Below are 45,304 nucleotides of genomic sequence, written 5' to 3'. Positions count from 1 at the left end.
AAAATGACATTGCCCAATCCATTACTCGCTTTGAACAGTACGTTCTACAACACCCGGATGAGGTGTTACGCCGCATGGGGTGTGCTGTGTGAATCAGAGGTTAAAATGCCAATTTGGATGTATATAGAACAAACGATCGATCGTTTGTGTGTTCAGTTGTAAATCTTTAATTCAACTTACTATATTTGAAATAAATAAGTGAGGGTGAACATATGTTACGGTTAGAACATATCACTATAAAATACAATGAAAGAGTGATCTTTCGTGACTTAAGCTATCAATTTCAAGAGAATAAAATATATGGTTTAATCGGGAGAAACGGAGCGGGAAAGACAACATTGTTGAAAACGATCGTACGTTTGAAAAAAGAAGAATACGGAGATATTCTTTGGGGGGATGTTTCCATTAAAAACAAAGATTATTTTGATTTGGATGCTACGTTCATTGGTGATGATCACTCTTTTTTTCAAGATTTGACGATGTACGAACAAATGTTATTTTTATGTAAAATTAAGGGGATTCAAAAAACAAAAGCACAAAAGAAAATAGAAGAAATTGTCGACTTGTTTAAGTTGGGAGACCACATTGATTATTTTCCTCATGCGCTTTCGCGGGGGACGCTTCAAAGGTTTAGTATAGCTTTTGGGTATTTAAGAGGGAGTAAGTTGCTGTTACTGGATGAACCTTTTATTACCCTTGATCCAATCCAAGTGAATACATTGGAAAAATTATTAATATCTCAAAAAAGTCCGAACAGAATTATTGTTGTTTCTAGCCATGATTTGGATAGTTTAGAAGACATTTGTGATGAATATTTAATCATTAGAGATAAGAACGTTATTCGTTATCTTCCTAATGAAATTGGACGGTCAACAATTACTCAAATCATTGGTGATAGTTATGAATAGTCATATTGTATATTATTTTATACTTAATCAAATGAGAAAAGGGATGCGGATCGTCAAACAATATCCTTTCTATGTCGTTGGGATGATTGTTGCTGTGTCTTTTCTTGTTCCCGTAGCAATCGATTTGAGTCGTGTTTATGAGAGTATCATTAATAACTATGCTCCTTATTTGATTTTTGTTTATGGGGTAGTAAAGTTGTTTCAAAATAACCCGATCATAAATGTTCCGTTCCAAATTTTTCAGTATCGGCTTTTTAATTTTAAAAAATTTAAGCAATATTTGCTCATGAAAATGAGTTTCCCAAGCATCGTTTTTTTGATCGTCTATATGCTATTCATGCAGCAGGTCAGCACATCGTTGATTATAGCTCTATTAGTTAATATTCTTTTTAATTACCTATGCTTTGTTCGTTATCAATATGAAATATTGTATGTTCAGTTGCTCATGGTGGGTACAGTTGTGGTAGGTTTCATAGCGATTTATGTAAAGGCGATAACAATTGCAGCTTTGATGTTTATAGCGATGATCATACATTTGTTTTCGTTAAAATCGTTAGATTACTCATTATTGCATCGCTACTATCAAATTATGTCTAAAATGGGAGAGGGACTGTTAAATAAAGACATAAGTAAAATATTGGAGATTCAACAGTTACTCACAGCAAAAAAAGTGTCATCAAATACAAAGTTATTGCTGAAGTATTATGATCAAGACTATCCATTTCACCTCATGAGGGAAGCTTTAAAAGTGAGGTATTATCAGAAAGATTTTTTTGTTTACATAACAACGTTGTTGCTATTTAGCATCTCAGGAATTTGGCTAGACCATTTTTATTATCAAGCGGGTCACATGTTTTTAGTCATTGTTTTTACAGATCATATGTTGACGAAATTGAACAAATATGAGTTAGAAACAATGAAAAAAAGCCTAGTTTTTCACATAAACTTGAGACAGTATGTGAAAAGAAAATATATATGCCACCTTATTTTCATGTTAGTGCCAATCATTTTAAGTTTTCCAATTTTGATAAAGTTGCCACTTTCCCTTTTGTTAATTTGGGGATGTTTACCCCTGAAAAATGTGTTATTTAATTATACAGAAAAAAGGTTTTTCAGAGTGATGCTGTATGTTCTGGGGGTTTTACTGTACTCTTTTCCTTATATAGAAATGACATGGCTCCATTAATTCATGAGCATTCAAATCCGTGCCATCTATGAAAGTTCTGTTTTTGTAAATAATAAACTGAGCCGGAATGATCACTTCAAAAGTGAGCCACTTTTATAATCAGAGTTTCTATAAATGGGAGAGGGTAGGGGGACAGCCCCCTGTCTTTATTAGAATGACATATCTTCGGTAATTGAAAATATTTTATAAATCTCTGATCTTCTTCCTTTTTCGATTAATATATAAACAACATCATTTTCGTGTAATCTCACGTTTCCTTTCGGGGTAATAATTTTCTCATTACGAATAATAGCCGTAATTAAGCAATCCTTTGGCAATGGAAGTTGACTAATCGTCATTTTTAGTAAATGTGACTGCTTATTACTAATATGGACTTCAACAATTTCCTTATTTGCTTTCGTCGTTGACGTCAGTTCGAGGGAGTGAGCCACTTCCCTCTTTTCTCCGAGTAGCAGTCCTAAATGCTTGGCTAAAAAAGAAGTTGTTGATCCTTGAATAAGGGCGGAAATGAGCACGATAAAGAAAACAATATTAAAAATGAGCTGACTATTTTCAATGTTCGAGATAAGTGGGTAAGTTGCCAAGACGATCGGAACAGCACCTTTTAACCCAGCCCAAGAAAGGAATAGCTTTTCCTTAATAGAGAAATTCATGTTTATTGTACTTATCATGACGCTAATCGGCCTTGCCACAACAATAAGTAGGATAGCTAGGGCGACGCCTTCCCATGCTACTTTTACTAGTTCATTTGGAAAAACGAGTAGTCCGAGTAAAATGAACATAAATATTTGCATCATCCATGCTAGCCCTTCGTTAAAACGAAAAATAGAATGGCGATAAACGAGTTGTGCATTGCCGACAAAAACGGCCATAGCATATACTGAAAGAAACCCACTACCTTTTAGCAGGGCTGCTATACTATAAGAGAGTATCGCAAACGATAAAGATAGAGTGGGGTATAATCCCGAGGAATCAAGATTTATTTTATTCAAACACCACACAGTTAATTTTCCTACTCCAAGCCCAACAAGAATACCGATAACGATTTGCCAAATAAAGCTGAGAAAGGTGTGGAAAATAGATAGTTCTGGCTGTTGGATAAATGTAATCAAGGAGAGGGTTAAAATAACGGCCATCGGATCGTTCATCCCCGACTCAGCTTCTAGTGTTGCTGAGAGACGGCGATTTACATAGACGCTTCCTAACGTAGCAAATATTGCTGCAGCGTCAGTCGAGGAAACGATAGCGCCTAATAAAAATCCCTCGGCCCATGAAACGTGTAAAATGTATTTGGCAAATATGCCTACACAAATGGCAGTAATTAGCACTCCAAACGTTGCAAGGGAGGCAGCGGGAGCTAAAACTTTTTTTAATGTATTCCACTTTGTGTTCATCCCACCTTCAAACAAAATAACGATTAACGCAAAAATACCAACAATCTGGGTGAGAAAAGCGTTATCATAATATATAAATTTGGATAAAATCATTCCGACGAGTATGTAAAATACAAGTGACGGCACGCCTAGCCAAGAAGAAAATTTCGTTGTGAATACACCAATGATTAGAAGCAATCCTAACAGAAAAATGATGAAATCTGTGAGCAAGTGAGTCACCTCTTTCAATATTTTCTACTTAAAGTTACGACTTAAATTTAAGCTACAGTAAATGGAATGTCAACGAATATGACTTAAATAACGTTTTTTGTAATAAAAATGCAAGCTGAGCGCTATCTCTCAGCTTGCATGATGTTTGTATATTCAACAAATTGTTTTGCCTTTTCTTTCATTGCTTCGCTTTGTAGTGTTTTTTGCAATTCATGAGAAATATTCATTGAACAAAATTTTGGACCGCACATCGAACAAAAATGAGCAAGCTTTGCTCCTTCGGCCGGTAGCGTTTCATCGTGATATTCACGTGCGCGCTCAGGATCTAGTGACAAGTTGAATTGATCTTGCCAACGGAACTCAAATCTCGCCTTTGATAATGCATCATCACGCGTTTGTGCGCCAGGGTGTCCTTTTGCTAAGTCAGCAGCGTGGGCAGCAATTTTGTAGGCGATGACTCCTTGGCGGACGTCTTCTTTATTCGGTAGGCCGAGATGTTCTTTTGGTGTCACATAGCAAAGCATGGCCGTACCGTGCCAGCCGATAAGCGCTGCACCGATAGCTGAGGTGATATGGTCGTAACCTGGTGCAATGTCGGTAGTGATAGGACCTAGCGTATAAAAAGGTGCCCCGTGACAAATTTCAATTTGTTTATCGACATTTTCTTTAATTTTATGCATTGGAATATGCCCTGGACCTTCGATCATCACTTGGACATCATGTTCCCAAGCGATTTTTGTCAACTCCCCAAGTGTTTGTAACTCGGCGAATTGCGCTTCATCGTTTGCGTCTGCAATTGAGCCTGGACGTAATCCATCCCCAAGTGAAATAGCAATATCGTAAGTTTTTAAAATTTCGCAAATTTCTTCGAAGTGGGTGTATAAAAAGTTTTCTTCATGGTGTGCTAAACACCATTGTGCCATAATTGAGCCACCCCGAGAGACAATACCGGTTGTTCGGTTGACTGTTAGTGGGATATAGCGAAGTAAGACACCTGCATGAATAGTAAAGTAGTCTACGCCTTGTTCGGCTTGTTCAATTAATGTTTCACGGTAAATGTCCCATGATAAGTTTTCGACAATGCCGTTCACTTTTTCTAACGCCTGGTAAATAGGTACAGTTCCAATCGGTACAGGGGAGTTGCGAATAATGTATTCTCGTATCTCATGTATATGTTTTCCTGTCGATAAGTCCATGACCGTGTCGGCACCCCAACGAATAGCCCAAAGCATTTTTTCAACTTCTTCATCCATTGAGGATGTAACGGAAGAGTTTCCAATATTCGCATTAATTTTTACATGAAACTTGCTTCCAATGATCATTGGTTCACTCTCAGGGTGATTGATATTAGCTGGGATAATTGCTCTTCCTGCTGCCACTTCCTGTCGAACAAACTCTGGATCCATCTGTTCGCGAATAGCAACAAACTCCATTTCAGGTGTAATGATTCCTCGTTTCGCATAATGCATTTGGGTCACAACTTTCCCTTTTTTCGCACGAAAACGTCTAGGTGAAAAAGGAATGTTTGTTCTCGCTAATGAAGGGCTATATTCTTCTACATCGCCACGCTCCGTTATCCATTTTTCTCTTAATTTTGGCAATCCTTTATGAATATTTGGTTTGAAGAGTGGATCGGTATATGGTCCGCTTGTATCATAAACGCGAATCGCCCCATTTTCTAATATTGTTGTTTCTGTTTTTGTTGGCGACAGTTGAATTTCACGCATCGGAACACAAATATCTTTTCGACTTCCTTGCACATAAACCTTTTTACTTGATGGAAACAGCATGTTGGAAAATAAATCGTTCATTCTTATTCGCTCCTTTTCATTTTTTAATAGGAGCAATGCCAACACGTAAAAAAATCAGGTTCCATAAAAAGAACCTGATTTTGTCCGCAAATAGTACAAGCGAATGACACTCGCACCATCTACTTCCCTACGCTGGCATCACCCAGATCAGGTTCAAAGGGTCAAAGAACTTTTACGCGTTCTTCTCTCAGTCCAAGCTATTGGACTCCCCTAGTAGATGAGAAATTATGAACTTTAAAAATAGTCTAACATATGATAAAAATGTTGTAAAGTTATAAATGAAAAACTTGTTAAAATGGAGGCATAGTGGACGTACGAACCGATGATTTCGGGATGGAGTTCGTATGTTAGAAGTGCAGTGATAGAAGCGTGAAAAAGTGGTGTGTAAGAAAACGGGGAATGTTCTATCGAAACGTGCTGTGTCTATATGGCGCATATATGAAGCTATTCGTTTCATTATTTTTTCCTTTCTGTACGTAATTGTTAGTTTTTTCGTTTCAACATGGGTCGTTTTGATGTTTGTCTGTTTGTCGATTGTAGATGGCATGTTATTCGTTTTCTTCGTTCCACGCTGGAAATGGGAACGTTGGTGGTATATGATACGCGATCAGGAAATCGGGCTTGAGCATGGGGTGTGGATTCGTAAGCGTACGCTTATTCCGCTTCGCCGCGTGCAACATGTTGATGTAAAGCAAGGTCCATTAGCAAGAAAGTATAAACTTGCTTCGCTTTATATTTATACAGCAGCAATGGCACATGAAATTCCATTTCTTGATGAACAAGAAGCAGAGAAGTTGCGTTACACATTTCTTCTTTAGTAAAGGAAGATGAACATGATGAATGAAGCGAGAAACGGTTACATCCGATTGCGATTGTTATTTACATAACTAAGCGGTTAAAGCATCGTATTCAATCGTTAACAATCTCTCAATCTCGTATGCAACAACGACTCGGATTATGTACCGTACACGCAACGGTCATGCCAGGTATATGCAAAAAAGTCGTTGATGTGGGCGAACATGAGGCACAAGCAATATACGAATCGTTTTTGGGAAATAAGGTATGAAAAAGAAATATTTCAAGTGTCCCAAAAGAGCACGCTTTTGGGACACAGTTATTTTTAAAGTAATTCGTCAATTTCCTGCAGCATTTCCCCAATTTTACGGTCATGTATGAGTAAATCTGCCCAATCGTCTAATGGAGTCGGTTCCATATTTACGATCACGAGTTTTGCACCTCCACGTTTAGCGGCGACAGGAAGTTCGTTAGCTGGCGATACTTGTAAAGAAGAGCCGAGTACAATCCACAAATCTGCTCGTTCGGCTGCTGTCCATGCTTGTTCAAACGCATCATGCGGCAATGGTTCGCCAAATAAAACAACGGAAGGGCGCAAAAAACCACCGCACGTGCACTTCAACTGTTCGTCTACATACCGTTTTGCATCATATGTTTGTTTGCAGCGCGAGCAATGAACGGTTCGCAACGTTCCATGTAATTCAATGACATTTGTACTACCTGCTCGTTGATGAAATCCATCGACATTTTGTGTGATAATTTGATGAATAAGCCCTCGTGTTTGCCAATTTGCTAAAATTGTATGTCCGATATGTGGTTGGCATTCAAGAAGCGCGCGAATGCGATATTGGTAAAACGCGATAAATTCCTCGCGGTTATGTTGCAGAGCATACGTACTCGCTAATTGTTGTAGGTTTTTCGTACGCCAAAGTCCTGATTTTGCCGAACGAAAATCGGGAAGTCCGCTCTCTGTAGACATTCCCGCCCCAGTAAATACGACTGTATACGAAGACTTTTTCAACCACTTTTCTAGCATTATCTCCCTCCTCTATAGATCAACAATTACTTCTATGTTCGCCCTGCTCTTCCTTTATTTTCACATATGTTTATGAGAAAAAAGGACTTTCGATTCATGTGTATAAAAAATAAGAGCAGCATACCAACCTTGAAGTGACCCCTGTCTACTTGACAGGGGTCACTTCACCTTGTGGGTGCTCTTTTTTGTATATTTTTAACGTGAAACGTAGATGATAATAATCGTTTGAAGGGAGGGAAACAACATGAACGTAACACGTGCGCAACAAATTGCTCAATCGCCCGATATGAAAAATGTAACGTATAATGGAAAATCGGTATATATCGAACATGTCGATGCGCAAACGGAAACGGCAACAATCCATTTTTTAGACAATCCGGAAAATCAACAGCGTGTTCCAGTGTCACAGCTAGCAGAGCATTAAGACGAAAAGGATGTAACAGAGCGGGATAACCGTACTCGTTACATCTTTTTTCGTTCGAGAAAATCAATAAATAAATGAACAATTTTTTTGCTTTTCATTGTCGGTGCATAAAGATAAGAAAACGTTCGGTAAAAAGGGGGGTGCTTTAAACAGACGATCGATAAGTGACCTTGTTTTAATTCGCGCTCAATGACATGGCGCGAAAGAAAGGCTAATCCATTTCCACGCATTAGCGTTTCTTTAATTCCTTGATTGCTGCTGATGATCATGAGCGATTTAATTTTTAATCCATTTGAACGAATAAAATGGTTAAAGTATTCACGTGTGCCAGAGCCTAATTCGCGCGTAATCCATATTTGATTTTGTAGATCGCTTATACATACTTCTTGTTTGTGAACGAGCGGGTGATCGTTTGAAGCCACGATGACAAGCTCATCTTGCATGAATGGATAAACAGCCAATTCTTTTTCGTTCGTTTGCCCTTCAATTAAGCCAATATCGGTTTCATATGAACGGACAAGCTCGACGATCTCCTTCGTGTTGCCAATCATCACTTCGAAGTGTAGCTCTGGATAATCGTCTTGTAAAGAAAGTAAAAAAGAAGGAAGCACGTATTCCCCGATCGTAAAACTAGCCCCGATTTTCAATGTTCCTTTCACACAATCGTGGTATTCTAAAATATCTTGTTTTGTTTGTTCGTACAAGGCAATCATTTTTTTAGCTCGATCGTAAAGTAATTCGCCAGTCGCTGTCACTTGTAGTTTTTTTGGCGAACGAATAAATAGTTTCGTTTGAAATTCTTTTTCTAAATTTTTAATGTGCAAACTGACGCTCGGTTGGGATAGATGGAGAATTTCCGCAGTTTTTGTGAAGTTTTTCACCTGTACTAAAGTCATAAATGTTTTTAATTCGTCGTACACAGCTATCGCCCCTTAATCATTAAAAAAATAAATAGTTCTGATAATTTATATTTATTTTACTAATTTTATTTTTTGCGGTAAAGTCAAATAAAACATACTTGATTTATAGGAATAGTAGAAAAACGAGAGGTGAAAGATGTTGCCATTTCAAGTGACGAATAGCCCATTTAACGAACAACAAGTTGACTTGCTCAACCGACTTTGGCCGACATTAACGCCAGCGCAAAAGCTTTGGTTAAGCGGATATTTAGCTGCTACCGAATTTGCGAGCACAGCGGTACAGCAAGAAGCCCACGTATCGAAAGAAATAACGATCCTTTACGGCTCACAAACAGGAAATGCACAAAAATTGGCAGAAAAAACTGGAGAAGCACTCAAAAGTCGTGGGTTTCATGTTCATGTTTTATCGATGCTTGATTTCAAACCAAACGACTTAAAAAAAATCGACACGTTGCTTGTTGTCGTTAGCACGTATGGTGAAGGGGAACCGCCAGATAATGCTTTATCATTTTACGAATTTCTCCATAGCAAGCGCGCACCAAAACTTAACCATCTTCGCTTCTCCGTATTGGCGCTTGGTGATACGTCGTATGAACATTTTTGTAAAACGGGGAAAGACTTCGATCAACGGCTAAAAGAACTCGGGGGAGAGCGGTTATACGAGCGCGTCGATTGCGATGTCGATTATGAGGAAGGAGCGGCGAAGTGGCTTGATGGGGTGCTTAGTGAGTTGAATAAGCAAGGTGGGGGTTCCGTCACCGTCCTTCCCCAGCAAAAGCAAGTGAAGCCTGCTTCTAACTACTCGCGCAAGCATCCGTTTCAAGCGGAAGTATTAGAAAATATCAATTTAAATGGACGCGGCTCGAACAAAGAAACACGCCATATTGAATTATCGCTTGAAGGATCAGGCATTGTATTTGAACCGGGGGATGCGCTCGGTATTTTTCCGAAAAATGATCCAGCGCTTGTTGATCTCATCATTCAGGAGATGAAATGGAGCGGTGACACATGCGTCTCTGTTGAAGGAAAAGAGGAAACGTTGCGTGAAGCACTTCTTTCCCGATTGGAAATTACCGTCTTAACTGAGCAATTATTGCAAGCGCTCGTTTCGTTTTCACGCCATCCAGATTTTCATGTGCTCCTTTCTTCTGAACAAGAAGTGAAAAGAAAGGAATATATGAAAGGGCGCGATGTGCTCGATGTTCTTCGCGATTTTGGTCCGTGGGATATGTCGCCAGAGCAGTTTGTTTCTTCTTTACGTAAGTTGCAGCCGCGCTTTTATTCGATTGCCAATAGCTTGCTTGCTTATCCTGATGAAGTGCATATCACCGTTGGTGCAGTGCGTTACGAAGCGCACGGACGTTTACGTAAAGGTGTTTGTTCGACGTTTTGTGCGGAACGTTTACACGTTGGCGATCAACTTCCGGTGTTCGTTCATCAAAATCCGAATTTTAAGCTCCCAAAAGACGCAAATACGCCAATCATCATGGTGGGACCAGGTACGGGTGTTGCGCCGTTTCGCAGTTTCTTGCAAGAGCGTGAGGCAATAGGGGCGAAAGGGAAGTCGTGGCTATTTTTTGGCGATCAACATTTTGTGACTGATTTCCTCTATCAAACAGAGTGGCAAGCGTGGTTAAAAAACGGCATATTGACGAAGATGGATGTTGCCTTTTCACGCGATACGAAAGAAAAAGTATACGTGCAACACCGAATGATTGAACAGAGCAAAGAACTGTTCCGATGGTTAGAAGAAGGAGCAGCCGTTTATGTTTGTGGCGACAAACAACGCATGGCCAGAGACGTTCATGAGACGCTTATCCATATTATTGCGAAAGAAGGAAGTATGACAAGCGAACAAGCAGAAGAATATATAGCCGAAATGCAAAAACAAAAACGTTACCAACGTGACGTATATTAGGGGGGATGATTGTGGAAAAGTTTGCATTAACACCGCCAGATGGACCGCCAAGCGATGTTGAACGCATTAAACGGGAGAGCAACTATTTGCGCGGCACATTGAAAGAAACGATGGAAGACCGTATTACTGCTGGTATTCCAGAAGACGACAATCGACTAATGAAATTTCATGGAAGTTATTTACAAGATGACCGCGACTTACGAGCAGAGCGACAAAAACAGAAGCTAGAACCTGCATACCAATTTATGATTCGCGTCCGCACGCCAGGTGGGGTGGCGACGCCTGAACAGTGGCTTGTGATGGACGAATTGGCGCGGATGTATGCGAACGGGACGTTGAAACTTACGACACGACAAGCATTCCAGTTTCACGGCGTATTGAAATGGAACATGAAAAAAACGCTCCAAGCCATTAACGATGCACTGCTTACGACGTTGGCGGCATGCGGCGATGTCAATCGAAACGTCATGTGCAATCCGAATCCTTACCAATCGGAAGTGCATGCAGAAGTGTATGAATGGGCGAAAAGATTAAGTGATTATTTACTGCCACAAACAAGGGCATATTACGAAATTTGGCTCGATGAAGAAAAAGTCGCTGGAACGCCAGAAGTAGAACAAGAACCGATTTATGGGGCGCTTTACTTGCCACGAAAATTTAAAATTGGTATCGCCGTACCGCCGTCAAACGATGTCGATGTATTTTCGCAAGACCTCGGTTTGATCGCCATCGTGGAAAACAGAAAACTTGTAGGGTTTAATGTAGCGATCGGTGGCGGCATGGGAATGACGCACGGCGACCGTACAACATATCCGCAGCTCGCAAAAGTGATCGGTTTTTGTAAACCAGAACAGGTGATTGATGTGGCAGAAAAAGTCGTTACCATTCAGCGTGATTATGGCAATCGCTCCGTGCGTAAACACGCTCGCTTTAAATATACGATTGACCGTCTCGGCTTAGAAGCGGTGAAGACTGAGCTAGAGCATCGCCTTGGGTGGAAGCTAGAGGAAGCACGTCCGTATTATTTCGAGCATAATGGTGATCGTTACGGTTGGGTAGAAGGTGTAAACGGAACGTGGCATTTTACGTTATTTGTCGAGGGCGGACGGGTGAAAGATACAGATGATTATCCACTGATGACAGGCTTGAGGGAAATTGCAAAAGTGCATACGGGCGATTTCCGTCTCACCGCTAACCAAAACTTAGTCATCGCCAATGTGCCAAGTGAGAAAAAAGAAGAAATTGATGCGCTTATTCAGCAATATAAATTAACAGATGGGAAACATTATAGTGCCCTTCGCCGCAATTCGTTAGCCTGTGTGGCTTTGCCAACGTGCGGACTAGCGATGGCAGAAGCGGAGAGATATTTGCCGACACTCATTGATAAAATTGAGGAAATTGTTGAGGAAAACGGGCTTCGTGACGAGGAAATAACGATTCGCATGACCGGCTGTCCGAATGGCTGTGCCCGTCATGTCCTTGGGGAAATTGCATTTATCGGTAAATCGATCGGCAAATATAATATGTATCTCGGGGCTGCATTTGATGGCAGCCGTCTCGGTAAATTGTATCGGGAAAATATCGGAGAAAAAGAAATTTTATCTGAACTTCGTATGCTCTTTTCTCGGTATGCGAAAGAACGCCTCTCTGGCGAACGTTTTGGCGACTTCGTTATTCGTGCGGGCATTGTGAAAGAAACGACAGATGGAATGAACTTTCATGACTAAACAAATCGGCTTCCCGTTTGGGAGCCGATTTTTAATTTTACTGAAACATAAATTAACAAAATATTTAAATAAATATGATATTCGATTAACAAAAGAGAATTAAAATGAAAAGCAAGAAAAGTGAATACAAAAAAGGTAGAGAAAAGGAGAAGCCATAACAACAGCGTAGAGGTTATTCTGCCGTTGTTTTCGGTTTCTCTTTTGTTTATGTGAGGGGGGAAGAAGCATGTTTCTACAAGAAAAATTTATTGCAACTATTAAGCATCCAAAGCATATGGAATATTTCCTGAAAACGAGATGGAAAACAGCATTTTTACAAACAGGAACGATTAGCGTCATAAAACGATATGTTGATTTGTTGAAAGAGCACGATCGTTATGTGTTCATACATGTTGAAAAGATCCCGGGTATTACTTGTGATAAAGAGGGATTGCAATTTTTAGCAAAATTTATCCGACCACACGGAATTGTCACGACAAAAAGCTCACTTATTCATTTAGCAAAAAAAGAAAAGTTGTGGGCGATCCAACGATTGTTTTTAGTAGATACGGATGCAATGATGAACGGTTTGCATTCAATTCAGCAAGTGGCTCCAGATGCGTTGGAGGTTATGCCCGGCATTGTACCAGAGATGATTGAGTATTTAGTCAAAAAGACGAATATCCCAATTATTACAGGTGGATTAATTCAAAATAAAAACCAAATATTACAATCCATACAAAAAGGAGCACAAGCTGTATCAAGTGGAAATCCAGAAATATGGAAATTATTTGAAGAAGAGGGGATATAATGATTGAATTAGTAAATGTTCGTAAATCGTATGATGGAAAAACATTTGTCATTGATGACATAAGCGTACAAATTCGAGAAGGAGAATTTTTTGTGCTTGTCGGACCTTCAGGCTGCGGTAAAAGTACATTACTTCGAATGATTGCTGGATTAGAAACAATTACAGAAGGACAATTGAAAATAGCTGGGAAGGAAATGAATTTTGCTCATCCAAGTGAGAGACATTTGTCAATGGTGTTTCAAAATTATGCTTTATACCCTCATTTAACAGTTGAAGAGAATATTGCACTAGGTTTGTATGGGAAGAAAATGTCGAAAAAAGAGAAAAGAAAAAAATGTTTGGAAGTATCAGAAATGCTCGGTTTAACGGAGTACATGAAAAAGAAGCCGCGTCATCTTTCAGGGGGACAAAGGCAGCGAGTAGCTTTAGCGCGTGCCATTGTTGCAGAAACTCCGATTTGCTTAATGGATGAACCGTTATCGAATTTAGATGCTAAATTGCGTTCACATATGCGTACATATATTCGTCAATTGCAACGTCAATTAGGTATGACAATGATTTATGTTACACATGATCAAGTAGAAGCTATGACAATGTCTGATCGAATGATGGTGTTATGTGACGGACGAATTCAGCAGGTGGGAGAGCCTCTGCAAGTGTACAACAGTCCTAATAATGTGTTTGTTGCTTCGTTCATAGGGTCTCCCCCGATGAATATGGCAAAAGTACAGCGACTTTACGACTCGTTTTTACTGCAACACGAATGGATTGTGAAAATTGCTGGCGATGCACATGTTCCAAATGAGTGTGTCACAATTGGTGTTCGACCGGAGCACATTAGATTGGCTCATTCGCACGAACCTCATGTTTTGTTAGAAGTCATCCATGTCGAAAGATTAGGTACGGAAACACTTGTCACATTCAGATTGACTGAACATGATCAATGGATTGCACGCTGGCATGGACAACATCAGATCGAAGTAGGACAGCAAGTGCGAATCGCTATTGATGACGAACGTATCATATTCTTTGACGACAAAGGAAAAAGAGTGAAAAGGGAGGGAGATTCTTATGCCGCATACGGTGAAACGAGTTATTGAAGGGGGGATGTATATTCTTCCTTCCTTGCTACTATTCTCGATTTTTGTATTTTATCCAATGGTTCGCACACTTTATTTGAGTATGCATATGACAGATTTTCAAGGAAATCCAACGACTTATGTCGGATTTGAGCACTTCGTTTATTTATTTGAAGATCGCAATTTTAAAGAAAGTATGAAAGCGACATTTTTGTTTGTGATATATACCGTACCACCAACTGTCATCATTTCTTTATGTTTGGCTCTTTTGGCGAATGAGAAATTACGAGGAATACAGTTGTTTCGTACATTTTTTTCATCAACGTTAGGGATGAGTGTGGCAGCTTCTTCTGTTATTTGGATGTTTATGTATAACCCGGCCGTCGGAGTAATCAACAAGATTTTAATCGCGCTCGGTGGAGAAGAGCGGCAATGGCTACTCAATCCAGATACAGCTTTAGCGGCGGTTGCCGCAGCTACAGTTTGGATGAATATCGGATTCGCCTTTTTAATCTTGTTGGGTGGGTTACAAAATATTGATTCTACATTGTATGAAAGTGCAGAAATTATAGGGATGAGTCGTTTGTATCAACTATGGAGAATTACGTTGCCGCTGTTGTCCCCCACCTTGTTTTTCGTTATAACTGTTTCGCTCATTCACGCTTTTCAAACGTTCGGACAAATTGACATATTGACGAAAGGGGGGCCAATGAACACAACGACAGTTCTTGTATATTCTATCTACCGCGAAGCATTCGTTAATTACAACTTCGGATTTGCGAGCGCCCAGGCAATTGTTTTGTTTTTCATCGTTTTAATTGTGACTGTTGTACAATTTACTTCTGCTGAAAGGAAGGTGCATTACCAGTGAGCCTTCTAATTAAAAAAATTAGTCTATATGCAATATTGGTTATTTGTACCATCATCATGATGTTTCCAATTGGATATGCATTTTTAATTAGTTTTTTAAGCGGCGCGGAGTTATTACAGGGGAAATGGTGGCCAACAACTTGGTCAATTAAAAATTATGTTATAGCTTTTGAAAAAGTTCCCCTTGGTCGTTATTTATGGAACAGCTTTGTTGTCTCCTTCATCGTTATGGTTGGGCAGCTAGTTGTCTCTAGTTTGGCAGCATTTGCATTTGTATTTCTTCGTTTCCCTGGGAGAGATCTTTTGTTTTTCCTAACCATTTTAACAATGCTAATTCCTTGGGAAGCGACGGTTATTCCAAATTATTTGACCGTCCAATCTTTTGGATGGACAAATAACTATCTTGGTTTGACAATTCCTTTTTTTGCATCAGCATTCGGTATTTTTTTACTCCGTCAACACTTTAAGACGATTCCGTTTGAATTGTATGAATCAGCACAAGTGTCAGGAATGAAACATTTTCGCTTTTTTTGGTATGTTGTTTTACCGCTGTCGAAGACGAGTTTAGCGACTTTAGGAGTTTACAGCTTCTTAACGACATGGAACATGTACTTATGGCCGCTTCTTGTGACGAATGATGAGAGTGTGCGTACCGTTCAAATTGGTTTAAAGCAAATGCAAACTCAAGAAATGGCTACTGAATGGGGGGTGGTGATGGCTGCAGTTATGATTATCATTTTGCCAACATTAATTTTGATATTTATCGGACAAAAGCAACTACAAAAAGGTTTAATGCAAGGAGCAATCAAATAATGAATAGGGGGAAAACATAGTGAAAAAGTGGATATCTACTTTGCTTATTGCATCAACTTTAGTTGGATGTAACAGCGGAAGCGACGAAACGGTATCAAAAACAAATGATCAAAAAGGTGAAGAACAACAAGTCCAAAAAACAGAAGTTGTATTTTGGCATGCGATGAGTGGGGACTTGGAAAAGGCGTTAAATGAAATAGTTGCTGATTTCAATGCTTCACAATCAACAATTGAAGTAAAGCCTGTATTTCAAGGGACGTATGAAGAAGCGTTAACTAAGTTCAATGCGGTAGCAGGAACAAAAGACTCTCCGACTTTAATGCAAACATTTGAGATCGGAACAAAATACATGATTGAAAGCGGAAAAATCGAGCCTGTTCAAAAGTTTATTGATGAAGAAGGATATGACGTATCACAATGGGAAAAAAACATTGTCAACTACTATACAGTAAATGGAACAATTTATTCTATGCCATTTAACTCGTCGACTCCAGTACTCATTTACAATAAAGATGCTTTTAAAGAGGCAGGTTTGGATCCTGAAAAACCACCAATGACATATAGTGAGTTGAAGGCGGCCGCAAAACAGTTAACGAAAGACGGCAAATACGGATTTTCGATTTTAAATTACGGTTGGTTTTTTGAACAGATGCTAGCTGTTCAAGGTGGCCTTTATGTGAATGAGGAAAATGGTCGAAAAGGTGAGGCAACAGAAGTAGCTTTTAACGGAAAGGAAGGGCTACGTGTATTTGAATTAATCTATGATATGTATAACGAGGGTACTTTTTATAATGTAGGCCAAAATTGGGATGACATGCGTGCAGCTTTTCAATCAGGGAAAATGGCTATGTATCTAGATTCATCAGCTGGGGTACGGACGATTGTGGATAGTGCGCCGTTTCAAGTAGGAGTGTCCTATTTACCGATTCCAGACGACGTGGAGCGGCAAGGTGTCATTATCGGAGGAGCTTCATTGTGGTTGATGAAAGATGTAGACGAGGAGAAGAAAAAAGCAGCGTGGGAGTTCATGAAATATGTGACAACACCAGAGGTGCAAGCGAAGTGGCATGTGAATACGGGCTATTTTGCGGTTAATCCATCTGCATATGATTTACCAATTGTGAAAGAGCAGTGGGAGAAATATCCTCAGTTGATGGTGACGGTAAATCAATTAAAGGAAACAAAAGCAACACCAGCTACCCAAGGGGCATTAATTTCTATCTTTCCACAAGCTCGCCAAAAAATTGTAAGCGCAATGGAAAGTCTATATCAAGGTGTTGACCCAAAGGAAGCACTTGAACGAGCGGCAAATGAAATTAACCGGGAGCTAGAAATGGCGAAAAAAAGATAAGAGGGGTGCCCACTGAGGGCATCCTTTCATCATGTGAGAGGTGAAGTTGTCATGTACATTTATGCGCATCGAGGATTCAGCGGTGAATATCCTGAAAATACAATGATCGCCTTTCAACAGGCGTATGATTTAGGTGTAGATGGCATAGAGCTAGATGTGCAAATGACGAAAGATGGGGAGTTAGTGGTCATTCATGATGAACGCATTGAACGAACGACTGACGGAATTGGTTATGTAAAAGACTTTTCTTATCGTCAACTTTGTCGTTTTGACGCAGGAAGCTGGTTTCATCCACGTTTTGCAGGAGAACGCATTCCAGCATTAACAGATGTTTTAGAGTGGCTAGCTAATCAAAAGAGATCAATTGTTTTGAACATTGAGTTAAAAAATGGTATAATTCGATATGATGGGATGGAGGAAAAGTTACTAACGTTGCTGGATTCATATCGTTCATGGACCCATCGTGTTATTATTTCATCTTTTTCTATTCAGAGTCTATATAAGATGCGGCAACTCGCGAAAGACATCAACCTTGCCCTGTTAGTGGAAGGAACTGAGCAAAATGTATTAGATGTTGCTCGGTCGTTAGACGTAAAAGAAGTTCACGTCGACTGGACATTTTTTATTTCAGCAGAAGGGGAGAAAGTAAGGCAAGAGATAGATACTTGTGTATACACAATTAACGAGGCATCATTGCTTAACAAGCTGATCGGAAGTGGCGTGAAAGCAGTCATGACTGACTTTCCTGATCGTATGATTAGGAGATGAAAGGGATATGTATTGGTTGTATTTGTCGGTCGCAATTGTATTCGAAGTTTTAGGGACGACTGCAATGAAATGGTCGAACGGTCTTACCAATGTGTGGGCAACGGTAACGATGATAATTAGTTATGGGGTTAGCTTTACGGCACTTGCTGTAGCTTTGAAAGGAATTGATGTATCAGTTGCTTATGCCATTTGGTCAGGGTTAGGTATTGTATTCATCTCACTTGTCGGATTTTTCTTGTTTCAGGAAATAATGAGTGCCAAAAAAGTGATGGGGATTATTTTTATTCTTTTCGGAGTTATCCTATTAAAAACAAGTTGAATAAACACAGGAGGTCGTTTTACATGATCGTTACAACAACAAACAGCATCGAAGGAAAACAAATTGAACAATATCTCGGGTTAGTGTCTGGTGAGGTGATTTTAGGGGCGAATGTCGTTCGTGATTTTTTAGCGAGCATTACAGACATTATCGGTGGGCGAAGTGGAACGTATGAAAGCAAGTTAGCAGAAGGACGTGAAATGGCTGTGCAAGAAATGGTGAAAAAAGCGCGCAATATGGGGGCAAATGCAGTAATCGGTGTCGATCTTGATTTTGAAACGTTGCGCGATGGCATGATGATGTGCATCGCGACAGGTACAGCGGTGAAGTTGAAGGAATAGAGAAGGGGGAGAGGAAGCTGAATCGGGTTCTTCTCTTTTAATCAAGGTAAGAAAACATTCTTGTTAGAAAGGTTTTCGGGGACTTGAAAGAAAAAAGCTCTCTTGGTATGAAGAGGGGGTGCCGATGGAAAGTTGACCCTAACATCAGACGTACACAAAATTGCGAAATTGAACACTTGTGGTGAAGAGCCTTTGTTTTTTTCTCGTGCATGCATGGCTTGGGGTGTCATGAATGATTGACAATACCGACGTAATATATAAAAATCACACAAAGCGTCCAGAAGAACAGGCAGTCATCGCCCTTGGTGGAGATGCGGGAGTGAAAGCCCGCCTGAAGTTTTGTGAATGGAGTCGATCCATAGCGGGAGGGGCTATAGATTTTTGTTTTACCACTATGCAATAGGCGAGCTCGTTACGTGACAAGGATGGTGTGTGTTGACATGTCGTGTTTTTGTTGTATAATTGTGCATAGAATAAACGCTGTCGTTCGTATGGATGGCAGGTCAAGAAGGGAGCGGCATCGTGTCGCTCCTTTTGTTTTTCATGTGGGGAGGGATGTTTTTGTATTCACGAATCGCCTTATTTATTGATGGCGGGTATCTTGACAACGTATTGAAATGGCATGAAAAAGCAAAAATTGATTATGGTAAGCTTGCTGCAGCTATGGCTAACGACCACTTGCTTCTAAGAACGTACTACTATCACTGTCTCCCTTATCAATCTCCAAACCCATCTTTAGAGGAAAAAGAGTATTTTTCCAATGCTCAAAGTTTTTTCAAAAGATTGAACAGGCTAGAAAGCTTCACTGTTCGAGAAGGAAAACTTGCATTCCGCGGTATTGATGATCGCGGTTTTCCTGTGTTCGAGCAAAAGCGTGTCGATGTTATGCTAGCGACAGACTTAGTGATGCATAGTACGAAAAAACTGATTACGCATGCAGCTCTTTTAACAGGGGATAGCGACTTTTTGCCAGCGTTGCAAATTGCACAATCAGAAGGGGTGCATATTACTCTCTATTATTCTGATGAAAGCGACGACATTCGTCCGCACGATGAACTGTTGGATATTGTAGATGATCGGAGGTTGATCAATAAGGAGTTCATCCACAGCATTAAAAGAGGATCATGACATAGTGTATTACATTGGCCATTGAAACAAATCTATGCTCCAATAGAGAGGACAGTGCATATGAAAAAAGACCGCTATATTTATCCGGCTATTTTCGATGATGACAGTGACGGGATATCTGTGGAATTCCCTGATCTTCTTGGATGTTTCACGTGTGGCGATACAGAAGAGGAAGCGCTGCAAATGGCAAAAGAGGCATTGGCACTGCATTTATACGGATTAGAACAGGAGAATGAAGTCATTCCGAATCCTTCAAAATTGTCGGACATTCCATACAAAAATAATAAAACCGTTGTCTTTATTGAAGTATGGATGCCGACTTTTCGACACGAAATGGAAGCTTAGCTATAAAAAAGACGTTAACGATTCCAAAATGGCTTGATGATTTAGTGGAAGAACAGTATGTGAACGATTCGTAAATTTTTTAAGAGATGTTAAAAAGCATTTGCACGGTTACGATTGAGAAATAAAAGAGGATTATGTATAACAGATGTGGGAATGTTTGTATATGAATAAGTTAGGAAAAGATTTGAGAGGATGGAACAGGCAGCCATCGCCCGTGGTGGGGATGCGAGAGTGCCAACCCGCCTGAAGTTTTCTGAATGGAGTGGATCCATAGCGGGAGGGGCTATGGATTTTTTGTTTCACTAACATAATTACATTATTTTTCATACGACAATAATATATATTATGTAAACTGATTAGACAAAAGAAAACAAGGCAGGAAATGTCGTATCTGATTACAAAATGTAAAATATATGGTAAAATGAAACTAATAACGTGATAGTAGAAGAATGAATAATAAAGAATGGTGGGGTATATATGTCGCATAACTTTCGCTTTTTAGAAGAAAAGTGGGAAGTGCTTGCAAGAGTTGGGGAAACGGCAGAACGCAACGTATATGAAAACCCAAATGTAACAATCAGCGAACTTCGGAAATTTGCCGAAACAATTACAAAGTATATTTTAGCACTGGAAGAGATTCGCGAAGAAAAAGGAACGGATCAGCAAGAAAGACTCAAAGTGCTTTTTTATGAACAAATCATCCCAAAAGAAATATACGACTTATTTACGGTCATTCGTTTGAAAGGGAATTTAGCGGTACATAACCCAAGCTATGGGGAAGTAGAGGAAGCAAAAGCGTTATTACATATGGCATTTCGCATCGCTGTTTGGTTTATGGAAGTGTACGGCGATTGGTCATTTCAACCACCAGCATACGTCGAGCCAGTACCACGTGTTAAAATGCAAGAAGAAGAACTGCAGCGCGTGATTCAGTCGTATGAGCAAAAACTTTCTCAGCTAGAAACAGAACTTGAGAAAATACGCAAAGAACAGCTATATGTCTCGAGTGAAGAGAAACAAAAACGCCGTGAACTTTCGCAGCGGGCGGTTATCGATTTGGAATTGACCGAAGCGGAAACGCGCATCCTTATTGACCAGCAACTGCAAGAAGCAGGTTGGGATGCCGATTCGGAGAAATTGCGATTTTCCAAAGGAGCTCGTCCACAAAAAGGGCGAAATATGGCGATTGCTGAATGGCCGTTACGAAATGGCTACGCCGATTATGCTTTATTTGTTGGGCTTGAATTGGTTGGAATCATTGAAGCAAAGCGGGCGAGCAAAGATATTCCATCCGATATTGAACAGGCGAAAGAATATGCAAAATCGATTGTTCGCCACGGTAATGAAATCATTCACGAACCGTGGGGCGATTATTTTGTTCCATTTCTCTTTGCGACAAACGGGCGACCTTATTTAAAACAGTTGGAACAAAAATCAGGCATTTGGTTTTTAGATGCGCGAAAATCAACGAACCATCCGCGCCCACTGCAAGGATGGTATACGCCGCAAGGATTAAAAGATTTGCTCAAACAAGATATTGAACGTTCCGAGCAGCTTTTGCGCGATGAAAAGTTCGACTATTTAAAATTGCGCCCTTATCAAGTAAAAGCAATTCAAGCGGTCGAAAAAGCGCTCGAAGAGAAAAAGCGCAGCATTTTAATTGCGATGGCGACAGGAACAGGGAAAACGAGAATGGCGATCGGGTTAGTTTATCGATTAATTAAAGCAAACCGTTTCCGCCGTGTTTTATTTCTCGTGGATAGAAAAGCGTTAGGCGAGCAAGCCGAAGGGGCATTTAAAGAAAGTAAGCTCGAAAACTTCTTGACGTTTACGGAAATTTATCATTTGCAGTCGTTGTACGACCAAAAACCAGACAACGAAACGAGAGTGCACATCGCGACGGTGCAAGGAATGTTAAAACGCATTTTTTATAACGATCGGGCAGAAGATGTTCCGCCAATTGACCAATACGATTGCATTATTGTCGATGAAGCCCATCGTGGATATACGTTAGATAAAGAAATGGATGAAGTGGAACTACAATTCCGCGACCATCAAGATTATGTAAGCAAATACCGCAAAGTACTGGACTATTTTGACGCCGTTCGCATTGGGTTAACAGCGACGCCAGCATTGCATACGACCGAAATTTTCGGTCCCCCTGTGTTCACGTATTCGTATCGGGAAGCGGTTATTGACGGATATTTAGTCGATCACGAACCTCCTTACCAATTTGAGACGGTGCTAAAAAAAGAAGGGATTACGTGGACAAAAGGGGAAACGGTCGATGTGTACGACACGGTATCGGGAACGATTTCGCAAGAGTATTTAGAAGACGAAGTGAATATCGACGTGGCACATTTTAATACAAAAGTCATTACCGAAAGCTTTAACCGTGTCATTATTCGTGAGTTGACGAAATACATTTCCCCTGACGATGAAGGAAAAACGTTAATTTTTGCAGCGACGGACGATCATGCCGATTTAGTCGTGCGCATTTTAAAAGAAGAATTTGAAAAAGTATATGGGGCAGTCGAAGATCAAGCCATTATGAAAATTACGGGTTCGATTAAAGACCCTTCTGGCGCCATTCGCCGCTTTAAAAATGAAAAATACCCAACCATTGTCGTGACGGTCGATTTATTAACAACAGGCATCGACGTACCAGCCATTACCAACCTTGTATTTTTGCGCCGAGTTCGTTCGCGCATTCTGTACGAGCAAATGCTAGGACGCGCGACGAGAAAATGCGACGAGATTAAAAAAGACCATTTCAACATTTTCGACGCCGTTGGCATTTATGAGTCGTTAAAACCGTATACAAGTATGAAACCAGTAGTGACACGACCGAATATCTCGTTAACACAACTCGTCGAAGAATTAGAGAAAATGGAGAAACAAGAACATCTCCAATACCAAAAAGAACAAATTATCGCGAAAATACAGCGGAAAAAGAAAACATGGTCAGAGCGTCAACACCAAGACTTTCACGTGCTATCTGGCGGAAAAACGGTCGATGAATTTATTGATTGGATAAAAGACTTGCAGCCGGAACAATTACCTGTAGAATTAAAAGAGTACAAATCAATGTTCCGCTATATGGACGAAAATCGCTACCGAGAAAATAAGCAATTTATTTCGAATCATGAAGATGAACTAATTGAAGTAAAACGCGGATACGGCAACGCAGAAAAGCCAGACGATTATTTGCAGTCATTTGGCGAATTTATTCGCAACAATATGAACAAAATCCCTGCACTCATGGTCGTTTGCCAACGCCCTACCGAATTAACAAGGGAAGAGTTAAAAAAGCTTTTACTTGAATTAGACCAGAAAGGATTTTCTGAGAAAAAGCTACAAGCGGCATGGAGAGAAGCGAAAAACGAAGACATCGCCGCAGATATTATCGCCTTCATTCGCCAGCAAGCATTAGGCGACCCGCTCATTAGCCATGAAGAACGAATTAAAAACGCGATGAAGAAAATTTATCAAATGAAAGCATGGCCGCCGGTGCAAAAGAAATGGCTTGAACGCATCGAAAAGCAGCTGTTGCAAGAATACGTCCTTCACCCCGATCCAGAAAAAGCGTTCGAATACGAGCCATTTAAGAGCCATGGCGGATTTAAGCAAATTAACAAAATTTTCGACGGACAACTCGCGCAAATTGTCCGCGAAATTAACGTCAACTTATATAACTATCACCCAAAAAAGGAGCAAGCTTAGATGAACAACCGAGAAATTGTCCAAAAGCTTTGGAATTTATGTAACGTTCTTCGTGACGATGGAATTACGTACCATCAATACGTGACAGAACTCACGTATTTGCTGTTTTTAAAAATGATGAAAGAAACAGGGCGAGAGTATATGATCCCAGAAGCGTATCGCTGGGATTCGCTCGTGACAAAAAGCGGCATTGAGTTGAAAGACCATTATCAACAGCTTTTACTTGCATTAGGAAAAGAAGAAAATGAATTGTTAAAGCAAATTTACACAGACGCTGCTTCGAACATTCGTGAGCCGAAAAACTTAGAAAAAATCATTCAATCGATTAATAGTCTCGATTGGTACAATGCAAAACAAGAAGGACTAGGCGATTTGTACGAAGGGCTTTTAGAGAAAAACGCGAACGAAGTGAAGTCAGGAGCGGGGCAATATTTTACGCCTCGCCCGCTCATTGAGGTCATTGTGGAATTAGTGAATCCACAGCCAGGGGAACGTTGCCACGACCCAGCGGCAGGAACGTTTGGTTTTATGATTGCCGCCGATCGCCACGTTCGCAAGCAAACGGACGATTATTTTGATTTGTCGCAAGAAGAAATAGAGTTTCAAAAATATAAAGCGTTCTCCGGCGTAGAGCTTGTCCGAGATACGCATCGCCTTGCGGTCATGAATGCACTGCTTCATGACATTCATGGGGAAATTGTATTAGGCGATACGCTTTCATCGCTAGGGGAAAGCTTGAAAAACTATGATGTCATTTTAACAAACCCGCCGTTTGGAACGAAAAAGGGCGGCGAACGCGCGACGAGAACAGACTTTACGTTTATGACATCGAACAAACAGTTGAATTTCTTGCAGCACATTTATCGTGCGCTCAAACCAAACGGAAAAGCGCGAGCAGCCGTCGTCGTGCCAGATAACGTCTTGTTTGAAGGCGGAGTCGGGGCAGATATTCGCCGGGATTTAATGGATAAATGTGAGCTCCATACGATTTTACGTTTGCCGACGGGCATTTTTTACGCCCAAGGGGTAAAAACGAACGTCTTATTTTTCACGCGCGGCACAAGCGATGTCGGCAATACGAAAGAAGTATGGGTGTACGATTTGCGGACAAACATGCCGTCGTTTGGAAAACGCAATCCGCTCACGAAAGAACATTTCGCCGATTTTATTAACGCGTATACAGCGGAAGATCGCCATCAAGTGCAAGATGAACGCTGGAACGTATTCACGCGCGAAGAAATTGCGAAAAAAGGCGACAGCTTAGACATCGGCTTAATTGCCGACGAATCGCTATCGATTTACGAAAACTTACCAGACCCAATCGAATCAGCCGAAGAAGCTGTCGAAAAACTCGAATTAGCGATTTCTTTATTAAACGAAGTCATCGCTGAACTAAAAGCGGTTGAACAACCGAACAGCTACCAACCATCGAATGACACATTAAAAGTAGCAGAAACATCTGAGGTGCTGAAAAAATGAGCAAAACAAAACAAAAACCAATTGACGAGCTACTAAAAGAAGCACTAGTCCCGGAAGACGAACAACCGTATCAAGTGCCGGAGAATTGGGTGTGGGTGAGGTTAAAATCTATAAATAAAAATGAGAAAAGAAATATAGATCCTAGAGATTACGGTGAGGAAATTTTTGAACTGTATAGCGTACCGAGCTATGATCTGGACGAGCCTGAGTATGTCAAAGGAAAAGAAATTGGCTCTAACAAGCAACTTGTACAAGAAAACGAAATTCTTTTATGTAAAATTAACCCTAGAATCAACCGAGTATGGATTGTTTCGAATAGCAAAGGCAAATACAGACAACTAGCTTCTACGGAATGGATTGTAGTTAGTAAGAGTCAAGTAATTTATCCAAAATACTTATTATTTTTGCTAAAATCACCGTACTTTAGAAAATTAATCACTTCTAATGTCTCAGGAGTAGGTGGATCTCTTACCAGAGCAAAGCCGAAAGACGTAGAGATGTATCCAATTGCTGTGCCGCCTCTCAACGAACAAAAACGCATTGTTGATAAAATCGAGCGGCTGTTTGCGAAAATTGATGAAGCGAAGCGGTTGATTGAGGAAGTGAAGGAATCGGTTGAACTAAGAAGGGCGGCGATCTTGGATAGGGCTATAAGGGGAGAATTAGTTAAACAAAGTTCTCTAGATGATTCAGCAGATATATTGTTGGAATATATCAAAATGAAAAGAGATTTTTTGGTCAAACAAAAGAAAATTCATAAAGAAAAAAATCTTCCAATTTTAGGTCTTGACGAATTACGCCATAATATTCCTGAGAATTGGATTTGGGTAAGACTAGGGGAAGTTATTGAGTTAATTTCTGGTCGCGATGTTAGTGTAAAAGAATGCAACAATGACGGCGTAGGTGTTCCGTATATTATGGGAGCAAGTAATATAATGGATGATACGTTAATAATTGAAAGGTGGATCACAAAACCATCAGTTGTTGGTAAAAAAGGTGATATCCTTTTGTCAGTAAAGGGGACTGTGGGAAAAGTAGTTATTCAAGAAGTGGAAGAGTGTCATTTAAGCAGACAAATAATGGGTTTAAGACCTATGGAAGGTGTGTATGGGCGGTATCTGAAAATTTTTATCCAAACTTATGTGCAAGTACTAAAAGAGAAATCAAAAGGAGTAATACCAGGTATTTCTCGGGAAGACATTCTTTTAGCTCCTTTTCCGCTACCACCATATAATGAACAAAAACGTATTGCTGAGAAAGTGGATTTTTTGTTAAGTAACTTAGATCGTGAAAAAGAAATGGTTTTAGAAGTTGAAGAAAAGCTCGATTTATTAAAGCAATCCATCCTCTCCCAAGCCTTCCGCGGCGAGCTTGGCACAAATGATCCGAACGATGAGCATGCGATTGAGTTGTTAAAGGAAGTGCTAAAATCTAAATAAACTATAATCTAGAAGCTCACTCGACACATATAGAGTGGGCTCTTTTGCACATAAGTGACGTTTTAAATTGTTTATTCTAATAGATAACAGTTTTAAAGGGGGATTGTGTTATGGACAACCTCATGAAACAAATTAGCAATCCTTCATCAACTGGAGGGCTCGGTATTCATTTTGAAAATCGTGTTCAGGCATCGTTTGTGCTTCTAATGCTTACAGGCGGTTTTGCTCCTTGTTTGCCGACATGGCCTATTTGCAAAATTAAGTTTCAAGGGAAATATCAAAACTTTGATATTGATGATCTCATCGTTTACACGAAACAGCTAGAGACTAACAAAGAAGCAAAACTTTTATGCCAAATTAAACGTTCTATTGACATTACTAGCGGAAGTCGTGAGTTTGGTGAAGTTATGCGGGCAGCTTGGAGTGATTTCAATAAAAAAGGTCTGTTTACTGAAGGGACAGACGCTATAGCACTTATTACAGGTCCGCTTAGCGCTAAAGATACCCGCGGTGTTCGTGATTTGCTTAGACAGGCTCAAAACTCGGAAAGCGCAGAGGATTTTATTCAGAGGGTAGATCTTTCTAAGTTTTCAGGAGGAGACCAAAGGAGTAAGCTCGAGGTTTTTAAAAGCCATTTAAAAGCTGCCAATAATCATAATGATGTTACAGACGAGCAGTTATGGAGATTTTTGAAAAGCTTTCATTTACTTATCTATGATCTCGATATTGAAGGGGTAACGCTCTCGTTGTTGCATTCTCTAATAGGACAGTACTCTGTAGACCGTGTCCAAGATATTTGGGCAAGGATTGTGAATTTGGTGGAATGGAAAAACGAAAATGCCGGTTTTGTAACAATCGACTGTATGCCTGATGATATTCTCACATTGTTTCAAAGGCCGATTCCAAGAACGATTCCTAATAATTTCTTGGCGCCCGCTTTGTTACCAGCTAGAGAGAAAGGATGGGGGCGTCTTGAATATGCGTCATCTTTAGCATTTGCGAACCTTATTGGTTCATGGAACGAAAAGACTGAGGGAGATCTTAAAATCATTTCGAGCCTTACTAGAGAAATGTATCATGACTGGATCAATAAGATTCAAGATATTATTCATACTCCTGATGCTCCTGTCGTTTTAAAAAATGGAATATGGAATGTTACAAAGAGAAAAGAATTATTGGAGGAATTGGGTTCTCGCATTTTTGACCGTCATTTGGATAATTTTAAACAATGTGCTGTGGCTGTTCTTACTGAGCGACACCCTAAGTTTGAATTACCGCCGGAAAATCGGTTTGCTGCGAATATTTACAATAAAGTATTGAAGCACTCAGATTCTTTACGGAAGGGAATCGCAGAGACGCTTGCGCTTCTTGGAACTCATGCAGATAATTTACCCAACTGTTCCTTAGGTAAAGCGGATGCCGTTGCAGCAACAGTAGTCAGAGATGTTTTGCAGAATGCGGATTGGGTACTTTGGGGAAGCTTGAACGATTTGCTTCCATTACTTGCAGAAGCGGCACCGGATGAATTTTTGCAAGCTGTTGAGAATGCATTACAACAGACTCCTTGCCCATTCGATGAGCTTTTTTTACAAGAGGGAAACGGAATTATGGGTGGCAGTTATGTTGCAGGATTGCTTTGGGCATTGGAAACACTTGCGTGGGACGAGCAGTTTTTAGTTCGAACCTCTGTCGTTTTAGGTGAACTCGCATCTCGCGACCCTGGTGGCACGTATACCAATCGCCCTATAAATTCGTTGACGACTATTTTTTTGCCCTGGCTTCCGCAAACAACTGCACCGATCGAAAAGAGGAAGGTAGCGCTTCAAATACTTCGGCGAGAAGTTCCTGATATTGCATGGAGATTATTGTTAAACTTGCTTCCGAATCAACGCACAACGTCTATAGGTTCTCATAAGCCTCTTTGGCGTAAAACTACGTTAGAGCACACAGAAAATAAAGTGACTCGTGATGAGTATTGGCAGCAAGTTTCTATTTATGCAGATTTGGCTGTCGAAATGGCCAAAAGTGATCTTTTTAAACTGGTTGAACTTATTGAACACTTTGATCATCTTCCACCAGTATCTTTTGATAAAGCGTTAGAGTATCTTTCGTCTAAAGATATGATAGATAGCATATCGGAAAATGATAGGAACCATATTTGGACAGCGTTAGTTAAGCTTACTCAAAGACATAAAGCTTTTAGTGATAAGGATTGGGCGCTTAGTCTTGATTCGGTTTCTCAAATTGAAAATGTCGCTAAGTTATTTACTCCAACGAACCCGATATACTTGTATCGTTGGCTATTTAACGAGCGGGATTTTAGAAAGAACCAAGAACCAGAGGTTGAAAAACAACGTCAGCAGGCAATAAAAGATGTGCTAGAATATGGGGGGATAGATGCAATATATGAACTTGTGAGAAAGGTAGAATCACCGATAAAAGTGGGAAAAACTCTTGCTAGCATGGCGGTGAAGGAAATTGATTCACTCATTCTTCCAAATGCGCTGAATACTGATAATCTACAGATTGTCCAGTTCGTGCGAAGCTATGTTTGGCAGCGATATTCAGAGCAAGGATGGACATGGGTCGATAGATTAGACTATAAAAATTGGACAAATGTTCAAATAGGATGTTTTCTCTCATATCTTCCCTTTATGGCAGAGACATGGGATCGCGTAAACACATTGCTTGGGGATGACGAGATAGAGTATTGGAGCAGGGTAAATGTAGGTCGTCTCGAATCAGCTGCTCATCTTGAATTTGTTGCAAGAAAATTAATTGAGCACAGTAGACCGCTAGCAGCTATTGACTGTTTATATTATGGAGGTATTTTGGAAAAAAGACCTTTGAATCAAAAATTAGCCATACAGGCGCTTTTAGAAGCCATTTCTTCAAATGAAACCGTCTATTCCATAAGCAGATATGAAATTGTGGAGGTTATCAAAGTGTTACAAAATGATCCGGATATTGTAAAAGATGACTTATGCAGAGTTGAATGGGCATATTTGCCGATTTTAGATTCAAGAGATGAAGTTTCACCAAAGACGCTGGAAGAAAAACTAGCATCCGAACCACGGTTTTTTTGTGAAATAATAGCTCTTATTTATCGATCAAAAAGGGAGGCTGATCATAATATAGAGCCGACTGAACAAGAAAAGTTGATGGCGTCAAATGCCTATCGATTACTTGGTATGTGGCGAACGCCTCCTGGAGTGAAGTCAGATGGTAGCTTCTCGAAAGAAGATTTTATTCATTGGCTGGAATATGTCAAAGCAGCATGTACAGAATCAGGTCATATTGAGGTTGCAATGCAACATGTTGGAAAAGTCCTTACATATTCTCCGGCTGATCCTGATGGATTATGGATCCATAGAGTGGTGGCTGAGGTTTTAAACAGTAAGGACGGAGAGCAAATGAGAAAAGGTTTTTGCACGCAAATGTTTAATTCCCGCGGTGTGTATTGGGTAGATCCAACAGGAAAAGAAGAGCTGAAACTTGCTAAACAATATAGGCACAAGGCTGAAAGTATAGAAAATGCCGGATATTATCGTCTTGCAGCAGAAATTAGAAAGTTGGCAGAGCATTATGAATGGGAAGCAGAAAGGGTGGCTATCGAACACGAACAAGAAGATTAGAAGATTTGTAACTTGGTACGATGTCTGTGTTGCATTATTGGTTGCGTGCCTGTCACACCCCGAAGTTCGGTGCAGTTTCATAGAAACAGAGAGTCAAATTGCCTCTCTGTTTTTTTCACTTCCAAAGCAGGAACATCGCCACTTTTGTCGAACATATGCAACAAAACAGAAAGCGAGGTGCATATATGGCGGTTGACCATGATCGATTGTTTAAGGAGCTGATTACAACGTTTTTTGAAGAGTTTCTTCTTCTCTTTTTCCCGCATGTGCATGAGCATATCGACTTTCAGCATGTGTCGTTTTTGTCGGAGGAATTGTTTACCGATGTGACGGCGGGGGAGAAGTATCGCGTCGATGTGCTGGTGGAAACAAAATTAAAAGGGGAAGATGGCTTGATTATCGTCCATATCGAAAATCAAAGCTACGTGCAGCCATCGTTTCCCGAACGAATGTTTATTTACTTTAGCCGCTTGTTTGAAAAATACCGAAAGCGTATGTTGCCGATTGCCGTATTTAGCTACGACTATCTTCGCCATGAACCTTCCCCGTTTACGCTCCAATTTCCGTTTTTCGATGTACTCCAATTCCGATTTCTTACTGTGGAGTTGCGCAAGCAAAACTGGCGTGATTACATTCGCCACGATAACCCAATCGCCGCTGCGCTGTTAAGCAAAATGGGGTATACTGAAAGTGAACGGGTAGAACTGAAAAAGCAGTTTTTACGCATGATCGTACGCATGGAATTAGACGAAGCCAAGCAGCGATTATTAATCGGCTTTTTTGAAACATATGTGAAACTGTCGGATGAGGAAGAACAACAATTGCGAAATGAGGTGAATGAAATGGAAACGAAAGAAAAAGAACAAGTGTTGGAGTTAATCATTTCATATGAGAAAAAAGCGTTAGAAAAAGGCTTAAAAGAAGGAGTAGAGCGAGGGTTACAGCAAGGACTACAACAAGGATTACAACAAGGCCTGCAGCAAGAAAAGCGCCATATTGCGAAAAAGATGCTCGCGAAGGGCTACGACGTACAGACGATTCACGAACTGACAGAGTTGCCTGTAGAAGAGATTGAGAAGCTGGAGGAACATCGTGCCCTTGAAGAATAGTAGAGATAAAACTGTCCACTTTTAGCGGAAAATTATGATACGGTGCCTGTCACGCTGTTTTAGTGGATATGCCTCACCTGCGGAGCCAAACATGACTTCGACCATAACGCCGCTCGGAATATCTTGAATGAAGGACTTCGTTTGCTGTCGTTGTAGCGGCAGCCCAACCGTGGGACGCACGGGGATGGCTTGGTAAAAAAAATGCCGTGGGGCTGGTGTTCTCAAGAATCTCCCACCTCTAAGCGTACGCGTAGGTGGGAGAGCGTTCAATATAATGTAACCATGCTTTCGAGTGTAAAAACCGCTTGTTGGAAATCCAAAGCACCTTTTGCCATCTTGTTCACCTTCCTCGTCTCGAATGGTACTAGTATAGATAAGGGAAGCAGGAATAAATGCGATTTCACAAGCTTTTCCTATTCTATGAAGGGGATGAATAGTTATCATAAATCATACGAAATCAAAGGATAAGATCGTAACGCTTTTTGCATTTATTATCACTCTTTGTACATGGTTAGGTGCAAAAAAAGATAGCTCAGCCCTGCCTAAACGGTAGCGGGGAAAAGCTATCTTGCCGAACTTTTGTGCTATCAGCCCTGCCTAAACGGTAGCGGGGAAAATAACACCTTGTTGTAAATAAATATAAGTCATAAAATTTTTTTAGTCAATAGAGTTTGGTAAAAAAATATATCGATTGAATAAGAAAAAGAGGTGTACATCAATCTATGTACTACTTGATTTATTTTGATGAGAGTAATAAAATTGACCAATTTGACGTTGAGTATTCTTATTATGGTGCTTATGGAAGTACAGATATATCGATGGCAAAAGTTGTTAGAAAAGTTCGGGACATATTTAAACAATGTAAATCCTTTAGTGAATTACACTTTCGTGAGTATACTAAAGACAACCATGTAAAAAAATACTTTCAAACTCTCCATACAGTTATCAATGAGGATGTAAAAATAAACATTCTTATCGTTAATAATAAGGATGCCTTATATGCTGCGCAAAGGATAGGATTAACTACTACTGAGTTGAGAAATTTATTTTATATAAAGATACCAGAGAGGCTGTTCTATGGTGTGACCAGAAATTTATCCGAATTTAGTGAAAATGATGAAATGATTAAAGTTAAAATTAAAGTGGATCAGAACGACGAGTATGATGAGATTTTTCTTGGACATAAAATTATTGAACAGATGAACGCCCACTCTGCCTATAGAAACAAAAACTATCGAGTGGTTCGTGTAATGTCTCAAGATTCAGCTAAATCCATTCCTTTGCAAATAGTCGATACTTTTATGGGGATTGTTGTATTTTTGCTAGAAAAAAATTATCTCGAACAATCAAATGTTTCCAAAATAAAAAGCGATCTCATATATAGATTTCTGATCGAGCAAGATAACCTTAGTAGATTCCAGAAACAAATAAAGCTATACAAATGGACAGGCAGCGAAGAGCTTACTTCCATGAACATAAGTGATTATGTATCGCCTTTTATGGCCTATAAAGCGGAGTACGATGTGCAAGAAATGACACGCATCCAAAAAGTAATGCTCGAACATTCCCCAAAATCATTGAAAGAGTTGAGAGGAAAAGTGAACTATCCTAATACAATGCTAAATACACTTATAGCATATAAAGACCAGATTGAAGGACGCGGAAGAAATTATTCCATCATATAACTGCATGGAAAAATGATGTAACATTTGGTTAGAGAGCCAGATTACTCGCAGGAAAACTTGACAGTCAGGTGAAACCATTTTTATTTGATTATGGTACCTATCACGCTCAAAAGCTCAAAAAACAGAGAGTTCACCTCTCTGCTTTCTCGTTTCCAAAGCAGGAATGATACCGCTTTTGTCGAACATATGCAACAAAACAGAAAGCGAGGTGCATATATGGCGGTTGACCATGATCGATTGTTTAAGGAGCTGATTACAACGTTTTTTGAAGAGTTTCTTCTTCTCTTTTTCCCGCATGTGCATGAGCATATCGACTTTCAGCATGTGTCGTTTTTGTCGGAGGAATTGTTTACCGATGTGACGGCGGGGGAGAAGTATCGCGTCGATGTGCTGGTGGAAACAAAATTAAAAGGGGAAGATGGCTTGATTATCGTCCATATCGAAAATCAAAGCTACGTGCAGCCGTTGTTTCCCGAACGAATGTTTATTTACTTTAGCCGCTTGTTTGAAAAATACCGAAAGCGTATGTTGCCGATTGCCGTATTTAGCTACGACTATCTTCGCCATGAACCTTCCTCGTTTACGCTCCAATTTCCGTTTTTCGATGTACTCCAATTCCGATTTCTTACTGTGGAGTTGCGCAAGCAAAACTGGCGTGATTACATTCGCTACGACAACCCAATCGCCGCTGCTTTGTTAAGCAAGGGATATCCTGAGAGTGAACGAGTAGAGCTAAAGAAGCAATTTTTACGCATGATGGTGCGAATGGAATTAGGCGAAGCAAAGTAACGATTGTTCATCGGTTTTTTTGAAACATATGTCCAACTGTCAGACGAAGAAGAACAGCAATTACGAAACGAGGTGAATGAAATGGAAACGAAAGAAAAAAACAAGTGTTGGGGTTAATTATTTCGTATGAACAAAAAGCGTTAGAAAAAGGACGAGAAGAGGGGATAAAACAAGGGATGAAGCAAGGAATGAAACAAGGAATCAAACAAGGGATGAGACAGGGGATGAAGCGTCTTGTCCAAACGATGTCGGGAAAGGGATGGGTGTACAAGACATCGTAAACGTAACAGATCTAGCGGAAGTGAAGCAGCTGTTGAAAGAGGAATGATACGGTGCACTGTCACGCCCCGAATGAAAAGGGATATAGGAAGAGAGGGAAAGGAGCTGATTCCAAAAGTCTGCTTTTTAGCGCACTTTTGGGTCAGCTCCGGTTCTAGGACAGATGGGCTTTGATTTCTTCAATTTGCAAGAGATGGCGCTGTTCATGGTAGCCGACAAATTCCACCCATTGCTTTAAATTTAGTGGTCCGAAAACGGGATGTGAGAACGATTTGGTTTCCAAGTCAGCTTCGTTGGCTTGCTCAGCGACTTTGCGCAACCGTTGTCGCGATTGGTCCAATTTTTCTTCCAATTCATGTCGGGAGAAAAAGCGATCACTCGGGCGGGCGAAATCAGGCGCCTCCACTTTTTTAGAACGGTCGATGGTCAAGTGGATCGGTTTCTTCTCGACCGGCTCGCTGACGCCGTACGTTAACGTATGGGCGATCATAGTAGCGATCGATGTTTCGATTAAGTACAGGTGTTCAAGCACTTGAGCGATGGTCCAATTCCCTTCCGTCACCCGGGTATTCAGCTGTTCGTCTGATAGACTGGAAACGCTTTGGATTAGTTGCTGACGCACTTTTTCGTTGTAATCCATGATTTTCCTCCTTTCCATGCGGATTTTGTTCTATTATACGATCTTCATATGGTGCTTGTCACGCTCAGAAGATTGTCGCAGTTTCATAGAAACAGAGTGCCCTCCTCTCTGCTTTTCCATTTCCAAAGCAGGAACATCGCCGCTTTTGTCGGAAAATATGCAACAAAGTGGAAAGCGAGGTGCATATATGGCGGTGGATCATGATCGGTTGTTTAAAGATCCCTCCCTATTTCCAATGATATTATTGTGTCTGTCGCTTGTCGATCATATCTCAAACAAATCATTTGAAGACAAAATGATGCATTCGTTACAATGAATAAGAACACTCTCCGCATCGGAGAATGGAAACCGAGGTGTAACGATGAAAATTGAAGTATGGTCTGATTTTGTTTGCCCGTTTTGTTATATCGGAAAGCGTCGGCTAGAGCAGGCGCTTGAGTCTTTTCCGCATCGCGAGGATGTCGAAGTCGTCTTCCGTAGCTTTGAGTTGGATCCAAATGCGAAAACAGAAACGCCATTTAGCATCCACGAAATCATTGCCCAAAAATATGGGATTTCAGTGGAGGAAGCGAAGCGAGCAAACGCTGATATCGGCAGACAGGCTGAGGCAGTTGGTCTCATGCTCCGTTTTGAAACGATGAAGCCGACTAATACGTTTGATGCTCACCGTCTAGCGCAATATGCGAAGGAAAAAGGAAAGCTTGATGAAGTCGTGGAGCGACTGTTTTATGCCTATTTCACCGAATCGAAGCGAATAAGCGACCGCGATGTGTTGCTTGCGCTTGCTGAATCTGTGGGGCTGGATCGCCAAGAGACAGAAGCGGTGCTCGCTGGCGGGCGTTATGCAGAACAAGTGCGAAAAGAGGAAGCGATAGCGGCTCAACTTGGCATTCGCGGCGTACCGTTTTTTATGTTGAATGGAAAATATGCAATTTCCGGTGCTCAGCCTGTCGAAGTATTCCGTCAGGCGCTAGAGAAAATATGGACGGAAGAACAACAGTCATCATCGCTGCAATCGCTAGCAGAAGAAGGAAAAACATGCACGGATGGGAATTGCTCCATTGATGAAAGGAGTTAGCACCATGTCACTAAAACCATCTCCTCCATCGAACTCGGTGGGTGGAGGTGGTTATTTTATTATGTAGTCGAGACGAGGTGCCTTTCGTTTTAGGTGAAAGTTTTGTCTATGTATGAAGCGAAACTTTTGCTTTTCTTTGTTTCTTCTTTTTTAATGAAGTTATAGAGTGTTTTTTGCGTATGCACGTACCAGTATTTCATAGTGGATAGGAGAGAAGCGGATGAAAATTCAATCGATTGAACCGACACCAAGTCCCAATACAATGAAAGTGTTGCTCGATGAAGAGCTTCCATTTGGCACAAGCTATAACTATAAACCGACGCAAGCTGACCAGGCCCCTGAAATCATTCGACAATTATTGAAGATCGAAGGTGTGAAAGGGATTTACCATGTGGCTGATTTTTTAGCTGTCGAACGGCACGCGAAATATGATTGGAAACGGATTTTAACAAAGGTGCGCGAAGTGTTTGGCGAACAGGTGGAACAGCTTCAAGAAAATGGGGCAGTGCACACCGATCATTTCGGCGAAGTAAAAGTGTATGTGCAAATGTTGTATGGCTTGCCGATGCAAGTGAAGTTAACGGACGGCCAAGAAGAGAGACGGGTTGGTTTGCCAAAACCGTTTATCGATGCGGTGTTAGAAGCGCAAAAACATGCGGGCAATATTGTCTTGGAGCGAAAATGGATCGAAAAAGGCGTTCGATACGGAACGTTTGAAGAAATCGGTGCTGAAATTGTCGAAGAGTTGTCTGCTGCTTATCCGCCAGAGCGGCTCGAGCGGTTCGTACAAATGTTTAAGCAAGGCGAGCAGGCGAAAACACAAAAACGAACAAGTGTTCAAGTGACGGAACAAATGTTGGAAGATCCGGACTGGACGAAACGGTATGCCGCGTTGGAACAGATGGCAGAGCCGACGGAAACCGATTTGCCAGTATTGGCAAAGGCGCTAAAAGACGAGAAAGTGGCAATTCGTCGCTTAGCGACAGCTTACTTAGGAATGATTGGTGGGAAACGTGTGCTTCCGTATTTGTATGAAGCACTAAAAGACCCAGCGGTTTCTGTGCGGCGTACAGCCGGTGACTGTTTGTCTGACATTGGTGACGTGGAAGCAATTCCTGTCATGGTCGAAGCACTAAAAGATGCAAGCAAATTAGTTCGCTGGCGTGCTGCGATGTTTTTATATGAAAATGGGGATGAATCCGTCTTGCCTGCATTAAAAGCGGCCGAAAACGACCCGGAATTTGAAGTAAGCATGCAAGTAAAAATGGCGATTGAACGAATCGAAGGTGGCGAAGCGGCGAAAGGATCTGTTTGGAAACAAATGACGGAGAGTAGAAGAAAAGGAATGGAGGATGAATAATAAAAAATAGCGAAATAGAATGGTTGGACGTACCTCTATTATTTTTGCACAACTTGATTGCATTTTTTAGGAAAAAGACAGGAGTAAAGAAAACGGCTGTCTTTTTCGTTTTCCTGACAACTTTCGACAGCGTTTTTTTTAGTTTTTATGTAGGATAAAGGTAGTAATTTTAGTTGAGGGTTGAGAGTAATGGAAAAGTTTTTAAATTTTTTCGTTCCTATTTTTATTATTGTAATGAGTGTATTTGGGCTTATTTATGCTATACGAAGAGAGCGGGATTATTGTTTAAAATGTGGTGGAAAGCTGCTGGATTTTTATGTTGATCGTAATCAAAGAGCGTTTACCGACGGAGAGTTAGAGGCGTTTAAAGTTTTACATCCAGAGGATCGCTCAACATTTCAGAAAGTGAGGTATTGTCGTCAATGCCGAAAAGCATATCGGCACATCAATTAAATACAATGAGTCTACCTCTATAACAAAAATAAAGAGGAGAAACCTGATGCGAATACGTAAATGTGCTAGAGCAATAATTGTAAATGAATGTAATGAAATTCTTCTCCAAAAATTCGAATTCAAAGATGTCATAGGAAACAATGTGTTATGGGTAACTCCCGGAGGCGGAGTTAAGGAAAAGGAGACTCCAATCGAAGCCTTGAAAAGAGAATTATATGAAGAGCTTGGCATTGTTGGTGATATTCATGAAAAGCCATTATTTGAAATCGACGTACTCATTGAAGGAAAAAATGATTCTTTTATAAGTCATGAGATTTATTATAAGATAACTATTCAATCCGATACGATATTATCGATTGAAAATATGACTGAAAAAGAGAAGGATACGTTTATTGATTTAAAGTGGTGGGGTAAGGAAGAGTTGAAGAAAACAAAAAACTTTGCCCCGCGTGAAATATTGAACTATTTTTAGAAAGCAAACACCATTAATGATTTTTTATGCATAAGATTAATCAGGTAAAAACCGATTTTTCTTTTTATTTGCTCTTATTCTCTTGTTAGTATCTGTAAAACCAGCCTCAGCTGTTACATTTGTTGGCACTTGTGCTCGTTGAGCGTCAGGGCTCAATGAGCACAGTGAGTAAAGATTATTTTTGCAGAGTGGAAAAACGGTATTATATTTCACTGAAAGGAGCGACATGAAAAATGAAAAGCCGACCTATGAATACTATAGCGGCTGGTCGCCGCCATACCGTTGGGCTTCAATTGGATGGAACGGTAGTAGCTGTAGGGGATAATGCATATGGCCAGTGTGAGGTAAGCGATTGGCGTGATATTGTAGCGGTTGCGGCAGGGAATGTTCATATGGCAACGAATACAGGCAATGCTCATACTGTTGGGCTTAAATCGTACGGAACAGTGGTAGCGGTTGGATGGAATAAGCATGGTCAATGCGATGTGAGTGACTGGTGCGATATCGTGGCGGTGGCTGCGGGGTGGCGTCGTACCGTTGGACTTCGTTCGGATGGAACGGTAGTGGCTGTTGGACGAAACACTGAAGGGCAATGCAATGTAGGCGATTGGCGTGATATTGTGGCGATTGCAGCGGGTGACTGGCACACTGTCGGGCTTACATCAAATGGCACGGTGGTGGCTGTGGGAAATAATCGATATGGTCAATGCAATGTAAGCGACTGGCGTGATATTATAGCGGTTGCAGGAGGCTATCTCCACACTGTCGGGCTTACATCAAATGGCACGGTGGTGGCTGTAGGGAATAATCGATATGGCCAATGCAATGTAAGTGACTGGCGAGGCATTATAGCAATAGCAATAGGGAGTAATCATACCGTTGGACTTACGATAGAAGGGGGAGTAGTAGTTACTGGGAATAATACATATGGCCAATGCAATGTAAGTGATTGGGATAACATTGTAGCAATTGCGGCGGGATGTGCCCATACCATCGGACTTCACCAAGATGGCACGGTGGTAGCTGCAGGGGATAATACATATGGTCAATGTAATGTGAGTGATTGGCGCGACATTCAGCTTCCTTAGGGAATAGTACCGCCGGGAAGTCACGTGCAATTTTTGGAGAAAAATTATAAATATAGTACGGTTACTATGGAACAAGCCGCTGGTGGATCTCCTTACACGCTTGTTTACTATCTGTGCATTACGAAGTTTTTTCAACCGTTTCGGCATAACGAAACTTTGTGAAATAATGTCTTGGACGCCTATACGAAGTTGAAGTGATATCGTGCCTGTCTAGTCTTCCTGATGTTTCTCATTTGTTGTGCGTGATCTTAGAGGGGGTATTTTGTGACAAAGAAAATTGGTTGGGCGTTCCTCGTACTGTCAACACTTTTTTTTCTTGTTCCATTTCTCATTCCGTTTTTCACGATGTCCACGAAAATGAAGGTGGCGATCGGCGGTGTTGCGCTTGTCGCAGCGGAAGTGTTGTTCTGGGTAGGTGCTCTGCTCGTTGGAAAAGAAACCGTACAAAAATATACGAAACGTTTCTTTAAGAAGAAGGAAAAAGACTCGTAAGCTCGCACGAATTGCGTAGGAAAAAAGGTGGCGCACACGGAGAAGGGAGAGCGATTGAGGCAAAGGAAAATATCGGTAAACGTCTTGTTTATTTCTCTTGCTGCTAACGATGTAAAGGTTTTTCATTTTCGTTACATGAGAGACATTGGTGCGCAAAAATGAATCTATCTTCCTACGGACGACCCATTAATTTATCTCCCATAAAAATATTATGTAAACTATTAAAGAGGAAGAAGGGCGAAGGGATAGTCCTTTCTCCGCTACACTACGCCTCTTCTATGTGAACGAAGAGCTCTATCAACTGTTTTATCGGCTGTGATAACCATTTTTTGCGATGGTATACAAGCTGAAGGTATAGATTGATTTCCATCGATGGCAGGGGAATGCGTACCAACTTCTCTTTTTCTAACTCTGCTTCCACCGCCATGAGCGGCAAAAACGCAATGCCAAGACCATAAGCGACGCAGCGCTTGATCGCTTCAATGCTTCCCAATTCAATCGTGTATTCAAAACGAATGCCGTGATGGCGGTACAAACCTTCAATAATTTTACGATAGCTACAACCTTGTTCAGTGACAATGAGCTTTTCATTGCCCAATGATTGCAAGTTCATCTTCTCCACTTGAGCGAAAGGATGATCTGGTTTTGCCACAAGCACTAACGGCTCTTTTTTAAGTACTTGAACGTGCAAATCTGGATTTTCTTGTTGCTCATCGAGAATGATGGCCAAGTCGAATGTTCCTTGTTTAACGCCTTTTAATAAGTTTTTGCAAATATTTTGTTGCAAGAGTAAATTGACTTTCGGATGTCTATGTTTAAATGCTTGCAAATACGGGGGAAGATAAAACCCGGCTACCGACTCAATCGTGCCGATTGATACGCTTCCTGTAAGCTCTGCCTGTGCCGAAAGGATTTGTTTCGCTTCATCTAGCAAACTGACAATCTTATTCGCATACTCCAGCAACTCCGCACCGGCAGGCGTCAACTTAATCTTGCCTCCCCAGCGTTCAAACAAAACAACGCCAAATTCTTCTTCAAGCTTTTTAATTTGCGTCGTCACGCTCGATTGCGCATATCCCAGCATTTCGCCAGCCTTCGTAAAACTGTTCCATTTCGCTACTTCCCGGAACGTCTGCAAATAGTCGATGTTCATACACAACAACCTCCTATCAAAAATATTGATGATCGGTATCAATTATTATCGATAACACCTATGACCAATTATTTGTAGAATGTATTATAACAAAATTTTTAAGAACGACGGGGAGGATTTTTCATGGAAACTAAAAATATGAAAACATATATCCTTTTGTTTTTAACCGCTGCCATTTGGGGTGGTGCCTTTGTCGCAGGAAAAATTGCAACGGCCACTTTGCATCCTGTCTCCGTTGCGTTTTTTCGCTTTTTCGGCGCTAGCTTGATTTTATTTCCATTACTGCATTGGAAAGAGCCGAACCTTCCGACCCCAACGAAAAAAGATTGGGGAGTGTTTGCGTTGCTTGGGTTGACAGGAGTGTTTTTCTACAACATTTTCTTTTTTATCGCCACTAAATATGCGCCGATTGTGAAAAGCTCGCTAGTCATTGCCGTCAATGCGCCGTTAATTACGCTATTGTCCGCACTATTTCTGAAGGAAAAAATGAACGGAAAAAGTATATTGGGCATGGTGATGGCTTTATTTGGGGCTGTCTATATCATTACAAATGGCCATCCGTCCGTGCTCATCCAAATCGGCATCGCTCCCATCGACCTTGTGCTAGTGGGGGCATGTTTCAGCTGGAGTACATATTCCGTGATCGGAAAAGTTGCGATGAAAAAATATAGCCCGCTTGCATCGACAACGTACGCAACAGGCTTTGGAACGCTTTTTCTAGCTCCGTTTGCGCTACATTACACTTCTTTTACGTCCATTCAGGCGAGCGGATGGGATGTTTGGCTGAGTGTGCTGTATGTAGCGGTCATCGTTTCCGCTATTAGCTTCGTTTGGTGGTATAATGGCATTCAAAAAGTAGGTGCTTCGACCGCCTCTATTTTCATTAACGTGATGCCCATTTCCGCCGCCATCATGGGTACGATCTTTTTTAATGAACAGTTGAAGCTCGCTCACATCATTGGAGCGGCGTTCGTATTCGGCGGCATTTTATTTAATATTTACAGCAAACAAACACGCTTTTCTATTCAACGGCAGTAGGCAAGAAGTTTCCAACCTCTAAGCGGAGGGAAGGCGGAGTTGCCAAGAGGAGAATCGATGAATTGGAGTGCACTGTGGAAGGTTGTTTCTGTGTGAAATAGGTGTAATACGACAAAAAGGGAAGTGTAAAATGCCCATAGGCGACGTCATGCCTCTCTTTTTTGCGATCGTATTTATTTGTTCTAACAAAAGACGAAACAGGAAATTAAAAAAACAGAAAAATTGAGCCAACGGTTACAGCTTACCGAACAGAAGGGAACGATAAATTAAGAAAATTTCCATAAAACCATTTACAACGTTACATGTTTTGGATATAATTTACTTCGTAACATGATTTCGGAAGGAGGATGAACAAAATGAAAACAATGATGAAACGAACAGCACGTACAACTAAACATCCACAAACGATTCGACCTTCCGAGCCTGTTACAGTGATTTTCGTTTAAATAGTCCAACGAACGCCGCGGGAAGGAGATCGTTTGTTTCCGCGGCGTTTTTTCGTTTTTTAGCCGCGGAATGCGCCATTCCCGCGGCTTTTTTATGCCTTAAAGCCGTGGGAACTCTCTGCTCTCGCGGCTTTTATTGATGAAAGGGGGGGAAAGACGATGACGATCCATTTATGGTTTGTGACCATCACCATTCAACGGCGAAAATGGACGATGGAGGAGATCGAACATGAACGGCTTATCCGGCAGATCGAAGAAGAATTGACAAACCGGAAATGCTTGTTGCACCGATGGTTTTAAAACTTATCATCTACAAATTTAAAGGAGGAATGCACAATGGGAATGTGATAGATATCTTTTACATTGTTAGATAGGGAGATGGAAAGCGGTTAGATGATAATGAACAAACGAAGGGGATGATCCAATATGTTTTCGGTATTGTGGAAGCTGCGTTTCTTTTTTAAGCAGCATTGGAAACGATACGTCATCGCCATTGCCCTCTTAATAATAGGGGGGATGATAGAAACGATTCCGCCGAAACTGCTTGGAATCGCGATTGATGATCTGTATGCCGAGGGTCTTACTAAAGGCAAGCTTATGGAATATGTCGGAAGGCTCATCGGGTTGGCGTTAGTGATTTAAGGCGTCAACTATATTATATGGATGTATCAGTTGTTCGGAGGTGCGTTTTTATTAGAACGAAGCATGCGTTCCCGTATAAAGAGCACCTTGTTTGGTCCTCTTTTCTTCTGTCGTGAAATGAGGATTGACAGAAGAACACAATATGGAATATCATGTAATTAGAAATTTATCTAAATATCTAATTTTTGCTTGATATTTAGAAATTCGTCTAACTATGGAATAGAAAGTGGGGGAGCATCGTGTCATTTAACGAAGCGTTTAAAGCGATTGCCGATCCAAACCGAAGAAAAATTCTTTCTTTATTAAAAAAAGGGGACTTAACAGCAGGGGAAATTGCCGAGCATTTTGATATGCAAAAGCCAAGCATTTCCCATCATTTAAAAATATTAAAGCAAGCCGACTTAGTGGAAGATCGCCGAGTTGGTCAGCATATTTATTATTCATTAAACACAACGGTGTTCCAAGATTTAATGAGCTGGTTTTATGACATATTACAAAAAGAAGGTGATGAATCATGAAAAAGCATTCGCTTGTTATTTTTCTCATTATATGTAGCTATATCTTAAGTTTATTAGCTATTCCGTATTTGCCGAATGAGGTAGCCATTCATTGGAACGTTGCAGGAGAACCAGATGGCTTTATGAGTAAATGGTGGGGCGCGTTATTATTTCCGATTTTGTTAACAGGAATTGTTGCTCTCATCGTCTTTTTGCCGAAAGTGGATCCGCGCAAAGAAAACTACGAGAAATTTGAAAAAGTATATCGCATTTTTTTACATGTATTTGTTTTGTTTTTATTTAGCATACATGTGGTGACGCTTGCGTATAATATCGGAATTCCTGTGCAAGTCGATGTCGTTGTGCCGATTGGAGTTGGAATGTTGTTCATTGTCCTTGGAAATTATATGCCGAAAATTAAACCGAATTATTTTTTCGGTATTCGTACCCCCTGGACGCTAGAAAATGAAGAAGTTTGGCAAAAAACGCATCGTGTCGGAGGAAAATTGTTTGTTATCATGGGTGTGTTGATTATGCTTACGATATTTGTAACAAGTGTATGGCGCTTTATTTTTCTTATGATCATTGTATTTGGTGGCACGATGTATTTGTTTATCCAGTCGTATTTATTTTCGCGTAAATGAAAGGGGAGATCGACTTGGTTGGGATGTTTGTTCAATTGTTTCTTTCTTTGATTGTTCCTTTCGCACTTATCATATATGGACGAAAAAAAGGATGGCTTTCTTGGAAAGCGTTCGGTGTCGGCTTGCTTATTTTTGTTTTATTTTCACAAGTGTTAGAGAAAGGCATGCATATACTTGTGATTGATCCGAGCGGCACATCGTTAAAAGGAACAAGTAGCGTTTGGGCGTTTGTCGCTTACGGAGCTTTAGCAGCTGGAGTGTTCGAAGAGATAGGAAGATATGTCGGATTTCGTTTCATGTTAAAAAACAATCGAACGTATGGAGATGGATTATCATTTGGTTTAGGACATGGAGGAATGGAAGCTGTGCTTATTGGTGCTTTTAGCGCCGTGAACATGATGGTCATTTCTCATCTCGTGCAAACAGGTCAGTTTGAGCAAATTGCTTCCTCTCTCCCTGCTACACAAGTGGAGATGCTCAAAACGATATTAAATCAGCCTGATTGGATGTATGTATTAGGTGGTATCGAGCGAACATTTGCGATAGCGATCCATGTTGCGCTTTCGCTTCTTGTTTTATATGGGGTTCGGAAAGGACAATTTCGTTACGTGGTGTATGCCATTTTGATTCATGCATTAATTGATATCGTCCCTGCGTTATATCAAGTGAAAGTCATTTCAAATGTTTGGATTGTAGAAACGCTTCTTGCTTTCATTGCCATCGCTTCGCTCGTCTTTATTCGACGTATAGCGGAAAAGTTTCATTAAAAAAGTTGTAAAACATATTGCCTCTCCCTTATGCTCGTGTCAAAGGCATGAGGGAGAATTTTATGCGCTGTTCAGTTAATCGGAGTGCAGTTCGCCATAGAAACAGTCTTAAAGCGAAAGTATAATAGAAAAGAAAGTAAAAAAGGAGCATTCCTGTTAGAAAGGTTTTCGGGGACTTGAAAGAAAAAAGCCCTCTTGGTATGATGCAGGGGTGTCAACACCTAAAATCAGACCAAGGAGGACTATACAGTGAATTGTACACG

At 40.7% G+C, this 45,304-nt stretch carries 41 protein-coding genes, 1 pseudogene and 1 riboswitch; of the genes and pseudogenes, 36 read left to right on the top strand and 6 right to left on the bottom strand.

Translation table 11 applies throughout. The features are described from left to right. Positions 1 to 212 precede the first annotated feature (212 nt). Positions 213 to 908, top strand: coding sequence for an ATP-binding cassette domain-containing protein (locus tag K1I44_RS11440; RefSeq protein WP_219986192.1), 696 nt, complete (start codon positions 213 to 215; stop codon positions 906 to 908). 43 nt (positions 909 to 951) lie between these two features. Beyond that, positions 952 to 2,094, top strand: coding sequence for a hypothetical protein (locus K1I44_RS11435; RefSeq protein WP_219986191.1), 1,143 nt, complete (start codon positions 952 to 954; stop codon positions 2,092 to 2,094). A 149-nt stretch (positions 2,095 to 2,243) separates the two neighbouring features. Here K1I44_RS11435 and K1I44_RS11430 read toward each other — a convergent pair whose 3' ends face one another. Together K1I44_RS11430 and thiC are read right to left on the bottom strand one after the other, a co-directional pair. After that, positions 2,244 to 3,707 (bottom strand): potassium/proton antiporter, encoded by a 1,464-nt coding sequence (locus K1I44_RS11430; protein WP_219986196.1) that lies wholly within the window; start codon positions 3,705 to 3,707, stop codon positions 2,244 to 2,246. 113 nt (positions 3,708 to 3,820) lie between these two features. Next, positions 3,821 to 5,509, bottom strand: coding sequence for a phosphomethylpyrimidine synthase ThiC (thiC, locus tag K1I44_RS11425; RefSeq protein WP_219986190.1), 1,689 nt, complete (start codon positions 5,507 to 5,509; stop codon positions 3,821 to 3,823). 107 nt (positions 5,510 to 5,616) lie between these two features. Next, positions 5,617 to 5,731: riboswitch (TPP riboswitch) on the bottom strand. A gap of 293 nt (positions 5,732 to 6,024) precedes the next feature. Between thiC and K1I44_RS11420 the strand changes: the two genes are divergently transcribed. Further along, positions 6,025 to 6,327, top strand: coding sequence for a PH domain-containing protein (locus K1I44_RS11420; RefSeq protein ID WP_255573392.1), 303 nt, complete (start codon positions 6,025 to 6,027; stop codon positions 6,325 to 6,327). A 47-nt stretch (positions 6,328 to 6,374) separates the two neighbouring features. Beyond that, positions 6,375 to 6,575 (top strand): PH domain-containing protein, encoded by a 201-nt coding sequence (locus K1I44_RS11415; RefSeq protein ID WP_309138136.1) that lies wholly within the window; start codon positions 6,375 to 6,377, stop codon positions 6,573 to 6,575. 54 nt (positions 6,576 to 6,629) lie between these two features. On the opposite strand, the gene K1I44_RS11410 is transcribed toward K1I44_RS11415, so the two are convergent. After that, a complete protein-coding gene (locus K1I44_RS11410) occupies positions 6,630 to 7,340 on the bottom strand; it encodes an NAD-dependent deacylase (RefSeq protein WP_003397460.1) in 711 nt (236 codons plus the stop codon). A gap of 244 nt (positions 7,341 to 7,584) precedes the next feature. Between K1I44_RS11410 and K1I44_RS11405 the strand changes: the two genes are divergently transcribed. Continuing rightward, complete coding sequence (locus tag K1I44_RS11405; RefSeq protein ID WP_003397457.1) at positions 7,585 to 7,764, top strand: small acid-soluble spore protein H; 180 nt, start codon at positions 7,585 to 7,587, stop codon at positions 7,762 to 7,764. Between the two features lie 38 nt (positions 7,765 to 7,802). On the opposite strand, the gene K1I44_RS11400 is transcribed toward K1I44_RS11405, so the two are convergent. Then, positions 7,803 to 8,684, bottom strand: a complete 882-nt coding sequence (locus tag K1I44_RS11400; RefSeq protein ID WP_370627997.1) for a LysR family transcriptional regulator — start codon at positions 8,682 to 8,684, stop codon at positions 7,803 to 7,805. Positions 8,685 to 8,820: 136 nt separating this feature from the next. Here K1I44_RS11400 and K1I44_RS11395 point away from each other — a divergent pair, with 136 nt between their 5' ends. The 19 genes and pseudogenes from K1I44_RS11395 (at position 8,821) to K1I44_RS11305 (ending at position 34,320) form a co-directional block, all read left to right on the top strand. Continuing rightward, positions 8,821 to 10,602: an assimilatory sulfite reductase (NADPH) flavoprotein subunit gene (locus K1I44_RS11395; RefSeq protein WP_219986189.1), complete on the top strand. Its 1,782-nt coding sequence runs from the start codon at positions 8,821 to 8,823 to the stop codon at positions 10,600 to 10,602. A gap of 5 nt (positions 10,603 to 10,607) precedes the next feature. Next, positions 10,608 to 12,329: an assimilatory sulfite reductase (NADPH) hemoprotein subunit gene (gene cysI, locus K1I44_RS11390; protein WP_219986188.1), complete on the top strand. Its 1,722-nt coding sequence runs from the start codon at positions 10,608 to 10,610 to the stop codon at positions 12,327 to 12,329. A gap of 226 nt (positions 12,330 to 12,555) precedes the next feature. After that, the gene (locus tag K1I44_RS11385) at positions 12,556 to 13,119 is read left to right on the top strand and encodes a glycerol-3-phosphate responsive antiterminator (RefSeq protein ID WP_219986187.1); all 564 of its coding nucleotides are present in this window, start codon (positions 12,556 to 12,558) and stop codon (positions 13,117 to 13,119) included. Beyond that, positions 13,119 to 14,219 carry an ABC transporter ATP-binding protein gene (locus K1I44_RS11380; RefSeq protein WP_219986186.1) on the top strand — a complete coding sequence of 367 codons (1,101 nt, stop codon included), beginning with the start codon at positions 13,119 to 13,121 and terminating at the stop codon, positions 14,217 to 14,219. Before K1I44_RS11385 ends, K1I44_RS11380 begins: the two co-directional genes overlap by 1 nt. Next, complete coding sequence (locus tag K1I44_RS11375; protein ID WP_219986185.1) at positions 14,191 to 15,069, top strand: carbohydrate ABC transporter permease; 879 nt, start codon at positions 14,191 to 14,193, stop codon at positions 15,067 to 15,069. Before K1I44_RS11380 ends, K1I44_RS11375 begins: the two co-directional genes overlap by 29 nt. A gap of 56 nt (positions 15,070 to 15,125) precedes the next feature. Further along, on the top strand, positions 15,126 to 15,881 hold the full coding sequence (locus K1I44_RS11370; protein WP_051157477.1) for a carbohydrate ABC transporter permease: 756 nt from the start codon (positions 15,126 to 15,128) through the stop codon (positions 15,879 to 15,881). Positions 15,882 to 15,900: 19 nt separating this feature from the next. Next, positions 15,901 to 17,232 (top strand): ABC transporter substrate-binding protein, encoded by a 1,332-nt coding sequence (locus K1I44_RS11365; RefSeq protein ID WP_370627996.1) that lies wholly within the window; start codon positions 15,901 to 15,903, stop codon positions 17,230 to 17,232. Positions 17,233 to 17,283: 51 nt separating this feature from the next. Next, positions 17,284 to 18,000, top strand: a complete 717-nt coding sequence (locus tag K1I44_RS11360) for a glycerophosphodiester phosphodiesterase (RefSeq protein ID WP_219986184.1) — start codon at positions 17,284 to 17,286, stop codon at positions 17,998 to 18,000. Positions 18,001 to 18,007: 7 nt separating this feature from the next. Continuing rightward, complete coding sequence (locus tag K1I44_RS11355) at positions 18,008 to 18,319, top strand: DMT family transporter (RefSeq protein WP_219986183.1); 312 nt, start codon at positions 18,008 to 18,010, stop codon at positions 18,317 to 18,319. A gap of 23 nt (positions 18,320 to 18,342) precedes the next feature. Next, a complete protein-coding gene (locus tag K1I44_RS11350; RefSeq protein WP_006321821.1) occupies positions 18,343 to 18,660 on the top strand; it encodes a YbjQ family protein in 318 nt (105 codons plus the stop codon). A 555-nt stretch (positions 18,661 to 19,215) separates the two neighbouring features. Continuing rightward, on the top strand, positions 19,216 to 19,788 hold the full coding sequence (locus K1I44_RS11345) for an NYN domain-containing protein (protein WP_255573391.1): 573 nt from the start codon (positions 19,216 to 19,218) through the stop codon (positions 19,786 to 19,788). Positions 19,789 to 19,848: 60 nt separating this feature from the next. After that, the gene (locus tag K1I44_RS11340; protein WP_255573390.1) at positions 19,849 to 20,133 is read left to right on the top strand and encodes a type II toxin-antitoxin system HicB family antitoxin; all 285 of its coding nucleotides are present in this window, start codon (positions 19,849 to 19,851) and stop codon (positions 20,131 to 20,133) included. 477 nt (positions 20,134 to 20,610) lie between these two features. Further along, positions 20,611 to 23,856, top strand: coding sequence for a type I restriction-modification system endonuclease (hsdR, locus tag K1I44_RS11335; protein ID WP_219986182.1), 3,246 nt, complete (start codon positions 20,611 to 20,613; stop codon positions 23,854 to 23,856). Continuing rightward, positions 23,857 to 25,335: a class I SAM-dependent DNA methyltransferase gene (locus K1I44_RS11330; protein WP_219986181.1), complete on the top strand. Its 1,479-nt coding sequence runs from the start codon at positions 23,857 to 23,859 to the stop codon at positions 25,333 to 25,335. After that, positions 25,332 to 26,774 (top strand): restriction endonuclease subunit S, encoded by a 1,443-nt coding sequence (locus K1I44_RS11325; RefSeq protein WP_219986180.1) that lies wholly within the window; start codon positions 25,332 to 25,334, stop codon positions 26,772 to 26,774. Before K1I44_RS11330 ends, K1I44_RS11325 begins: the two co-directional genes overlap by 4 nt. Before the next feature lie 110 nt (positions 26,775 to 26,884). Next, entirely contained in the window at positions 26,885 to 30,409 is a 3,525-nt protein-coding gene (locus K1I44_RS11320; protein ID WP_219986179.1) for a hypothetical protein, read from the top strand. 185 nt (positions 30,410 to 30,594) lie between these two features. After that, positions 30,595 to 31,518 carry an Rpn family recombination-promoting nuclease/putative transposase gene (locus tag K1I44_RS11315; RefSeq protein WP_219986178.1) on the top strand — a complete coding sequence of 308 codons (924 nt, stop codon included), beginning with the start codon at positions 30,595 to 30,597 and terminating at the stop codon, positions 31,516 to 31,518. 722 nt (positions 31,519 to 32,240) lie between these two features. Next, a complete protein-coding gene (locus K1I44_RS11310; RefSeq protein ID WP_219986177.1) occupies positions 32,241 to 33,203 on the top strand; it encodes a DUF3800 domain-containing protein in 963 nt (320 codons plus the stop codon). A 216-nt stretch (positions 33,204 to 33,419) separates the two neighbouring features. Beyond that, positions 33,420 to 34,320, top strand: a pseudogene (locus K1I44_RS11305) (Rpn family recombination-promoting nuclease/putative transposase). A 105-nt stretch (positions 34,321 to 34,425) separates the two neighbouring features. Here the strand turns inward: K1I44_RS11305 and K1I44_RS11300 are convergent. Beyond that, on the bottom strand, positions 34,426 to 34,911 hold the full coding sequence (locus tag K1I44_RS11300) for a DinB family protein (RefSeq protein ID WP_219986176.1): 486 nt from the start codon (positions 34,909 to 34,911) through the stop codon (positions 34,426 to 34,428). A 361-nt stretch (positions 34,912 to 35,272) separates the two neighbouring features. Here K1I44_RS11300 and K1I44_RS11295 point away from each other — a divergent pair, with 361 nt between their 5' ends. From K1I44_RS11295 to K1I44_RS11270, 6 genes are all read left to right on the top strand, one after another. Beyond that, entirely contained in the window at positions 35,273 to 35,989 is a 717-nt protein-coding gene (locus K1I44_RS11295; RefSeq protein ID WP_219986175.1) for a DsbA family oxidoreductase, read from the top strand. Positions 35,990 to 36,209: 220 nt separating this feature from the next. Then, positions 36,210 to 37,349 (top strand): conserved virulence factor C family protein, encoded by a 1,140-nt coding sequence (locus tag K1I44_RS11290; RefSeq protein ID WP_219986174.1) that lies wholly within the window; start codon positions 36,210 to 36,212, stop codon positions 37,347 to 37,349. A gap of 189 nt (positions 37,350 to 37,538) precedes the next feature. Then, entirely contained in the window at positions 37,539 to 37,802 is a 264-nt protein-coding gene (locus K1I44_RS11285) for a hypothetical protein (RefSeq protein WP_219986173.1), read from the top strand. A 46-nt stretch (positions 37,803 to 37,848) separates the two neighbouring features. Then, positions 37,849 to 38,274: an NUDIX domain-containing protein gene (locus K1I44_RS11280; RefSeq protein WP_219986172.1), complete on the top strand. Its 426-nt coding sequence runs from the start codon at positions 37,849 to 37,851 to the stop codon at positions 38,272 to 38,274. Positions 38,275 to 38,507: 233 nt separating this feature from the next. Continuing rightward, positions 38,508 to 39,362: an RCC1 domain-containing protein gene (locus K1I44_RS11275; RefSeq protein WP_219986171.1), complete on the top strand. Its 855-nt coding sequence runs from the start codon at positions 38,508 to 38,510 to the stop codon at positions 39,360 to 39,362. 264 nt (positions 39,363 to 39,626) lie between these two features. Further along, on the top strand, positions 39,627 to 39,854 hold the full coding sequence (locus K1I44_RS11270) for a transporter suffix domain-containing protein (protein ID WP_219986170.1): 228 nt from the start codon (positions 39,627 to 39,629) through the stop codon (positions 39,852 to 39,854). A 265-nt stretch (positions 39,855 to 40,119) separates the two neighbouring features. On the opposite strand, the gene K1I44_RS11265 is transcribed toward K1I44_RS11270, so the two are convergent. Beyond that, positions 40,120 to 41,007: a LysR family transcriptional regulator gene (locus tag K1I44_RS11265; RefSeq protein ID WP_219986169.1), complete on the bottom strand. Its 888-nt coding sequence runs from the start codon at positions 41,005 to 41,007 to the stop codon at positions 40,120 to 40,122. Between the two features lie 123 nt (positions 41,008 to 41,130). Here K1I44_RS11265 and K1I44_RS11260 point away from each other — a divergent pair, with 123 nt between their 5' ends. The 6 genes from K1I44_RS11260 (at position 41,131) to K1I44_RS11235 (ending at position 45,041) form a co-directional block, all read left to right on the top strand. Further along, positions 41,131 to 42,045: a DMT family transporter gene (locus tag K1I44_RS11260; protein WP_219986168.1), complete on the top strand. Its 915-nt coding sequence runs from the start codon at positions 41,131 to 41,133 to the stop codon at positions 42,043 to 42,045. 605 nt (positions 42,046 to 42,650) lie between these two features. Continuing rightward, positions 42,651 to 42,791, top strand: coding sequence for a YrzI family small protein (locus tag K1I44_RS11255; RefSeq protein WP_183182930.1), 141 nt, complete (start codon positions 42,651 to 42,653; stop codon positions 42,789 to 42,791). 126 nt (positions 42,792 to 42,917) lie between these two features. After that, positions 42,918 to 43,133 carry a hypothetical protein gene (locus K1I44_RS11250; protein ID WP_219986167.1) on the top strand — a complete coding sequence of 72 codons (216 nt, stop codon included), beginning with the start codon at positions 42,918 to 42,920 and terminating at the stop codon, positions 43,131 to 43,133. Between the two features lie 239 nt (positions 43,134 to 43,372). Next, entirely contained in the window at positions 43,373 to 43,651 is a 279-nt protein-coding gene (locus tag K1I44_RS11245; protein ID WP_219986166.1) for an autorepressor SdpR family transcription factor, read from the top strand. Then, positions 43,648 to 44,274 carry an SdpI family protein gene (locus K1I44_RS11240; protein ID WP_219986165.1) on the top strand — a complete coding sequence of 209 codons (627 nt, stop codon included), beginning with the start codon at positions 43,648 to 43,650 and terminating at the stop codon, positions 44,272 to 44,274. The genes K1I44_RS11245 and K1I44_RS11240 overlap by 4 nt, the downstream gene beginning before the upstream one ends. Beyond that, positions 44,271 to 45,041 (top strand): YhfC family intramembrane metalloprotease, encoded by a 771-nt coding sequence (locus tag K1I44_RS11235; protein ID WP_219986164.1) that lies wholly within the window; start codon positions 44,271 to 44,273, stop codon positions 45,039 to 45,041. Before K1I44_RS11240 ends, K1I44_RS11235 begins: the two co-directional genes overlap by 4 nt. Positions 45,042 to 45,304 lie beyond the last annotated feature (263 nt).

This window comes from Anoxybacillus sp. ST4 (genome assembly GCF_019448545.1).
GTDB classification, from domain to species: domain Bacteria; phylum Bacillota; class Bacilli; order Bacillales; family Anoxybacillaceae; genus Anoxybacillus; species Anoxybacillus pushchinoensis.
The sequence above is the reverse complement of the archived record's forward strand: the minus strand, read 5'-3'. Positions and strand labels throughout refer to the sequence as shown.

Bases quoted from the DNA above. Each gene is read 5' to 3' on its own strand.
- K1I44_RS11440 (WP_219986192.1), top strand. From the start codon at position 213: ATGTTACGGTTAGAACATATCACTATAAAATACAATGAAAGAGTGATC.
- K1I44_RS11435 (WP_219986191.1), top strand. From the start codon at position 952: ATGCGGATCGTCAAACAATATCCTTTCTATGTCGTTGGGATGATTGTT.
- thiC (WP_219986190.1), bottom strand. From the start codon at position 5,509: ATGAACGATTTATTTTCCAACATGCTGTTTCCATCAAGTAAAAAGGTT.
- K1I44_RS11420 (WP_255573392.1), top strand. From the start codon at position 6,025: ATGTTTGTCTGTTTGTCGATTGTAGATGGCATGTTATTCGTTTTCTTC.
- K1I44_RS11410 (WP_003397460.1), bottom strand. From the start codon at position 7,340: ATGCTAGAAAAGTGGTTGAAAAAGTCTTCGTATACAGTCGTATTTACT.
- K1I44_RS11405 (WP_003397457.1), top strand. From the start codon at position 7,585: ATGAACGTAACACGTGCGCAACAAATTGCTCAATCGCCCGATATGAAA.
- K1I44_RS11395 (WP_219986189.1), top strand. From the start codon at position 8,821: ATGTTGCCATTTCAAGTGACGAATAGCCCATTTAACGAACAACAAGTT.
- cysI (WP_219986188.1), top strand. From the start codon at position 10,608: ATGATTGTGGAAAAGTTTGCATTAACACCGCCAGATGGACCGCCAAGC.
- K1I44_RS11385 (WP_219986187.1), top strand. From the start codon at position 12,556: ATGTTTCTACAAGAAAAATTTATTGCAACTATTAAGCATCCAAAGCAT.
- K1I44_RS11380 (WP_219986186.1), top strand. From the start codon at position 13,119: ATGATTGAATTAGTAAATGTTCGTAAATCGTATGATGGAAAAACATTT.
- K1I44_RS11375 (WP_219986185.1), top strand. From the start codon at position 14,191: ATGCCGCATACGGTGAAACGAGTTATTGAAGGGGGGATGTATATTCTT.
- K1I44_RS11370 (WP_051157477.1), top strand. From the start codon at position 15,126: ATGATGTTTCCAATTGGATATGCATTTTTAATTAGTTTTTTAAGCGGC.
- K1I44_RS11360 (WP_219986184.1), top strand. From the start codon at position 17,284: ATGTACATTTATGCGCATCGAGGATTCAGCGGTGAATATCCTGAAAAT.
- K1I44_RS11355 (WP_219986183.1), top strand. From the start codon at position 18,008: ATGTATTGGTTGTATTTGTCGGTCGCAATTGTATTCGAAGTTTTAGGG.
- K1I44_RS11350 (WP_006321821.1), top strand. From the start codon at position 18,343: ATGATCGTTACAACAACAAACAGCATCGAAGGAAAACAAATTGAACAA.
- K1I44_RS11345 (WP_255573391.1), top strand. From the start codon at position 19,216: ATGTTTTTGTATTCACGAATCGCCTTATTTATTGATGGCGGGTATCTT.
- K1I44_RS11340 (WP_255573390.1), top strand. From the start codon at position 19,849: ATGAAAAAAGACCGCTATATTTATCCGGCTATTTTCGATGATGACAGT.
- hsdR (WP_219986182.1), top strand. From the start codon at position 20,611: ATGTCGCATAACTTTCGCTTTTTAGAAGAAAAGTGGGAAGTGCTTGCA.
- K1I44_RS11330 (WP_219986181.1), top strand. From the start codon at position 23,857: ATGAACAACCGAGAAATTGTCCAAAAGCTTTGGAATTTATGTAACGTT.
- K1I44_RS11325 (WP_219986180.1), top strand. From the start codon at position 25,332: ATGAGCAAAACAAAACAAAAACCAATTGACGAGCTACTAAAAGAAGCA.
- K1I44_RS11320 (WP_219986179.1), top strand. From the start codon at position 26,885: ATGGACAACCTCATGAAACAAATTAGCAATCCTTCATCAACTGGAGGG.
- K1I44_RS11315 (WP_219986178.1), top strand. From the start codon at position 30,595: ATGGCGGTTGACCATGATCGATTGTTTAAGGAGCTGATTACAACGTTT.
- K1I44_RS11310 (WP_219986177.1), top strand. From the start codon at position 32,241: ATGTACTACTTGATTTATTTTGATGAGAGTAATAAAATTGACCAATTT.
- K1I44_RS11300 (WP_219986176.1), bottom strand. From the start codon at position 34,911: ATGGATTACAACGAAAAAGTGCGTCAGCAACTAATCCAAAGCGTTTCC.
- K1I44_RS11295 (WP_219986175.1), top strand. From the start codon at position 35,273: ATGAAAATTGAAGTATGGTCTGATTTTGTTTGCCCGTTTTGTTATATC.
- K1I44_RS11290 (WP_219986174.1), top strand. From the start codon at position 36,210: ATGAAAATTCAATCGATTGAACCGACACCAAGTCCCAATACAATGAAA.
- K1I44_RS11285 (WP_219986173.1), top strand. From the start codon at position 37,539: ATGGAAAAGTTTTTAAATTTTTTCGTTCCTATTTTTATTATTGTAATG.
- K1I44_RS11280 (WP_219986172.1), top strand. From the start codon at position 37,849: ATGCGAATACGTAAATGTGCTAGAGCAATAATTGTAAATGAATGTAAT.
- K1I44_RS11275 (WP_219986171.1), top strand. From the start codon at position 38,508: ATGAAAAGCCGACCTATGAATACTATAGCGGCTGGTCGCCGCCATACC.
- K1I44_RS11265 (WP_219986169.1), bottom strand. From the start codon at position 41,007: ATGAACATCGACTATTTGCAGACGTTCCGGGAAGTAGCGAAATGGAAC.
- K1I44_RS11260 (WP_219986168.1), top strand. From the start codon at position 41,131: ATGGAAACTAAAAATATGAAAACATATATCCTTTTGTTTTTAACCGCT.
- K1I44_RS11255 (WP_183182930.1), top strand. From the start codon at position 42,651: ATGACGATCCATTTATGGTTTGTGACCATCACCATTCAACGGCGAAAA.
- K1I44_RS11250 (WP_219986167.1), top strand. From the start codon at position 42,918: ATGTTTTCGGTATTGTGGAAGCTGCGTTTCTTTTTTAAGCAGCATTGG.
- K1I44_RS11240 (WP_219986165.1), top strand. From the start codon at position 43,648: ATGAAAAAGCATTCGCTTGTTATTTTTCTCATTATATGTAGCTATATC.
- K1I44_RS11235 (WP_219986164.1), top strand. From the start codon at position 44,271: ATGAAAGGGGAGATCGACTTGGTTGGGATGTTTGTTCAATTGTTTCTT.